This is a genomic window from Baaleninema sp. (genome assembly GCF_049974805.1).
Lineage (GTDB): Bacteria > Cyanobacteriota > Cyanobacteriia > Cyanobacteriales > Geitlerinemataceae > Baaleninema.
The window spans coordinates 1-57,671 of sequence record NZ_JBNGCO010000003.1 but is presented as its reverse complement, the minus strand read 5'-3'; the positions used below and the strand labels follow the sequence as shown (position 1 = coordinate 57,671).

The 57,671-nt window shown below is 53.9% G+C and carries 52 protein-coding genes and 1 pseudogene (1 of these 53 running past the window's edge); 27 read left to right on the top strand and 26 right to left on the bottom strand.

Features of this window, described 5'->3' with window-relative positions; all coding sequences use genetic code 11:
- Positions 1–503: the 3' portion of a peptidase C15 gene (locus tag ACP5D4_RS01270; protein WP_428009803.1), read on the top strand. 112 nt of this gene lie to the left of the window's left edge; 503 of the gene's 615 nt are visible here — the last part of the coding sequence; the start codon falls outside the window, past its left edge; its stop codon occupies positions 501–503.
- Here ACP5D4_RS01270 and ACP5D4_RS01265 read toward each other — a convergent pair.
- Both ACP5D4_RS01265 and ACP5D4_RS01260 read right to left on the bottom strand, forming a co-directional pair.
- Positions 441–1,322, bottom strand: coding sequence for an ABC transporter permease (locus tag ACP5D4_RS01265; protein ID WP_428009802.1), 882 nt, complete (start codon positions 1,320–1,322; stop codon positions 441–443). The two genes, ACP5D4_RS01270 and ACP5D4_RS01265, sit on opposite strands and share 63 nt — an antisense overlap.
- Before the next feature lie 180 nt (positions 1,323–1,502).
- Positions 1,503–2,033 carry a Fur family transcriptional regulator gene (locus ACP5D4_RS01260; RefSeq protein WP_428009801.1) on the bottom strand — a complete coding sequence of 177 codons (531 nt, stop codon included), beginning with the start codon at positions 2,031–2,033 and terminating at the stop codon, positions 1,503–1,505.
- Between the two features lie 306 nt (positions 2,034–2,339).
- On the opposite strand from ACP5D4_RS01260, the gene ACP5D4_RS01255 reads away from it, so the two are divergent.
- Complete coding sequence (locus ACP5D4_RS01255; protein WP_428009800.1) at positions 2,340–2,822, top strand: CRR6 family NdhI maturation factor; 483 nt, start codon at positions 2,340–2,342, stop codon at positions 2,820–2,822.
- Positions 2,823–2,938: 116 nt separating this feature from the next.
- Here ACP5D4_RS01255 and ACP5D4_RS01250 read toward each other — a convergent pair whose 3' ends face one another.
- Positions 2,939–3,874: a hypothetical protein gene (locus ACP5D4_RS01250; protein ID WP_428009799.1), complete on the bottom strand. Its 936-nt coding sequence runs from the start codon at positions 3,872–3,874 to the stop codon at positions 2,939–2,941.
- A gap of 201 nt (positions 3,875–4,075) precedes the next feature.
- Between ACP5D4_RS01250 and ACP5D4_RS01245 the strand changes: the two genes are divergently transcribed.
- Positions 4,076–4,540, top strand: a complete 465-nt coding sequence (locus ACP5D4_RS01245) for a hypothetical protein (RefSeq protein ID WP_428009798.1) — start codon at positions 4,076–4,078, stop codon at positions 4,538–4,540.
- 97 nt (positions 4,541–4,637) lie between these two features.
- Here the strand turns inward: ACP5D4_RS01245 and ACP5D4_RS01240 are convergent, their stop codons facing one another.
- Complete coding sequence (locus tag ACP5D4_RS01240; RefSeq protein WP_428009797.1) at positions 4,638–5,360, bottom strand: esterase/lipase family protein; 723 nt, start codon at positions 5,358–5,360, stop codon at positions 4,638–4,640.
- 209 nt (positions 5,361–5,569) lie between these two features.
- On the opposite strand from ACP5D4_RS01240, the gene ACP5D4_RS01235 reads away from it, so the two are divergent.
- Together ACP5D4_RS01235 and ACP5D4_RS01230 are read left to right on the top strand one after the other, a co-directional pair.
- On the top strand, positions 5,570–6,352 hold the full coding sequence (locus tag ACP5D4_RS01235) for a Uma2 family endonuclease (protein WP_428009796.1): 783 nt from the start codon (positions 5,570–5,572) through the stop codon (positions 6,350–6,352).
- A 1,152-nt stretch (positions 6,353–7,504) separates the two neighbouring features.
- A complete protein-coding gene (locus tag ACP5D4_RS01230) occupies positions 7,505–8,284 on the top strand; it encodes a TrmH family RNA methyltransferase (protein ID WP_428009795.1) in 780 nt (259 codons plus the stop codon).
- A gap of 26 nt (positions 8,285–8,310) precedes the next feature.
- Here the strand turns inward: ACP5D4_RS01230 and ACP5D4_RS01225 are convergent, their stop codons facing one another.
- The 10 genes from ACP5D4_RS01225 to ACP5D4_RS01180 all read right to left on the bottom strand — a co-directional run bounded on the left by ACP5D4_RS01225 (position 8,311) and on the right by ACP5D4_RS01180 (position 20,968).
- Positions 8,311–8,622: a hypothetical protein gene (locus tag ACP5D4_RS01225; protein WP_428009794.1), complete on the bottom strand. Its 312-nt coding sequence runs from the start codon at positions 8,620–8,622 to the stop codon at positions 8,311–8,313.
- A gap of 119 nt (positions 8,623–8,741) precedes the next feature.
- Positions 8,742–8,960: a regulatory protein SipA gene (gene sipA, locus ACP5D4_RS01220; RefSeq protein WP_428009793.1), complete on the bottom strand. Its 219-nt coding sequence runs from the start codon at positions 8,958–8,960 to the stop codon at positions 8,742–8,744.
- Positions 8,961–9,096: 136 nt separating this feature from the next.
- Positions 9,097–11,835: a response regulator gene (locus ACP5D4_RS01215; protein ID WP_428009792.1), complete on the bottom strand. Its 2,739-nt coding sequence runs from the start codon at positions 11,833–11,835 to the stop codon at positions 9,097–9,099.
- A 62-nt stretch (positions 11,836–11,897) separates the two neighbouring features.
- Entirely contained in the window at positions 11,898–14,633 is a 2,736-nt protein-coding gene (locus ACP5D4_RS01210) for a methyl-accepting chemotaxis protein (RefSeq protein WP_428009791.1), read from the bottom strand.
- A 182-nt stretch (positions 14,634–14,815) separates the two neighbouring features.
- Entirely contained in the window at positions 14,816–15,181 is a 366-nt protein-coding gene (locus ACP5D4_RS01205) for a response regulator transcription factor (protein WP_428009790.1), read from the bottom strand.
- Between the two features lie 59 nt (positions 15,182–15,240).
- On the bottom strand, positions 15,241–17,085 hold the full coding sequence (locus ACP5D4_RS01200; RefSeq protein WP_428009789.1) for a methyl-accepting chemotaxis protein: 1,845 nt from the start codon (positions 17,083–17,085) through the stop codon (positions 15,241–15,243).
- Between the two features lie 58 nt (positions 17,086–17,143).
- Positions 17,144–17,665: a chemotaxis protein CheW gene (locus ACP5D4_RS01195; protein ID WP_428009788.1), complete on the bottom strand. Its 522-nt coding sequence runs from the start codon at positions 17,663–17,665 to the stop codon at positions 17,144–17,146.
- 23 nt (positions 17,666–17,688) lie between these two features.
- Positions 17,689–18,888 (bottom strand): response regulator, encoded by a 1,200-nt coding sequence (locus ACP5D4_RS01190; RefSeq protein ID WP_428009787.1) that lies wholly within the window; start codon positions 18,886–18,888, stop codon positions 17,689–17,691.
- Positions 18,889–19,252: 364 nt separating this feature from the next.
- Positions 19,253–20,644: an asparagine--tRNA ligase gene (asnS, locus tag ACP5D4_RS01185; RefSeq protein WP_428009786.1), complete on the bottom strand. Its 1,392-nt coding sequence runs from the start codon at positions 20,642–20,644 to the stop codon at positions 19,253–19,255.
- Positions 20,645–20,671: 27 nt separating this feature from the next.
- Complete coding sequence (locus ACP5D4_RS01180) at positions 20,672–20,968, bottom strand: hypothetical protein (RefSeq protein WP_428009785.1); 297 nt, start codon at positions 20,966–20,968, stop codon at positions 20,672–20,674.
- A gap of 115 nt (positions 20,969–21,083) precedes the next feature.
- Between ACP5D4_RS01180 and ACP5D4_RS01175 the strand changes: the two genes are divergently transcribed.
- Complete coding sequence (locus ACP5D4_RS01175; RefSeq protein ID WP_428009784.1) at positions 21,084–21,440, top strand: DUF6439 family protein; 357 nt, start codon at positions 21,084–21,086, stop codon at positions 21,438–21,440.
- Positions 21,441–21,449: 9 nt separating this feature from the next.
- Here the strand turns inward: ACP5D4_RS01175 and ACP5D4_RS01170 are convergent, their stop codons facing one another.
- Positions 21,450–21,914 carry an ATP-binding protein gene (locus tag ACP5D4_RS01170; RefSeq protein WP_428009783.1) on the bottom strand — a complete coding sequence of 155 codons (465 nt, stop codon included), beginning with the start codon at positions 21,912–21,914 and terminating at the stop codon, positions 21,450–21,452.
- A gap of 440 nt (positions 21,915–22,354) precedes the next feature.
- Between ACP5D4_RS01170 and ACP5D4_RS01165 the strand changes: the two genes are divergently transcribed.
- A complete protein-coding gene (locus ACP5D4_RS01165) occupies positions 22,355–23,611 on the top strand; it encodes a geranylgeranyl reductase family protein (protein WP_428009782.1) in 1,257 nt (418 codons plus the stop codon).
- A 7-nt stretch (positions 23,612–23,618) separates the two neighbouring features.
- On the opposite strand, the gene ACP5D4_RS01160 is transcribed toward ACP5D4_RS01165, so the two are convergent.
- The 4 genes from ACP5D4_RS01160 to ACP5D4_RS01145 form a co-directional block, all read right to left on the bottom strand.
- Positions 23,619–23,831 carry a hypothetical protein gene (locus tag ACP5D4_RS01160; RefSeq protein ID WP_428009781.1) on the bottom strand — a complete coding sequence of 71 codons (213 nt, stop codon included), beginning with the start codon at positions 23,829–23,831 and terminating at the stop codon, positions 23,619–23,621.
- A 27-nt stretch (positions 23,832–23,858) separates the two neighbouring features.
- A complete protein-coding gene (locus tag ACP5D4_RS01155; RefSeq protein WP_428009780.1) occupies positions 23,859–23,996 on the bottom strand; it encodes a hypothetical protein in 138 nt (45 codons plus the stop codon).
- Between the two features lie 127 nt (positions 23,997–24,123).
- Positions 24,124–24,837, bottom strand: coding sequence for a peptidoglycan-binding domain-containing protein (locus ACP5D4_RS01150; protein ID WP_428009779.1), 714 nt, complete (start codon positions 24,835–24,837; stop codon positions 24,124–24,126).
- A 569-nt stretch (positions 24,838–25,406) separates the two neighbouring features.
- Positions 25,407–26,522, bottom strand: coding sequence for a YdcF family protein (locus tag ACP5D4_RS01145; protein WP_428009778.1), 1,116 nt, complete (start codon positions 26,520–26,522; stop codon positions 25,407–25,409).
- Positions 26,523–26,963: 441 nt separating this feature from the next.
- Between ACP5D4_RS01145 and ACP5D4_RS01140 the strand changes: the two genes are divergently transcribed.
- From ACP5D4_RS01140 to ACP5D4_RS01105, 8 genes are all read left to right on the top strand, one after another.
- Positions 26,964–27,722, top strand: coding sequence for a pentapeptide repeat-containing protein (locus ACP5D4_RS01140; RefSeq protein ID WP_428009777.1), 759 nt, complete (start codon positions 26,964–26,966; stop codon positions 27,720–27,722).
- Between the two features lie 135 nt (positions 27,723–27,857).
- A complete protein-coding gene (locus ACP5D4_RS01135; protein ID WP_428009776.1) occupies positions 27,858–29,456 on the top strand; it encodes a protein kinase domain-containing protein in 1,599 nt (532 codons plus the stop codon).
- A gap of 164 nt (positions 29,457–29,620) precedes the next feature.
- Positions 29,621–30,409, top strand: a complete 789-nt coding sequence (locus tag ACP5D4_RS01130) for an SAM hydrolase/SAM-dependent halogenase family protein (RefSeq protein ID WP_428009775.1) — start codon at positions 29,621–29,623, stop codon at positions 30,407–30,409.
- 10 nt (positions 30,410–30,419) lie between these two features.
- A complete protein-coding gene (gene coaE / locus ACP5D4_RS01125; RefSeq protein ID WP_428009774.1) occupies positions 30,420–31,022 on the top strand; it encodes a dephospho-CoA kinase in 603 nt (200 codons plus the stop codon).
- Positions 31,023–31,058: 36 nt separating this feature from the next.
- Positions 31,059–31,613 carry a tetratricopeptide repeat protein gene (locus tag ACP5D4_RS01120; RefSeq protein ID WP_428009773.1) on the top strand — a complete coding sequence of 185 codons (555 nt, stop codon included), beginning with the start codon at positions 31,059–31,061 and terminating at the stop codon, positions 31,611–31,613.
- 1,170 nt (positions 31,614–32,783) lie between these two features.
- Positions 32,784–33,143 carry a NifB/NifX family molybdenum-iron cluster-binding protein gene (locus ACP5D4_RS01115; protein ID WP_428009772.1) on the top strand — a complete coding sequence of 120 codons (360 nt, stop codon included), beginning with the start codon at positions 32,784–32,786 and terminating at the stop codon, positions 33,141–33,143.
- Between the two features lie 23 nt (positions 33,144–33,166).
- Entirely contained in the window at positions 33,167–34,036 is an 870-nt protein-coding gene (locus tag ACP5D4_RS01110) for an ATP-binding protein (protein WP_428009771.1), read from the top strand.
- A gap of 9 nt (positions 34,037–34,045) precedes the next feature.
- Positions 34,046–34,909: an ATP-binding protein gene (locus ACP5D4_RS01105; protein ID WP_428009770.1), complete on the top strand. Its 864-nt coding sequence runs from the start codon at positions 34,046–34,048 to the stop codon at positions 34,907–34,909.
- A 105-nt stretch (positions 34,910–35,014) separates the two neighbouring features.
- Here the strand turns inward: ACP5D4_RS01105 and ACP5D4_RS01100 are convergent, their stop codons facing one another.
- Positions 35,015–36,262 carry an RNA-guided endonuclease InsQ/TnpB family protein gene (locus ACP5D4_RS01100; protein WP_428009769.1) on the bottom strand — a complete coding sequence of 416 codons (1,248 nt, stop codon included), beginning with the start codon at positions 36,260–36,262 and terminating at the stop codon, positions 35,015–35,017.
- A gap of 221 nt (positions 36,263–36,483) precedes the next feature.
- Here ACP5D4_RS01100 and ACP5D4_RS01095 point away from each other — a divergent pair, with 221 nt between their 5' ends.
- Together ACP5D4_RS01095 and ACP5D4_RS01090 are read left to right on the top strand one after the other, a co-directional pair.
- Positions 36,484–38,094 (top strand): glycoside hydrolase family 3 N-terminal domain-containing protein, encoded by a 1,611-nt coding sequence (locus tag ACP5D4_RS01095; RefSeq protein WP_428009768.1) that lies wholly within the window; start codon positions 36,484–36,486, stop codon positions 38,092–38,094.
- Positions 38,095–38,467: 373 nt separating this feature from the next.
- Positions 38,468–38,695 (top strand): DUF4327 family protein, encoded by a 228-nt coding sequence (locus tag ACP5D4_RS01090; RefSeq protein ID WP_428009767.1) that lies wholly within the window; start codon positions 38,468–38,470, stop codon positions 38,693–38,695.
- A gap of 171 nt (positions 38,696–38,866) precedes the next feature.
- Here the strand turns inward: ACP5D4_RS01090 and ACP5D4_RS01085 are convergent, their stop codons facing one another.
- Together ACP5D4_RS01085 and ACP5D4_RS01080 are read right to left on the bottom strand one after the other, a co-directional pair.
- On the bottom strand, positions 38,867–39,244 hold the full coding sequence (locus ACP5D4_RS01085; protein ID WP_428009766.1) for a hypothetical protein: 378 nt from the start codon (positions 39,242–39,244) through the stop codon (positions 38,867–38,869).
- 151 nt (positions 39,245–39,395) lie between these two features.
- Complete coding sequence (locus ACP5D4_RS01080; protein ID WP_428009765.1) at positions 39,396–40,634, bottom strand: FIST signal transduction protein; 1,239 nt, start codon at positions 40,632–40,634, stop codon at positions 39,396–39,398.
- Positions 40,635–40,924: 290 nt separating this feature from the next.
- Between ACP5D4_RS01080 and ACP5D4_RS01075 the strand changes: the two genes are divergently transcribed.
- Positions 40,925–41,146 (top strand): Calvin cycle protein CP12, encoded by a 222-nt coding sequence (locus ACP5D4_RS01075; RefSeq protein WP_428009764.1) that lies wholly within the window; start codon positions 40,925–40,927, stop codon positions 41,144–41,146.
- 168 nt (positions 41,147–41,314) lie between these two features.
- Complete coding sequence (locus tag ACP5D4_RS01070; RefSeq protein ID WP_428009763.1) at positions 41,315–42,172, top strand: hypothetical protein; 858 nt, start codon at positions 41,315–41,317, stop codon at positions 42,170–42,172.
- 104 nt (positions 42,173–42,276) lie between these two features.
- Here the strand turns inward: ACP5D4_RS01070 and ACP5D4_RS01065 are convergent, their stop codons facing one another.
- Positions 42,277–43,182, bottom strand: coding sequence for a cation diffusion facilitator family transporter (locus ACP5D4_RS01065; protein WP_428009762.1), 906 nt, complete (start codon positions 43,180–43,182; stop codon positions 42,277–42,279).
- Between the two features lie 312 nt (positions 43,183–43,494).
- Between ACP5D4_RS01065 and hpsJ-B the strand changes: the two genes are divergently transcribed.
- The 5 genes from hpsJ-B (at position 43,495) to ftsY (ending at position 49,254) form a co-directional block, all read left to right on the top strand.
- Complete coding sequence (gene hpsJ-B / locus ACP5D4_RS01060) at positions 43,495–44,328, top strand: hormogonium polysaccharide biosynthesis protein HpsJ (protein ID WP_428009761.1); 834 nt, start codon at positions 43,495–43,497, stop codon at positions 44,326–44,328.
- A 188-nt stretch (positions 44,329–44,516) separates the two neighbouring features.
- A complete protein-coding gene (locus tag ACP5D4_RS01055) occupies positions 44,517–45,446 on the top strand; it encodes a glycosyltransferase family 2 protein (protein ID WP_428009760.1) in 930 nt (309 codons plus the stop codon).
- 360 nt (positions 45,447–45,806) lie between these two features.
- Complete coding sequence (locus tag ACP5D4_RS01050) at positions 45,807–46,565, top strand: DUF502 domain-containing protein (RefSeq protein ID WP_428009759.1); 759 nt, start codon at positions 45,807–45,809, stop codon at positions 46,563–46,565.
- A gap of 48 nt (positions 46,566–46,613) precedes the next feature.
- Positions 46,614–47,255, top strand: coding sequence for a transcription antitermination factor NusB (gene nusB / locus ACP5D4_RS01045; RefSeq protein WP_428009758.1), 642 nt, complete (start codon positions 46,614–46,616; stop codon positions 47,253–47,255).
- A 208-nt stretch (positions 47,256–47,463) separates the two neighbouring features.
- On the top strand, positions 47,464–49,254 hold the full coding sequence (gene ftsY / locus ACP5D4_RS01040; RefSeq protein ID WP_428009757.1) for a signal recognition particle-docking protein FtsY: 1,791 nt from the start codon (positions 47,464–47,466) through the stop codon (positions 49,252–49,254).
- A gap of 121 nt (positions 49,255–49,375) precedes the next feature.
- On the opposite strand, the gene ftsH3 is transcribed toward ftsY, so the two are convergent.
- Together ftsH3 and ACP5D4_RS01030 are read right to left on the bottom strand one after the other, a co-directional pair.
- A complete protein-coding gene (gene ftsH3 / locus ACP5D4_RS01035; RefSeq protein ID WP_428009756.1) occupies positions 49,376–51,220 on the bottom strand; it encodes an ATP-dependent zinc metalloprotease FtsH3 in 1,845 nt (614 codons plus the stop codon).
- A gap of 1,068 nt (positions 51,221–52,288) precedes the next feature.
- Complete coding sequence (locus tag ACP5D4_RS01030) at positions 52,289–53,494, bottom strand: phosphoglycerate kinase (RefSeq protein ID WP_428009755.1); 1,206 nt, start codon at positions 53,492–53,494, stop codon at positions 52,289–52,291.
- A 111-nt stretch (positions 53,495–53,605) separates the two neighbouring features.
- Here ACP5D4_RS01030 and ACP5D4_RS01025 point away from each other — a divergent pair, with 111 nt between their 5' ends.
- The 3 genes and pseudogenes from ACP5D4_RS01025 (at position 53,606) to ACP5D4_RS01015 (ending at position 55,779) form a co-directional block, all read left to right on the top strand.
- Positions 53,606–54,010, top strand: a complete 405-nt coding sequence (locus ACP5D4_RS01025) for a universal stress protein (protein ID WP_428009754.1) — start codon at positions 53,606–53,608, stop codon at positions 54,008–54,010.
- A gap of 123 nt (positions 54,011–54,133) precedes the next feature.
- A complete protein-coding gene (gene ylqF, locus ACP5D4_RS01020) occupies positions 54,134–55,096 on the top strand; it encodes a ribosome biogenesis GTPase YlqF (RefSeq protein WP_428009753.1) in 963 nt (320 codons plus the stop codon).
- Positions 55,097–55,196: 100 nt separating this feature from the next.
- Positions 55,197–55,779 (top strand): annotated as a pseudogene (locus tag ACP5D4_RS01015) (RNA-guided endonuclease InsQ/TnpB family protein).
- A 165-nt stretch (positions 55,780–55,944) separates the two neighbouring features.
- Here ACP5D4_RS01015 and gghA read toward each other — a convergent pair.
- A partial coding sequence (gene gghA / locus ACP5D4_RS01010; RefSeq protein ID WP_428009752.1) for a glucosylglycerol hydrolase occupies positions 55,945–57,671 on the bottom strand: 1,727 nt, incomplete at its 5' end.

Genomic DNA, 57,671 nt, shown 5'->3' with positions numbered 1-57,671 from the left:
CGTCCTTGTTGGTGCGTCGTTTGCGCGTCGATACCCAAATTGCCTCGGCCATCGTACTCGATCGATTGCGTCGGTTTCGCCCTCGCTGGGTCGTCTGTTGTGGTATGGCAGAATCACGATCGACCCTGGCCGTGGAAGTGCAAGCCAAACAGGGTTCGTCGGTGTGTCGAACTCCTGTAGACGTTCCGTCGTTGGTGTCGGAACTCTCGATGACGGAAATCAGTTACGACGCCGGAAATTTCGTCTGTAACGACCTCTACTATCGCCTTTTATCGGACATTCGATCGCGCCGCCTTCCCACAATGGGACTGTTCGTTCACGTTCCCCCCTTAACGGCGGAAAATCACCATCTCATCGAAACCGAATTTCTCGAAATTTGTCAGCGACTCAAACAACTGACTCCCAATTTTGCCAAAATCTCTCCCCCAGAGAGCGATCGACTAACGGTTTTGTCGAAGCTTGGGGTTGACGAACTCGTTGAGACCTTCCCCCAACATCGATAACCCCACCACCATCAGCGTCATGGTCATTCCGGGGAAAAACGCCGTCCACCAAATTCCCGTCGGTAAGGCTTCGAGAGCTTGTCGCAAATCGTTTCCCCATTCCGGCGTGGTTTCGGGAAGTCCCAACCCCAAAAATCCCAAACTTCCCAAAATCAAAATGGCGTCGGCGGCGTTGAGGGTAAACAACACGGGAACGCTTTGAATGGCGTTGGCGAAGAGATAGCGAGATAAAACATGCCAAGTGGAGGCTCCCATCGCTTGAGCGGCTTCCACGTAGAGTTCGGTTTTGATGCTAACGGTGTGGTTGCGAACGATGCGGTAATACTGGGGAACGTAGGCGATACTGAGGGCGATGGCCGCGTTAACGAGTCCCCGTCCGACGACAAACGCCAGCGTAATCGACAGCAACAACCCCGGAAGCGTATAAATTGCGTCCATTAAAAATAACAGCAGTCGATCGAGAGTGCCGCCTAAATAGCCGCTGGCTAACCCCAGGGGAACGCCGATGAGAAGACTCATCAACGTCGCGAGAATCACCACTTTCAACGCCGCCTGACTGCCGAATAGGGTACGAGAAAAGACATCGTATCCCTGTCGCGTCGTTCCGAACCAATGTTCGGCGGAAGGAGGGTGATGGATGGGATTGCTGAGCAGTTCCGTAGGGCTTTGAATCCATCCCCACGCCTGAAACAGCGGCGCAAAGCAGGCGATGACGACGAAAACGACGGTAATTCCCAACCCCACCCACATCAGACGAATCGAGAGGTTGGCGGGAGAGCGGTGGAGGAATTTCGGCGATCGCAGTTTGTTTGAAGTCACGGCGAAGGAATTGAGAATTGAGAATTGAGAATTGATAACGGTAGGGTGCGGTAACGCGTCCGGAAAATCTTGTCCGAAGCGAGTCAAGGGGATGTTACCGAGTCACACTACAAAAATTCCCGGTTTCTCGGGAAACCGGGTTGTATTTTAGCTGAATTTTACGGGCAATTGACGTTCGCTTTAAGAGGCGATCGCTTCTTCGGATAAGCCTTCAGAAACGGAAATCCGATCGATCTCGCTGCGATCGGAGGTCTGGTCGATGGGAGATTCGGCATTCTCAGTTTCCGATACTCCATCTTGGGTTTGATAGCCGTAAAAATCGATACGGTAGTCAGTAATTCGGATTCCGGTTTCCGCTTCAATTTTGGCGATAAATTCTGGCGGAAGTTCCACGAAAACGTCCAGAATTTGTTGGGTATCGAGACAGTTGACGTGGCTGTGAGAATCGCTAATATTGCCATACAAGCGACCGTCAGAACGCTCGATACATTCGATGATGCCTTGACTCGATAGTGCCTCTAAATTTTGGTACACCGAGGTGTAACCGATTTCTTTTCCAGCGCGGCTGAGTCGATCGTAGATGTCCCGCGCGCAGAGGTGATCGGGAACCTCCCACAATAACTCTAAAATCAACCGACGCTGGCGGCTCAGTCTCATACCTAATGCCTGACACCGTTCGAGCGCGTCTTGTAAGGATCGAATGGGTTTCACAGCGACCGCCTCATGTTTCATCAGTCTGAATGGTTGGCTCTCAACAGTAAACTTCGTATGCTTTTATCTTAAGCTTTGAGTCTTCCTTGTCGGTTCGACTTAATTTTAAAGAAGTCCTGACCGAGTTGGAAAATTGTCTTATACCGGGAACGTTCGTATCGCTCCGTTTTCTTTTATTGTATCGTAGGCGTCTGGAAAACGTCTGCGATCGCCCGTACCGGGTAGCGAAACAGAACTGCGATCGAGTAGGGTATTTAAAAATCCTATCTAAGACCGTTTTCGGAAATTTTCGACCTTCGGGCTACCATGACCACTGAAATTCACCTCGACGCGACGGCGATCGCGAAATTGGACTTGTCTGCGGCGATCGCGGCCATCGAACCAATTGCCAACCGAGAATCGATCGAACAGGCCGAGCAGTCCCTGCGCTTTTCGATCGATTTCCCCCGCGATCCCACCGATCCCCGCGAACTGTCAGAAATTCCTGAAGTGCGGTTGTGGTTTATCCGCCTCGACGCTCGTTATCCCTGGTTGCCGATCTTCCTCGATTGGAAACACGGCGAACTCGCTCGCTACGCTGCCATGCTCGTCCCTCACGAATTTCACCGCACGGAGGGCATTCAGTATAACCCAGAAGCTCTGGAAATCTTTTTAATGAACAAAATCTTTACGATTGCCAATTGGCTCTCCCAACAAGGTCTCCCCAATCGCAGCCGCGTACAGTCCATGTCCCAAATGCTAGGCTACGAACTCGATGAAGGCTTGTTCGATTTGTTGTTAAGCCCCTGACAATTGACAATTGATAAGTTAAAGGGGCGGTGCCTGACGCGGTAACATCACATTGACCTGACTTCGGCCAAGATTGTCCGCCCGCGTCACAGGCCCTACGACTGTTCGCGGTTTCCTTACGAAGGTTGGCGCGATCGCTCGAGTTGGGCGGTGGCGTAGATTTTCTGGCTGTATTCAATGAGGCGATCTTTGGCAACGGCGTAGGCGGGGGCTTCTTGAGGAATCATGCGTAAATATTGATTCGCTAAAGCATAAGCCCCCCGCTGGGCGACTTGCGAAGCTTGGGCGAGTAGGGCTTCAGCTTGTTGGTTGCGCGACTTCACGTAAAGGGGAATTTTCGCTTGGGCTTCTCGATAGGCAGAAGTTTCGGCGGGAATTTGGCGCAGGTACGATAAAGCTCCGGCAAAATCTCCCCCGTAAGCTAGGTATTTGGCGCGATAGAGCCAATATTCAGATTGTACGTTCCACTGCTGGCGATATTCGATGAGTTTCAGTTCGGCTTTTTCGTGAATCGAGGCGCTTTTGGGAACTTGTTCGAGAAAGGCGATCGCCGCAGCGAAATCTCGTTTTTGAGCGCGATCGAACGCTGACTGTAACAAACGATGCGCCCGTTTTTCAATATGTTGTCGCGTGCGTTGGGCGAGGTTCTGTTGCCAGGGTTTCGCCCCTTTCACCGAGGCGATCGCCTGTTCGGGGAGGGATTTCGGACGCGCCAGTTTCTCGTCTATATCGGCTTTCACGCGCTCCGCTAACGCCGTAAAATCCCGTTTCCACAGTTCCACTTCCCCCGCCACCACGTCTTCCCAAATTTCCGGCGGGGAGACGATGGGGCGCAACATATCCGACGAAACGGCCTCCGGTGAAGAAATATCGGGATCGGGGTATTCGTCCGGGTCTACATCGAACAAGACATCACCGTAATAATTGCTGGCGACGAGCGCCGTGGCAATTCCAGCACTGGTTCCCATCAGGTAAAACCAGGGTTGCGGCGATCGTTCCTTTCGCGATGGGCGTTGGCGGCGTGGCGTGTGACGAGATTTTCGGCGAACCATGACAAACTGGGGGTTGACAATCGATCGAGATTGGTTTCTCTGTACGGTGTCGATCGATCTTATCCGGATAGTTCCCCGAGAAAACAGGGAAAAAATACCCATGCAAACTCAAACAACCTAAAGATTTGTAAGATTTACAGAGCAGGTCCGAGAGCCGTTTGTTAGAATGCTCGCGATGGCAAGATTTTTTCCCTGGTGAATATGACTTCGGCCACTGCCTTACCGAACGCGCCCGATATCACCCCTGACGATTATATCGTCATCGGTTTAGCCGTCTGCTTCGTGCGCGAAGAGGACGAAATTCATCCGGTGCAAGTTGTCGAACCGATTCCGTCTTCTGCCCTGGAAGCTCTTTTAAAAGGAATTCCCACCTCTTATAAACTCGCCTGTGCCACGACGGTGGGAGAACTCCTCGACGGCACGACGTTTAAGGTGCCTCAAACGTTCCCGCCGGATTGCCAATTGGGGGAAGAGATTGTCGAACGCCTCATCGCAGCAGTTCGGACTTATAAAAAGCGTCCGGAAGCTCAACAACATATTGAAGTGGGGACGACCTTCGACCAATTCAATCATAATTTGGAACGGAAGCGATTGTTGAATATCGAACGAGTGGTTTCCACGGAAGATAACGTCAAACAACATCGTTATATTCACGAAGTTTTATAGCATTTTTTGAGAGTAGTTAGACTGAGAAAGTGTGAGATCCCCGGCATCTTGGAGATGCCGGATATCTGGCGCAAAACGCTTTTCAAACCCGCCGAATTCAACCCACCGAATCCAGTAGAAACGAACTCCACAGCGGAACCACATCTTCAGAACCGTACCAACGACCGGGCGATCGCGGAGAATGCCAGACTTCCTCGAGGGTGATGTTTTCTGCCCCCGTTAAATGTGCCGCTGCGATGGGAGTGATGCCATCGCCCCAGGTGTTGGCTTCACCGCAGGTGAGTTGGTAACTGTTGTACGCCAACCACTGACCCCCTCCCAGGCGGCGGCGTCCGAAAACGGATTTTCCAGCAACGCAGAGATAGCGCACGTCGGGATAGAACGCGCCGGGATAGTTATCGTTGACAAAATCGAGGTTGCGTCGCGTCCAGTATTCTTGGCTGGTGTGGGGAGTTCCGAGACAGACGAGCGATCGAATTCTCGATCGCGCGTTCCAGAGTCCCGGCGTGTCTTCAGTGACGTCGCCGTGGATGCAATAGGGTTTTTCGCCGAGGTAAATGCGCCCAATCCAACCTCCGGCGGAATGTCCCACCAAATCCACTTCGCTGGCGTCGTGTCGGATGAGCATTTCGCAGACAGTTCGATCGATTTCCCGTAAAATCGGAACGATCGACCGTCCCCCCAACGTCGGAATCCAACTGGATTTCCGCAGCGGTACAACAGCGGTGGGAATCCCCAAGCCTCGAAGTTGTTCGGCTAAGATTTGGTAATCATCGGCACTGGCAAAATAGCCGGGAAGAATGACAGTGGGTCGTGGCATAATCGGTTCAGTCTATGCGGTCGCGTATTGAACAGCCCGCCCTCGAACGGCGGGGGGCGATTGAAGTACTATTAATTACTGATTATTAACTATCCAATTCGATCGCGCTCGATCGCCGCTTGGGGCGATCTCCGAAATTCCCGAACTTACAATTTTCCATGCTGACCTCGAACAGTCCTATCTCTGACCCCGACAGAGTATCTGATGTTATGACTCAAATCTCCCCTCCTGTAGACAATTCCTTCGGTTTCGTTCCCGACGAGGCGATCGTTGAAACCCAAATGCCCGTCGATGACTTTGCCTCTGCCAAACAGAAGCGGTTGTTAACCGATTCTCTCTACACCTCCCTGCGGGGTCAGCCGTTTCTCGTGGAAGCCAACGTCGGCATCCTGCACACCCACGGACAGCCCCTCGTGGTGCCGGATTTAATTCTCAGCCTCGATGTCAATACGAATTGGTGGCAACAGCGACATTCGCCGTATTTTCTGTGGCAGTTTGGGAAATCGCCGGATTTGGTTCTCGAACTCGTTTCCGATCGCCAGGGGGACGAGTTCGGCGGCAAACTCGCCACTTACGAACGGTTGCGGGTGAGTTATTACGTGGTCTTCGACCCCGATAAACTCATCAGCGAGGCCACGTTAACGGTCTTTGAACTGCGCGGGAAATGCTATTTTGAAATTGCCAAAATCGACCAAGAGGGTAAATCTGTTTGGCTCGATCAGGTGGGCTTGGGACTGTTGCTGTGGCAGGGAGATTTTGAGGAAAAGGAAAATCTCTGGCTGCGCTGGTGCGACCAACAGAATCACGTTTTACCGACGGGGTTCGAGTTGGCACAGCAGGAGTTTCAGGATCTCGAGGAATATGAAAAACGTGCCGAACGCGCTGAGTCTCAGTTGATGCAAGCCAACCAACGCACGGAGCGATCGCAAAAATGGGCAAACCGCCTCGCCGAACAGTTGCGGACGCTCGGGGTCGATCCCGATACGATTTAACGGCTCGGTTTTGATTTAAAATAATAGGAATTCGTGGTGTTTCAAAAGGCTTTGTTTTTGCCACGAATTCTTCTTTTTGTATTGACGATCGAAGAAACTAAACGCTCGTGTTTGGGCGAGTTAAAATCGTTTTTTTGGGGAGGGTTTCACCACCGAGATACAGAGAACACAGAGAGGGGATTTTAGAGAGAAGGCAAAGTACTGTTTGAGCGTCGGCTTCTGTGGTGAAAATATCCGCTCGAGATCTAGAAATCTGTGCCAATATTCTGGCTCTTCGCCGTTTAGGGTGACAGAAAAACTGACTTCACGAGATTTCAGGGGTTTTGGCTCTCGATTCTCCAGGTATTTGTATTTTGCTATACATTTTCCCCCGCAAACGGCGGAGACCCAATATTCTTGACAAGCTTCTCGTATAAGTCAGATCTAAGTCAGATCCCCGGCATCTTGAAGATGCCGGGGATCTCGCCATGTCGGCAAAGTATTTAGAATTTCCATGTTTTTTGTGCGATCGACCCAAAAATATGTTTTTGTTGAAATATTTTTTGTTGAAATATAGTGATTCTAATTCACGAATTATTCTCAACTCTGCAAACAACTCTCTGTTTTCTATGTATTCCTGTGGTGAATAAATAATTTTTGAAACCCATATTATCCTGGGTTTCGTATTATTTAGGGTTTTTAAATAATACGTGAATTGCACTTAAAATTTTCCTGGTATTTTATTGTTTTTTCTATAACTTGAATATTTGAATCGGGTTATTGTGAAATATTTTATAGAACGACAAAAAAATATACTATAATAAAATAAGACCTTAAAATGGGTGCATCTCAAAGAAGTCAATTTATCGGATACGCGCTCTCCGTAATCGAGCGATTGGCTGTTGGGTTCCACTCCGTTCCACCCAACCTACCCAGAGCTTCGTGTTGGGTGCATCTCAAAAATGTAATTTTATCAGATCGGAGTCTCTGCACTGAATCGATATGTTGTTGGGTTTCGCGCTCGCTCCACCCAACCTACCGCAAACTCATATTTTTACAAAAGTGAGATGCACCCTTCGTGTTTTTACATCCATTGAAGCGCACCCCATTAAAATTTAGGAAAAATTGGGTTTCGTTCCTCAGTCTAACCGACAAAAATACTGTTAATAAAAAATGCTCACCAGCTTACAAAACCCCACCATCAAACAAATCCGCAAACTGAAAGCCGCCAAATCTCGCAAACAACAAGAACGATTTCTCCTCGAAGGCACGCACCTGATACAAGAAGCCTGCCATCACCACTATCCGCTCGATATCGTTTGTTACACCGAATCCTGGCAAAACAGCAATCCCGCACTGATGCGAGAACTGCCCCATCGGGGAAACCGTCTAGAACGGGTTAGCGAAGACGTTCTCAAATCCATTTCCACCACCGTCCACCCCGATGGCGTGGTGGCGACTGCGCCGCGACTGGCGAATCCGACTCCCTCACTTCCCGTTTCCGGTATCGGATTGGCGATCGATCGACTGCAAGATCCCGGTAACTTAGGGACTCTCATCCGTACCGCCGTCGCCGCAGATATCGAAGGCTTGTGGTTGAGTAACGATAGCGTGGACGTGGACAACCCGAAAGTGTTGCGGGCTTCTGCCGGAACCTGGTTTCAACTGCCGATGGCGGTTGCGCCGGATTTACCCGAACTGGTTCGCCAAAACCGACAAGCGGGGATTCAAATTATCGCCACCTGTAGCGATGCGGGCGAAACTTACTGGGATATCGATTTTCAACGTCCGTCGCTGATTCTGCTGGGGAACGAAGGGGCGGGGCTGTCGCCGGAACTGTCGGAGTTAGCGGACGTTCAGGTACGAATTCCCCTGTCGAACCAAGTCGAATCGCTTAACGTCGCCATTGCCACGGCGTTGTTCGTGTTTGAAGCGCAACGCCAACGCCAGTGAGGGTGGAAAATCTCTCTCTCAAAACATCACTCAGAATCGGAATCTTGAGGGTGGCGAGCGTTGAGAAACCGCTCGATGTCGTCGATCGCATCCTCCCAGAGTTCCGCCTCGTTCGCCGGAGACGGCGGGACTTCAGAAGCTGCTTGTTTCGGCGGCGGATTTTCCAGCGTTTCCCGCAAGCGTTCGAGGGATTCCCGAAACGCTCGTTCGGCCGCGCTGCGATCGTGGTTGTGATGTTCCATGATTTCATTGTACGCGACGGCTGGGGAGGCAATGGGAGGCGGTTTGACCCCTCGTTTTCTCCCCGTAACGCCTTCGCGAGACAGGAGCCGTTGCACATATCCTATCAAAACTTTCTAGGTGGCTCGGCTCAATTCCCGTCGATTTGAAAGGTTGCTCAGTCTGAATTCCGCCTTTCAAAAGAGATTCGACGAATTCTAACGTCAACTCTCAATTCTCAACTATCTATCGCTTCTAAATATTGACTGTCGAGAAGATACGCTCCCTTCTCGAAGCGAACGCTCCAAGTTCCGCCGGGATTGCGTCCGGTGACGATACCCTCGTCCCCCACCTTCAGAATGTTTTGGGGGCGCAACATGGGCATGGGATCGGCGGTTTTTAAATAGGGGGGAAGCAGGACGATGCGGACTTTTTCTCCAACAGCAAATTCGGGCATTTTGCCTAAAATATCAACTTTGCAAACAACCTTTCGCTCTCGTGCGAGATGGTCACGAGAGCGGCGTCAGATCTTCGATTTTATCGAGGGGCAAGGGCTGACGATCGAAGCCGTGTTAAATCTTCACAGTTCGCCGCTACGAGGATACCGCCACGCCTTTCCCTAACAATTGGTCGATACTCGCCAGTAACTCCGCCGGCGTCACCGGTTTTCCCAAATAAGCGTTGGCGCCCAAACTCTGCGCCTTCTGGCGGTGTCGATCGCCCGTGCGAGAGGTCAAGACCACCGTGGGCAAACTGTACCACGTCGAATGAGATCGAATCTTACTGAGCAAATCAAACCCGTTGAGAACCGGCATTTCGATGTCCGTCACCACCAAATCCACCGCCCCCTGACGCTGTTCTAGCTTCTTCCAGGCTTCCCCGCCGTCCCGACAAGGCACCACCACGAACCCGGCGCTGGTTAGGATACGTTCGATCGACCGCCTCGCCCCTGTCGAATCCTCCGCTACTAAAATCGTTCGCGCCGAAACGATCGCCGTCGGCGGTGCAGATGCGATTTTCTGCTGTGACACCGGCTTCAGAAAACGAGGCAAAATCACCGGAACCGCTTCCCCCGTCCCCAGAATCGCACAACCCGCCACGTAAGGCGGCACCGGCACCGTATCGTCAAACGGCTTGAGAACCAACTGTCGCTCGTCGGAAATGGCATCGACAGCGACCGCCAGCGGCGCCGTCGCCCCCTTCAACACCAACACCACCCGAGGCGTCGAAGAAACCGCAGCCGTCGTGTTGTACGTTAACATCCCCCACAGCGGATATAGCGACAACACCTGACCCCGCCAAGTCATAGAAGTTTCGAGAGTGTCAAATGCCTTATCCGGCCCTCCATTTCCCCCAAGACTCGGACTAGAAATCGGCGTGCGACCGATGCCCACCGCGTCCTCGTAGGGCAGCACGTCTAACACCGTATCGCTGGGAATTGCCACCATCTGCTGCCCGATTTGACAGAGTAACACTGGAAGCAAACTCAAACTCAGCGGCAGCCGAATCGAGAACGTCGTGCCTTTTCCGGGAACAGTATCCACCTCCACGCTGCCCCGCAGTTGTTGAACCTGCGTTCGCACCACGTCCATACCAACCCCCCGCCCGGAGATGTCGCTGACTTGTGCAGCAGTAGAAAATCCCGATTGGAAGATGAAATCGAGCAATGTTTCCCGAGGAATTTGAGCCAGCGTCACGTGAGGCGGACAGAGACCCCGATCGATCGCCTTGCGATAGACCGATTCGAGGTCGATACCCCGGCCGTCGTCGGCAACGGTAATCACCACCTCGCTGCCTTCTGTTTTCGCCGAGAGAGAAATACGCGCCGTTTCCGACTTATCCAGGTGTCGGCGGTCTTCTGGCGTTTCGATGCCGTGGTCGAGAGCGTTGTTGAGGATGTGCGTCAGGGGCGTTTGCAACTGTTCCAGCAGCACCTTATCCACAGGAACATTTTCTCCGAAAATTTCCAACGTGGACTGTTTGCCGCAGCGTTGGTTGATGCGTTGGAGTTGTGGAACGAACCGCTGGGCGAAAGACTTAAACGGCACCAGACGGGAAGTCGTCACCTCGTCGTAAAGGCGATCGAGATCTCGCCGCACCAGCCCCAAATCCTGCCCCAACTCCCGGTTGACAATATCGATGTCGATGCGGGTTTCCTGAACCTGAGCGATCAGTTCCTCAAAGGTTTGTAAACTACTGTGCAGGGCCGTATACCGATCCATCTCCAGCGCGTCGAACTCCTCAGCCGGTCTGTCCTCAGAATCCGAACCGTTGCCCTCCGTCGTCGATAGGCGATCGTACAGCGTTTGTACGTCGTCCCGCACGGGTTTGACCTGTTCTACAATGCGCCGCAGGTTCGAACTGGCTTGTTTGAGTTGTTGTTGTTGCAGCATCAACCGTTCGTGGGAGGTAATCAACTCCCCCACCAAACTGCTCATGCGATCGATCCGTTCGAGGGGAACCCGCAACTGTTGCGCCCTCGCTGGAACGCTACCCGTTCCTTCAGACTTCCCCTGAGCCTTCGAGGCCACAGGAGATGTCGCCGATGCCGTAGTTTCTTTCGCTTCCTCAGCAATGTCTTCCAAATAGGCGTCCCGTTGGCGTCGCAACCCCTCACAGGTCTGGCGGGCTAAAGCCACCAACCCCTGAACCGACAGCGACCCCTTATCCAACGCCGCCCCCGTCTCCTCCACCGATCGCACCAGCCACGACAAACTGTAGGCTTCTCCCAACAACAAACATTCGTCCAGAAACGTCGCGATCGCATCCCCAAGATCGTCCTCCGGCGAGTCCAAACTCTCCTCGAGGGTCGTCAAACAGGTTTCCAAGTCCGACTCCAACGCCGTGCGAATCAGGCGTTTTTTCGCGGGAGACAGTTCTTCCGGGGTCTCTTGCGGCGGCGTTGGAGCGAGGTCTGTATTGAGAACAGCTAAAAAGTCATCGAGGGCTTTCAGCAAATCGGGATCGGGTTCTAGGTCGATGCCTTGCGTTTGCGCCGCTGCCAACAAATCCGTCAGCGTCTCCAACCCTTGCTGCATCAACGCCAACGCCGAATCGAGATCTTGAATTCGCTCTTCGTTCCAAGCTTCAAGAAGGTCTTCTAGCTTGTGCGCCAGCGTACTCAACCCCGGCATTTGCGCCACCCCCGCCCCGCCCTTGACGGAGTGCGCCGCCCGCATCAGGGCGCGATAGTCCGGCGGTATCCCCTCCGCCATCTGTCGGAGTCCCTGTTGTAGAGCGTCTAGATAGCCGGGGGCGTCTTCTTCGAGGAAGCACTGACGGGCTTCCTGAGCGATCGCTTCGAGAACGGCGGGGTCGAGAGTGTAATTCACGATCGTACAAACCAAACGAAAAACGAAAACGGAACGCGAAATCGATATGCGACATCGATCGCTTACAACCGGAACTGCGCCACGGATTCCTTGAGGGTGGCTGCGGCGGCCACCAATTCCTCAAGTGATGCCGTCACATCTTTAGCGAGGGTCGAAGTGTTTTGGGTCATCTCCGCCACCTGTTCGATGCGGTCGTTCACCTGTTTCGACGCCTCCGTCTGAGTCGTGGTGTTTTGTGAAATCGACTGGACGTAGCGATCGATCGTCTGACTGACATCGGCGAGACCTTTGAGGGTTTGCTTGGTTTTCGCCACCAATTCCGTCCCTTCCGCCACTTCCGACTTACCCACTTCCATGGCCTGTTGTACCTCTTCCGTATCGAGTTGAATCACTTCCACGATTTGTTCGATACTGCGGGTGGCTTCCGTCGCCCGTCCGGCCAGGCGTCGCACTTCTTCGGCGACGACGCGGAAACCCTGACCGTTTTCCCCTGCCCGCGATGCCTCGATACTGGCATTGTACGCCAACAAATTCGTCCGTTCGGCAATTCCAGAAATGATGGTGAGGATTTGCAGGATTTGTTTGAAGGATTCCGTCAGGCGATCGACCTTACTCGCCGTTTCCGCCACCGCAGAACTTATATTTTTAATACTCGTCACCGTCAAATCCATCACCTCTTCCCCATCTCGCGCCGCCTTCGCCCCCTGCTGCGCGATCGCCGCCGCCTGTTGCGCCGATCGATCGATCCGTCGAATCGCATCCCCGATTTCCCCCACCGTAACGAGGGTTTGCTCGATTTCCCGCGCCTGCACCTCTGCATCCCGCGAAAGGGTTTTCACCGCCGGGGCGCTTCCGGTGGCCAAATCGTTCACCTGGTTCGCCACCCCTTGCACCTGCAACACCAACTCTCGCAGCCGTCGAATCGTCGTATTGAACGCATCCGCGATCGACCCCACCGAACCTTCCGTCACCGCCGCGTTCACCGTCAAATCCCCTCGCTGCGCCCCCTCAATCTCCAGCAGCAAGTTCATCACCCCCCGCTGTAACCGTTCCTTCTCCCGCCGTTGCTGTTGCGCCTCTCGCCGCCGCAACTCTTCCTGACGCCGCACCGCATCGATATTGGCTTCGATACTCGCCGCCATTTGATTCAACTCCTGAGACAAAATCCCGATCTCATCAGCCCGTTCCGTCGCCTGCAAACGCACCCCGCGATCGCCCTGTCCTACCCGTTGCGCGAACGACGCCAAATCTCCCAGCGATCGCGCAAAAGCCTTCGCCACCAAAATCGCCACCGCACTCACCACCAGAGCCGCCCCGCCACCGACGGCGATTCCCAACAACTGCTGCGCCCGCACCAGCCGTTCCAACGACCGTTGCGGCTTCGCCACCGACACCATCCCCACCGGAGAAACATTGGGATTAATCCGTCGTCGGTGGTCGTAGAGCGGCTGATACACCGTCAAATAGTTTCTCCCGTTAATATCCTCCACCAGCGAATACGTTTCCTGCCGTTGCTCCAACACCGCCGACGTCACCCGCCCCGGTGCCAACGTCCCGATCGCGCGGGTTCCGTCTCCCGCGTCCACGTTCGTATTCACCCGCCAGTCGTAAGCATAGACCGAAATCGCGTTCGCACCGAACAACTGCTGAAACTCATCGAGGAGCGCGTGATGGCGGTTGTGAAGCACCCCGACGATCGCCGTTCCCACCACGCGATCGCCCACCTTCACCGGATACACCACCACCGTCGCCAACCCCGCCCGAAAATCATCGACATCGTAAGTTCGAGCCGCCCCCGGCGCTAAATCTGGATTGTCAGACACCCCATCCCGCAGTGGAATTTCTGCCTGTTTCCCCAAACCCAACCGTTCCAGAATCTCCGCCGACACGATTTCGATGCCCCGTTGCGGCTTCCCGTCCAACAGCACCGTTTTCACAATCTCCAAATCGTCCAGCGGAATCCCCGGTTCCGTCTGCACCCGCTGGAACTCCCCAGAGGAAATCGGGCGGTTCTCATCCGGAAGCGGCGGATACGTCGGTTCCGTCAGCGCCGAAGTATGGATTTTAATCCCCTGCGCCACCGTGCGCCCTCGAGCGTCCGTCAAAATCCGAAAACTCTTCGTCGTATCCGCCCGGTTGCGGTCTCCCGCCGCCAGCGCCTCCGTCACCAGGGCCTCCAAATACCCCCGCTCCCGCGCCACCTGTCCCCGGTTGCTCAGGTCGATACCGCGAATTTCCACCAGTTGCGAGAGGTTTTCCGCCTCCGTCACGCTGTCGTCCTCCGTCCAGAGAACGTAGTCGTTTCGCCACGCCGCCACGTCCGAAGACAACTGGGTGAGGAACTCCTCTTGAACCCGTTCTTGAGTTCGGGAGACGAGGAACAGCGTCGTCAAAGCCACGGGAACTACAGAACCGCTCACCAGTAAAACCGTGAGCTTGTTGGTAAAGCTGAGGTTTTCCCAACTGCGTTTTATCCAGGCTTTCGCCCATTGCAGGGGTGCGAAGCTGCCACGGTCTTCGTCCTCGTCGAACTCGTCCTCTGCTGCGACCGCGCGAGATTCCACGGCTACCGTGGCGGTGGAAGCGTCGGAACCGCCCAGACTGTCGAGGGCGCGGCGGGCGCTGGTGCCGTAGAACCCCTCCGGGTCTTCGGCGATGATGGCCTCGTAGAGTTGGCGAGCGCGATCGAGTTGTCCGCCTTGTTCGAGGCGGTTGGCTTCGAGAAACTGTTCGAGGAGGGCGTCGGCGTTGCCGGTTTGAGTGGCGGCGTTACCGTTGCTGGCGGAGGACTGGCTCATGAGGATAATTGATAATTGATAATTGACAATTGATAACGGGATGGAGAGGGGGAGATGGGAAGATGGGGAGATGGGGAGAGGGGGAGATGGGGAGATGGGGAATCAACCTTTGAATGGCTTGTCCGCGTCACGTACCGATCCCAGACCGCCTCATCTCATCCTCACCTCATCTCATCATCACCTCATTTAACGTGCTGGTACACGACATCGAGGAGTTCTTTGGGGGCGTAGGGTTTGACGAGGTAGGCTTGGGCGCCTTGGCGCATCGCCCAGAATCGATCGAATTCTTCGCTTTTGGAACTACAGAAGACGATGGGGATGTCTTGGAGTTTGTCGCTTTCGCGGATGGTGCGACAGAGTTCGAGGCCGCTTTTTCCCGGCATCACGATGTCCAGTACGAACAGGTCGGGGGGCGAGCCGTTTTGCAGTTTGTCCCAGGCTTCGTCAACGCTGCTGGACAGGGTGACTTGGAACCCGGCTTGTTTGAGCAGGGCTTCGATCATTTTTTGTTCGGCGTGACCGTCTTCGACGACAAATATATGTTTCATGGTTTGAGTCTCGATGGCGTTGGTTAGACAAACTAAGAAAACGAAGGGACACTGCGGCCTCATTCAACCTGGAATTTTGCCACAGAGGATTTGAGGGTCTCAACTTCCTCGAGCAGTCCTTGCAGAACTTTGACGACCCGTTGGGCTTCTTCGGCGTTGGTGAGGGCAACGCGGTTGACCTCTTCCATGACGCGGTTGACCTCTTGGGACGACTGCGCTCGGTCAGCACTGTCTCGGGCGACGGTTTGGAGAGACCCATCGATGGCCTGACTCAGTTCGCTGAGTTGGCGTAGGGTTTGTTGGGTCTGACCCACGGAGCGGGTGCTACCGACCACTTCGGCGGTTCCGGCTTCGAGGACGTCGAGGACGTCGGCGGTTTCGGCTTGGATGCTGCCGACGAGTCGCTCGATATCTCCGGCGGATTCGCCGATTTGAGCGGCTAAGCCCCGCACGTCGTCGGCCACTTGTCGGAACCCTTCGCCCCGTTCTCCGGCTCGAGCGGCTTCGATGGCGGCGTTGAAGGCCAGCAGGTTGGCTTTTTCGGAGATGCCGGAGACGACGGCGAGGATTTGCGAGACTTCTTGGGCGGATTCGGCGAGACGTTTGGCTTTTTTGGCGGTGTTGGCGACGGTGGTTCGCAACCGTTCCATGCTTTCGGTGGTGCTGTCCATGTGACGATCGCCGAGTTGGGCGGCGTCGGTGGCTTGACGGGCGAGGTCGGCGGCGTCTCGGGTCGATTGGGACAGGCGATCGATGGCGTCGGCGATGGCGCGAACGATGTCGAGGGCTCGTTGTAGGTCTTGGGATTGGTGGCGGGCGGCGTCGCTCAGTTGTCGGACGGCGGTTTCGCTGTCGTGGGTGCGATCGGTGACGTCGGCGGCGACGCGGGCGGTTTGGCTGACGAAGTCTCGCAGCGATCGCGCGGTGGCGTTGAAGGCGTCGGCAATGGCTCCGATGGCGCCGTCGCTGAGGGGCGCTTCGACGGTGAGGTTGCCGCTGCGGGCGGCTTCGAGACGTTCGAGCAGTTCGAGGGCTTGTTGTTGCAGTCGCTCTTTTTCGGCGCGATCGCGCTGGGAATCTCGTTCTTGCTCTCGCTCGAGCTGTTGTAGGCGATGGTTGCGATCGACGACCAAATCGGCTAAGTCTCGTAAGTTTTCGGCGATACGGCTGACCCCCCCTTCTCCTTCGGGAACCTCGAGGGGACGAGTCGGCTGCTCTAGCTTGACATTTTTGATAAAACGTGCTATCTCGCGAAGCTGTCGGTCGAGCTGTTGTGCTAGGGGCAGGGTCAAGGCCAAGAGGGCTAAGGTACTTCCTCCTCCCACGAGCAGGGCAAGGAGGGCTTGTCGTTGCTGTAGGCGATCGCCCTCTTCGGCGGTGCGATGGCTCGTCGGCGGTAGGGTTTTCGGTGCCAGCCACAGGGTCGCCCCGGCCGTCAGGGCGGCAGGAACCACGGCAGCGGCGACGAAGGTCAATTTCAGTCGCGTTCCCCATCCCAGGCGCATTTTCGACGTCGCGGTTTTCCGCTTTTTCCGAGGAGGCGTCGCCACAGCGGCCGGGGAGGAAACAGAGGCTCCCGAGTCCGTCGGGGTCTCGGTGTCCGATTCCGTCCGTTCTAGGGTCGTCTCTTCCAGAGCGGAGGATTCGGCGGGGGGCAAATTGGCTAAAGCTTGGCTGGCACTTTGCCCCCAAACCCCCGTACTGTCGCGAGCCACGATATCTTCATAAATCTCCCGAGCGCGATCGATTTCGCCGGCCTGTTCGAGGCCGTTCGCCGTAACTAGCAATTGCAGCAGGTCGTCAGAACCGCCATCTTCCTCTTCTGGGGGCGCTTCCACGGGTAACGCTTCGGGTTCCGACGCCGCGAACGTAGCGGTTTCGCGTTCGGGAGTGGGTTGGGTCATGGGAAATCTCCAGTCGCATCGCGTATAACAGACAACAGCAAGAGTCAAACCTCCCGCGTCAAGCGGGGGCTAAGTCGAGAGGCGTCTCGCGCAAACTCCGCAGCAAGGCATCGGGGTCGAGAACCGCCAAGCCGGTCTTACCGTCGTAAACGATCGACCGTATCAGACCTTGCAAGCGCGGTTTGAGCCGCTCGGTGACGGGCAGTTCTCGCTGGGGAGAAAACACCCCTTCTAAATCGGTGACGACGCAAGCCACGGCCGGCCCCCGAGATCGATCGCCCGAGGACAGTTTGGCCTCTTCCCAGGTCTTGGGGTTCGCCTCCGAGGACGGTGCCAGGGCAATGGCTTTGAGGGTTTGTCCCGGCATGGCCGGTAACGGCCCCAGTTCGAGAAAGTGACTTAAATCCAGAACCCACGTCAGCGTCCCGCGACGGTTGACCACCCCCAGCAACGCCGGGGCGACGCCGGGAACGGGACAGACGAGCTGTCGGTCGATTTGCAGTGCCGCCTCGATTTGACTCAGGGGCAGCGCCACGCGCACCGTCGAGGATACCCGAATTTTAAAATAGTCTCGCTCCATCAGAAGTTAGGCGTCTTCTCGCCTTAAGCGTCGATCGGAATGTTTTGCAGGACTTTGCCGATGGATTCGACGAGGTGCGCCGGATGAAAGGGCTTCGTTAAGTAGTAATTCACCCCCAAGGTTTTGGCGCGAATGCGATCGAGAATGCCGTCGCGACCGGTGAGCATGATAATCGGAATGTCCCGCAGTTGTCGCGACTGCCGCAGCATACTACACAGCTCGTACCCGTCGATATCGGGCATATTCACGTCCATTAAAATGACAGCGGGTTTCTGTCGCACCAAGGCCGTCAACGCCTGAGCCGGTTCGGTGATTCCCAAAACCTCGTACCCGGACATTTCTAAAATTCCCCGCACCTGTTTCTGCACGGTTTTGCTATCGTCGATACAGGCCACCACCGGCCGGACTTCCGGTTTCGCTTCGTCTGTTTCTGGGGAATCGTTGCTGCCTGACGGACTGTCGGCCAGGGTCACGAGAATTCCTTCCGCCACGAACGGTTGAACCCAGGTGACGAGATTTTGTACTGAGGTTTTCAGTAACGTGGCCGTGCGATACACCGAAAGCTTTTTACGGAGAACTTGCGCTGTGGCTTTGGCCACCTGTTGGGGATCGCGTTCGGATTTCAAGGGAAACGGATGCTGTTTCGAGAGTTCTAAAAAGTCCGCTTCCCGTTCTTGGGATAAATACAACCGCGCGAAGGGCGAAGGTAGGGTTTGACGCCACTGTTGCCACTGGAGCGCCATCTGCCACAGGGGAGCGGGAATGTCAGTGAGGGGCGTTTCGATTAAAACGGGATCGACTTTCGCCCCTTTCTCGAATTCGATGGGGGCTTTGGAGAGGGCAAAAATGTGAACTAAGCCTTCCAAACTCAGCCGCATGAGCAACTGTCGCAGTTTGGACATGGGAAGCCCTTTGCCGTGCCACCACTGGCAGATTTCAGGATATTCGTTGCGCTCGTCGGTAAATTCTCGTTTGGCGAGGGTCGGTTGTACGGTTCGCATCAAACATTGCAACCGTTCGGTTTTCCGGCCGGTGCTGGTGGCGTAGGTCAGTTGTCCGCCCCGTAAAAACAGTTGCCAGCGTACCGTGCGATCGTCGGGATCGCTGACAGTGATGCACCCGGAGGTTTTCTTGGCAACGAGATATTCGATCGCTTTGCGCGGGTTGGCAATCGTGCGCGTCGCACTATCGTTACTCGTCTTGGGAGGAGAGTTGCCAGTCATGATTAGTCGTTCGGGACTTAAGGTAGCGTCGCTCGCCCGAACGCACAGTTTGATTTCGGCTCGGAGTCAGGCGTGCGCGGGCAGAACGAAGCACTTCTAACAAAGCGGTCTGTTTGTTTCGACTCGCTTTCACTACACAGAGATTCGGGGAACCCGGGACGCGATCGGGGCGAGCGAACCGAAGTATCGCGCGATTGGCGAACGATTTGGCCGACTGCGTATCCGCAGTCAGTCTATCGCAGTTATTTACCTTCGAGCAATGGCATTTTCACGGAACCTTTTGTCCCTCCGTCGTGAGGGGTCAGACCCCCTAGCGATGGAGGGTAAAGTATCGAACTTTAAACATCGAGCGTAACAATCGAGATTAAAAATCGATACTTAAGGGAGCGCGAGGAAAAGGAATGACATCGCGAATGTTAGCCATGCCCGTCATAAATTGAACCAATCGCTCGAAGCCCAAGCCAAACCCGGCGTGAGGTACGGTTCCGTACCGTCGTAAGTCAAGATACCACCAGTAATCTTCCCGGTGCAATCCACTTTCGAGAATTCGCCGTTCCAGTACGTCTAATCGTTCTTCCCGCTGCGACCCACCAATGATTTCTCCAATTTTGGGAACCAAGACGTCCATGGCGGCAACGGTTTTTTCGTCCTCGTTGAGCCGCATGTAAAAGGCTTTAATTTCCCGTGGATAATCGTAGACGATAATGGGTTTTTTAAAGAGTTCTTCGGCGAGATAGCGTTCGTGTTCCGATTGTAAGTCTACGCCCCATTCTACGGGAAACTCGAAGGTGCGATCGGCTTTTTCCAACCGTTCGATCGCCTGGGTATACGTAACCCGCTCGAACTGGTTTTTAAGGATGTTCTCTGCCCGTTCTAGCACCCCCGAGTCGATGCGTTTGTTGAAGAATTCCATGTCCTCGGGACAGGCTTCTAACACGGATTTAAACAGGTATTTGAGGAAATCTTCGGCTAAATCCATGTCGCCAGCGAGGTCGCAAAAGGCCATTTCTGGCTCGATCATCCAAAATTCCGCCAAATGGCGAGAGGTGTTGGAATTCTCTGCCCGAAACGTCGGACCGAAGGTGTAAACGTTCCCGAACGCCATCGCCATCACTTCGGCTTCGAGTTGGCCGCTGACGGTCAAATAGGCGGGTTTTCCGAAGAAATCCTGGCTGTAATCGACGGTTTGGCTGTTGGTTCGGGGAACGTCGGCCAGGTCGAAATGAGTGACCGACAGCAGTTCGCCGGCTCCTTCGCAGTCGCTGGCGGTGAGGATGGGGGTGTGAATCCACAGGAAGCCCCGTTCTTGGAAAAATCGATGGATGGCGTCGGAGGCGGCGTTCCGGACGCGAAAGACGGCGCCGAGGGTGTTGGTGCGCGATCGCAGATGGGCGATGGTTCGCAGAAATTCAAAGGAATGGCGCTTTTTCTGGAGGGGATAGGTTTCGCTGTCCACTTCGCCGCACACCGTCACCGTCTCGGCTTTCAGTTCGATGCGCTGACCTTTGGCGGGGGATTCGACCAGGGTTCCGGATACTTCTAGGGACGCCCCGGTATTGAGACTCTTGAGGAGTGATTCGTAATCGGGGAGTTCGGGATCGAGAACCACTTGTAAGTTCGCCAGGGAGGAGCCGTCGTTGACTTCGACAAAGGCGAACTGTTTGAGTTCCCGCTTGGTTCGCACCCAACCGCGCACGCGAACGGTTTCGTCGGGAACGCCGTGACGCAAAATCTGAATAATTCTTCGCTGTTCCATAGGGGGAAACGGGTTCGATGGGCTGTTTCAGCCAGCACATGACTTCAATATCCAGCCTACAACAACCCCCAAGCCCAGGAAGCGCACGGCTTGCCAGAAGGGTTCTCGCACTTCCCGCCAGGAGAACAGTTGGCTTTCGAGACGAAGTTCGACCTGTTCGAGTTGTTGGCTGAGCCGTTGCAGTTCGGCTTTGAGTTGTTGGCGTCGCTCTCGATCGCGCTGGACTTGGGCGTGACGCAGCTTGAGTTGGCTCAAGGCGGCTTGGAGGTCTTCTAGGGAGCGATCGAGGTCGGTTTCGTCGTCGGGATCGGTCGGTGAGGTCATGGGCAGATGGCTGACAGAGAGGGGAGAAAGGATTACAGTGAAAAAAGCTCTGGCGTGCGATCGCCTCTGTTGTAGTCTACCGGCGTTTTGCCCCGCAATTATTGTGACTCGATCGATGTTTTCTACGACTTCTGACTCGGCAACTTCTCCTCTCGGCGGCGATCCCCGTCTGGCCGAACTCCGTCAGTTCGAGGCTTTGGAACTGGCGCAAGCGTTAGCCGAACGTCTGGCACTGTCCGAGCGAGACTGGCACCGTCTGAAATCGAACCGTTCGGTTCGCGCTCGGGAACAATTGGCGGCGGCGTTGGTCTTTTTGCTCAAAGACGCTCCTGAAGAAGCCTTGCCGCGACTTCAACAGGCGGTGGGTTGGCTCGATCGATCTATCTCCGCGCCTCCCTGTCCGCAACACGGTACGAAATCCCCCGCTAACGCTCCTTCAGAAGCCTCGGACACTGCGTCGGAAACTGTGTAAGTCAGCGGATTAGGATTTCAGGCGGCGAGGGTTCCGAGGTACAAGTTTTCCGAGGCGGAGTTGCCGCTTTTGAGGCGTCCATTCGACGCGATCGAAAATTTGGTTCAAAATATACAATCCCCGACCGCACTCGGAAGTGTCGTCGGGGAGGCTGTGTTCCTCAGCACTGGCACAGCAACAGGCTTCTGGCTTAAAGGCTTCGTTGCCGCGATCGGAAATCGTCCACCAATAGATATCTTTAGAAAAGGAAAATTCGACGGTAATCGTCTTTCCGGGGTCGAGTTGGTTTCCGTGTTTGGCGGCGTTGACTAAAGCTTCTTGCAAACCGAGCCGCAGTTCGGGATGGAGCGCGACTGGCACTTCGGCCAGGAGTAGATCCAAAATCGGGCAGAGATACAGTGTTGAAGCAAAACTAACCGTCCCCTGGCAGCGTCCCGTTGAAGGCATGGGGAGAGCCATTACAGAAAAAACCATGGATCTTTTAACTCAATAGAAGTATGCATCGATTAAATGCTTGGGTCATGGGATTCACCGCATGTATTTGACGCTTACGCTTCTATCCTAGCGAAATATTGCCAGAGATCGCCAAAAAACGCAAGTCTTCTGCCGCCCAAATCGTGATTTCTCCGGTGTCAACGGAACGGTTTTGAACTCCTGACAATTGGGCGGGGAAACGGTTGGCGTTGCCAAGGAAAGGTCAGGAATCGTTGGAAATCCCGGTAAGCTAGGAAAGCCAAAATCTCTCGTTCGCGCCCGCGACGGCGTTTTTTTGAGGCAGGAGTTAGGCAGTTTTCGATGGAAAAACCGGGTTTTTTGTGGCGACCTTCGCGCCGATCTAACGGAATCTCGTCAAAAACGGGGTTTCTGCATCAGTCTGGTGAGATAAGATTGAAAACTGAAAATCCTAGGAAATCGTGTTAGATTACGACGTTATCGTGTGTGGTGCCGGGCCTTCTGGGGCGACGACGGCGGCTCGGGCGGCTCGGGCAGGGTTGCGGGTGGCGCTGTTGGAAAAACAGGTGTTGCCCCGTCACAAACCTTGCGGCGGCGGTATGCCGATACAAGTCGAAACTTGGTTGCGGGATTGGTTGCCCGAGACGAGCTTCAAGGCGGTGGTGGAAGCCCAGGTGCGCCAGTTGTGCCACACTTGGAATTTCGGCGAGGTGCATTGGGGATCGGTCAATTTACCGGAGTCGCCTCGGGATTTGTCTCTGTCGATGGTGCAGCGGCCGCATTTCGATAATGCTTTGGCACGGCAAGCGGTGGACTGCGGGGCGCGACTGCGGGACGGGTTGACGGTGCGATCGATCGAACGGGACGCGCGAGGGGTGACGGTTCGCGCCTCGACAACGGGCGATCGTCGAGAGACGTTTACGGCAAGGGCGCGATGGCTTGTCGGGGCTGACGGTGCCAACGGTATTGCAGCGAAAGCGGCGTCTTTACGGCAGCGGCGACGGTTGGCGATCGCGATGGAAGTGGAGCTTCCTTACGACTGGAGTCTCTCTGGCGGCGATTTGCGTCCCGATGTGGCACATTTGGAATATGGGGCGGTACGCCGGGGCTACGCCTGGATTTTTCCCAAGGGGGAGAGCTTAAATGTGGGGGCTGGGGTATTTCATCCCCCCCAGGGGGGACGCGGTAGCCATCGCAGGCTTCGGGAGGAGTTGGAACGGGCGATTTTCGGCTATTTCGATCGATTTGCTTTAGAGGTCGATCGCTCGGCGTTGAAGTTCTACGCTCACCCCCTCCCCCTCTGGAAAGGCAAGGAACCCCGTCACAGTTCAGATGGGCGCGTTCTCCTGGTGGGGGACGCGGCGGGACTCGTCAATCCCTTTTTTGGAGACGGCATCCTGCACGGCATCAAGAGCGGTATTATTGCTGCTGACTGCCTGGCTGAAGGCTGTCCCGAGAGCTACACGCGACGGTTACATGGGGAAGTGGCAGCGAATTTCAATGCGGCGCGGTGGCTGGCGGCGTTTTTCTACCGCTTTCCTCATTGGTCTTATCGTCACGTGGTGCAACGCCGCGACGGAACCCACATCGCGGCGCGGTTGTTGGCGGGAGATTTGCAGTTTTCGGAGATTGTCGGGAAGTTTGTCGGCTACGTGGGGCAGAAAACGGTTAGGGGTGCGATCTCAGGGTTGGGCGCACCGTTGGGGTTGAAGCGCTGAAGTCTCCCTAGCTGAGTTTGCGGATAACGGGATAGCCGCCGCTGGTATGGCGAGATACGACGAGCGATCGAAGGCTGCGATGGAGATCGATATTCGAGGGCTCGGTGATAATTTGGGTGGGATTGGTGAGGCGATAGATCGTGCCTTCAAACTGGGGGATGGCTTTGCTGTCGATGGGGGAGTTGGGGTGGGTTGGGCGGGACGGGGGGTCGGTTGGCATCGGGGAACGTCTCAACTCATCTGTACTTTAAGAATAGGTATAAATCCCCTCGGCTTCCGCGATCGCTGTCTCCGTCATGGCAAGAGATTCGTCGCTGTTTCCCGTGACGCCATCCTCAAGGAGAAATCGATCGAAATCCACCAAAGGATGCGATCGCGATCGCATCCTCCGACAGATTTCGAGATCTCAAAACCCCGCCGAAACGCGGTACTCGTCGAGATATCCGGCGTTCCAACGGGGTTGAATCGAGAGCCTTCGTTCTAGCCGATTCGACCGGCGAATCGCGATCGAACTAGACGTTCGCCCACATTTCGCTGAGTTTGTTCAGAACCGGCGTCGGATTCCAGGGTTCGACTTCCAAACCCAGTTGTTTTTGAGCTTCCACGACGCCAGCCATGGTTCCCACACCATAAATTCCATCGATGGGACCGGTGTAATAGTACGGTTCTTGAGCTAAGTATTCTTGTAGGCGAACCGTTTCTTCGTAGGTCAACCCCGTATCGGGATAGGATACGGGTTGAGTGTGGCTGGGTTCGGGATGCCAAGCGTAGCCGAACAGGGCTGCATCGGTATTTGGACCGACGACGCCATCGACTGCTAAGCCGTAGTCATATTGGAAATCCTTCACCGCTTGAATGGTGATCGGACCGTAATATCCCGTGGAATTCACGCCGTAGGGGAAATATCCCAAGGCTTTCAGACGGTTTTGAATGTCCACGACGTAGTAGTAGTCATATCCGGAGACATGCGCGACTGGTTCGGAGTAGCAGGGATCGTAGCAGGGATCGTAACAGGGATCGTAGGAATAATCGCAGTATTCGTACTCGTAGTAATAGGTTTCGGTGTAACAACCGTAAGAGGCTTCGGCTTTCGGTTGGGGGGCAGCGACTAACGCTAACGCTAAGGCAACGGGGGCAGCTGCTACGAGGCTGGGTTTGAAAACAACGGTGGGCGTCGTTTCCGATTCGTATGCTAAGTGCAGTTGAGTGTAGGCCAGGGTATCCATAAACTCACCTTAAATCGGTTTTCAGAGCGTCGTGCTTTTTTTCCAACCATAACCTAAGAAAACTGGTCGCGGGCAGTTTTTTGCAATTTTGTTAGTATTTCTCAACTCAAGCTGTTTTTTTCTCGGTCTGATGCGGCTAAACAGCCAAAATCTCATCAGAAAATCGCTCCCTTCATCTGAAAGAGTCGATCGGGGAGTACGAGGGGAGGGTTAGGAGTGAGCTGCGATCGAGACAGTCTTGTAAATCAGAGCGCAAGCTGGATTGCGACACTCCAACCGATTGATTTTCGATGGCTTTAACGATGGGTCGTGGGAATCGGCAATACCGCTTAGCCTGGGTTGCGGTAAAACCGATACTCGTTCTGAGATCGATCCAGCGATGTAGCTTGAGGATTTCGACCTCGCCTTTCACAATCGCTTCCAAACTTCACGTTTGAAACGGCGATCGAACTGCGAGGTGAGGCCCTAGAAGGCGATCGCTCGAACGAGGTTGGGTCGGTCGATGGCTCGACGAACTTATCCAGCGTTACGGTTCTTTCCCCCTATCTTACCGCCAACTTTCGGTAATTTCACCGAAGATCGGTGTTAATTTTTGTGAATTGTCCGGAAGGTTCTTTTGGGGCAATTTTCAGCTCGAATTCGACGAAGGGAGCTGTTTTCAATCCGTTTTCGCGACATTGCAAACAGACGAATTCGGCCGGAGCCAACCAACCCCGTAAAAAGTAATAGAGGGTGGTAAGATATTCGTTCGCTAATTGGGTAGAGAGGGTCAAGCCTCTGGCGCTGGGAACGACCGAGGCCAAGGTCACATCGAGGCGGTCGGGGTTAGACGGCTCGAAGGTGACGAAATCCCCCGGTCGGGGTATAACTTCGATATCTTCTGCGGCAAAGGCGGTAATGGCACGATAGAGAGACAAGGCTGAGGTAACGACGAACAGGCGCGGTTCGAAATTGTTGTCTTCAATCAGTTGCGAGACAGCTAAAACGCTTTGACGCAAGTTTTGAGCGGTGTCTTCGACAATCAAACGGTCTTGGGGAAGGCCGAACCGTTGAACCAACAGATCGCGCACGACTTCCGCTTCGCTGGTTTCGTCTTCTTGGACTTCTCGAGGAAAGTCGTAGCGTTGTCCGGCGCTGATAATCACCCGACTGGCGCCACTGTTGTTATACAGTTGAGCGGTATAGGCGATGAGATTTCCGTTGCCGCTGAGTTGAATTTGTTGGCGATCGAGGACTTGCGGCTCGACGGTTTGTTGGGCGATGAGAACGATCGTATCGGCCGTGTCTCCTTCCGTAGTTTCGAGGAGTTGTACGGCGTTGCGTTCGATGGATTTTTGATAGATAACTTCGGAAACCACGGGGGTACTCAACAACCAAAACAGGGCAAAGGCAGCATAAATTTGATTGCGAGCGGTGCTGGAAATGGCTGCTCCTTTAATCCCTTTGAGGGACTGGGCGAGCAAAAGCCAAATCAAGCCGACGGGTTGAAACGGCAGCGATAAAATCGACCAAGCAATGGTGGCGGTGCGATCGCTGGGATCGAACCACACTAACACGATAAAAATCGTCACAGCCAAGGAGCCTAAAAAGGTAAAGTACGCCTTTGGGACGATTTTTAAGAAAACGTAAAAAGCTATGACGAGAACGAGCAGCCAGAGCAAGACTCGCGTGAGAACTAAAAACATCTCGCTCTCGAATCTCCAATCGAAATAGGTTCAACGGCGCTCGACCCTAGGGAAAATACTGAAGTTTAAGGGTCGGGTCGTCGATCGCGCTCGAACTTCACTAGAATAGCAGATAGACACGCCGCGATCGTCGGTTGCCATGGGTGCATTTCTAACGAAGGCCAACATATCCACTTCGAGAAACCCGGTATTTGGAAAATCCTCCGTTTCGGGTATCCCCTGTCTTAGAGATACCGGGTTTCTGGCGATTTGCCGATTTGAGATGCACCTGTTGGAATCTTCGGTTGCGGTTGAGAGTCAACACTGAAGGAATTGTGAATTTAAATTGCGTCTTTTGACTTATTGTTTCAATTTCAAGAAGTTTTTTAGATCTACGATCGAAATTCGCTAAAATTTCCAACTTGGGATGGAAAGTTTTTCCCGATTGCTGGGATCTAGCCGATGAAAGTCAGTAACCTCCTCAGAAGCTACGAAGCAGGAACTACTCGTTTTGACGGTGTAGACCTACAAGGCGCCGATTTACACCACGTGACCTTAATTGCCGTTGATTTTACAGATGCCAATCTCATCGGCGTCGATTTGGGGCGATCGTTTTTAACGAAAGCGACCCTCAACGGCGCTCGCCTGAACTGGGCCGATTTGAGTTACGCCAAACTCAGCGACAGCCGATTAGTGAAAACCGACCTCACCAAAGCGAACCTGCGGGGCGCGTTCGCGGTCAAGGCCAATTTAACTCAGGCTTGGCTGAGCGGCGCCAACCTGGAAGGGGCGAACCTGCGGGGGGCGAACCTGGAAGGGGCGAACCTGCGGGGGGCGAACCTGGCAGGGGTCAACCTACGCGGTGCCAATCTGGAAGGGGCGGATTTCCGTTGGGCGAACTTGAGCGGTGCGCGGTTGAGCGGTGCGATTTTAGACGAGGCGCGGTTCGCGGGGGCGAAGTTACACGGGGCCTACCTCAACGGCGTCAACTGGGAAGGGGTCGAACTGTCTGGGGTCGATCTCAGTGCGGCCAAGCTCAACGGTGCGAATCTCAAGGATGCCGATCTTTCTGCGGCCAACCTCAGCGATGCGATTTTGCAAGGGGTCAAACTCCTCGGGGCGAACTTGCACGGGGCGAACTTGACGGGAACTCGGTTTGATCGATCGGAGTTTTGGCCGGCGGCCGCGTTCGAGGTGGAGGAGTTGCTACAAACTTCTTGAGAGGGGTCGTTGGATTTCTCCGAGACGAAGAACGCGATCGTACATAATGATTAAGAGAGGCGGGGGTTCACTGTGGGTCAAAGGTCCCCGTCCGCATCGATCGCGTTCCGAACACCTCGAATTCCGACATCGTTCATGCGTTATTGCGTCAATCCCGCCTGTCCGAGTCCCGAAAATCCCGACTCTAACGAGCAGTGCCTCAGTTGCGGTTCTACCTTACTGCTAAACGGGCGCTATTGTGCTATCAAAGTCCTCGGACAAGGTGGATTCGGCGCTACGTTCGCCGCGCGTAACGTCGCGCTTCCGGGTAATCCCATTTGCGCCATCAAACAACTGCGAGTGGCCTCGAACAATCCCAACGCCATCGAACGGGCTCGGCTGCTGTTCGAGCGGGAAGCCACGACTCTGGGAAAAATTGGCAACCACCCGCAAGTCCCGACGCTCCTCGACTATTTCGAGTTAGACGGACAGTTTTATCTGGTTCAAGAGTACGTCAAGGGCATGACCCTCAAACAGGAGGTCAAGCGCTTCGGCTGTTTCGACGAGTTTCAAGTGCGGGCGGTTCTCGATGAGGTTCTCGTACTGCTGAAATACTTCCAGTCGCAAACGGTCATTCACCGAGACATCAAACCCGCCAACATCATTCGCCGCAGCCTCGACAATCGCCTCGTCGCCATCGATTTCGGGGCGGTGAAAGACGAGGTAAGCCACACGGCTATCCTCGACCCGGACGACCCCACCCCTAACACCTCTTTCGCCATCGGAACGCCGGGATTCGCGCCTCCGGAACAGATGGCCATGCACCCGGTCTACGCCAGTGATATTTACGCTCTCGCGGCCACTTGTTTGTATTTGCTGACGGGGAAATCGCCCCGCCGTTTGGGGTACGATCCTCTAACCGGAAGTATTTGTTGGCGCGATCGCGTCCAGGTCAGCGACAATCTGGCTTACGTTTTGGACAAAATGCTGCAACCGGTGTTGGCGCAACGCTACCAAAGTGCCGAGGAAGTGTTGGCGGATTTACACTACCAACCCATCGCCGAGGAAACGGTTGAGGTGGCGCCTCAAACCACGGCAACGCCTACGCCGACTGTAGAACCCGTGGAGGAGGTGACGCAACAACCGCCGGAGAAACAGGAGACCACCTACTTCGGGTCGACCGAACCCCTCGACGCCACTAACCTCACTGATACTCGCTTGCATCGCTCGAAGCGCAGGTCTTTTCGCAGTCGTATGGGCGATCGCACTACGGCGTCTTCGTCAAACCGCTCTCAGGGAAGCAGCCGTCGGTCTCAAGGGGGAAAACTCACCGCCGAAGAACTCAAAACGGATTATTTTAAGGGACGCCGCGATTTTGCCAATCGCAATTTAAGCGGGGCGGACTTGCAACGGTTCAATTTGGAAGGGGCGAATTTTAATGAAAGTAAGTTGGTGAAAACGAATCTGCGCGGGGCGAACCTCCACAAAGCGGATCTCAGTCAGACGGGGATGAACCATGCGGTTCTCCGCGATGCGGACCTCAGCGATGCGTTTATGAGTTATTGCAATCTGGCCGGGGCGGATTTGCGGGGCGCCGACCTCACGAATGCTTATTTAACCTATGCCAACCTCACGGGGGCGAACCTCTGCGGGGCGAACCTCACCAACGCTAAGGTGACTCAGGAACAACTGGCCTCGGCGAAAACGAACTGGCGCACCATCTTACCGGATGGGAAACGCGGTTTGTTTTCTTGAGAGGTTCCGTTGATGGGGGGTTTTGTCGCCGAGAAGGGTCTGAGATACTCTGTAGCGGCGTTGTCGGTAAGGACGCGACGAGGCAGTTGGGTGGCGAAGAACTGTAATAGCGTTAACGTTTTAATGGATACGCGAACATTTCGGAGATCGATCGAAGAAGTCTTATGTTTTCTAGACGACATTTAACTCTGTTAACGGATTTTGGGTTGCGCGACGGTTATGTGGGTATTCTCAAAGGCGTCATCGCCAAGGTCGATCCCACGGTGTCCGCGATCGATATTTCTCACGATATTACGCCCCAAGACGTGGCGGCCGCCCGCTTTTGTTTGGCCAATGCTTACCCCTATTTTCCCAAGGATACGGTTCACGTGGCGGTTGTCGATCCGGGGGTGGGAACTCCCAGACGAGGGATCGCCGTGCAGTTGGAAGACGGCTATCTCGTCGGACCCGACAATGGTATTTTCGACGGCGTGTTGAGTCGCCATCGGGTGGTGTCGGTGGTGGAACTGACGGAACGGAAGTATTGGCGCACCGATCGCCCCAGTCGCACGTTTCACGCCCGAGATATTTTTGCCCCGGTGGGGGCCCACATCGCGACGGGGGTTCGGGTCGATCGCTTGGGGACTCCCATCGATCCTGAAAGTTTGGTGCGGTTGCCGATTGGGGAAGCGAAGAAGATGGAGGGCAAAATCGAGGGATGCGTGCAGTATTGCGATCGCTTTGGCAATTTGATTACCAACATTCCGGCTCAATGGGTTGATGGTAAAAGTTGGCAGGTGGAAATCGGCGGACAGAAAATTCCCCAGGGGGAAACTTACAGTGACGCGAAGGCGGAAGGAACGGTGGCGTTAGTGGGCAGTCACGGTTGGGTCGAAATCGGCGCCGATCGCGCGAGTGCCAGCGATCGCTTGAACGTGAAGTTCGGCGATACGATTGCCATTATTTACGAATAGTTGGGATTTGATGAGCCAGCAGCACGTAATTGGTTTGACGGGGGGTATCGCGACGGGGAAAAGTACTGTGGCGGCGTTTTTACAGGAGACTTACGGTTGGCCGGTTCTGGATGCGGACGTTTGTGCGCGGGAGGCGGTGATGCCGGGGTCTCCGGTGTTGGAGGCGATCGCCTCTCGCTACGGATCGGAGATTTTACAAGAGGACGGTACTCTCGATCGATCTCGGTTGGCAGACGTGATTTTTAAGGACGTGGCGGAGCGAAAATGGCTCGAGGGTCAAATTCACCCGTTCGTTCGCCAGCGGTTTGTGGAGGGGATCGATCGCCACGACGAGACGGTGGTGTTGGTGGTGCCGCTGTTGTTTGAAGCTAAGATGACGGATTTGGTGACGGAGATTTGGGTGGTGGCCTGTTCGCCGGAGGAACAACTGAGGCGGTTGAGGCAGCGAAACGGTTACAGTGAAGAGGAGGCGCGATCGCGTATTGAGGCGCAACTGCCTTTAGACCGCAAGTGTCAGCAGGCGGATCTCGTTCTCGATAATTCGGGCGATCGACGGGTTTGGCAACGGCAGATCGATCGATGGGTTCGGGAACGTCCGAACGGTTCGCCGTAATTTTTTCGGTGTGTGTGAGTTCACGACTTTAACGAGATGATGAGACGAATCGGATGGTACGCGATGGCGGGATCGATCGTTTTTGGTATTGGTGTCGAGGCAGCGGTCGCGAAGGCGCAGTGCGAAAATCCGCCCACGGTGGCAACAGCGGGGACGAGTTCCCTCAGCCGACGGCGATCGCCTCGAGAGTTAGTGGCTGAAGGGGAACGGTTGGTGATGCGCGGTGAGGTGCGCCAAGCGGTGGCGCTCTACGAGGAAGCTCAAACCCTCCACACCTTTTTCACTATCGGGGCGCAGTCGTGGAACGTTCTGTGTTGGTACGGCAGTCTCTGGGGCGAGGCGGAGGCGGTTCTCGACGCCTGCGAACGGGCAGTCCAACTCGACCCGGATAATGTTGAAATTCGCGACAGTCGGGGGTTGGCGCGGGCGTTGGTGGGCGATACGCAAGGGGCGATCGAGGATTTTCAAGCTTTTGTAGAGGCCACGGAGAACGAACCGCGACGCTTTCAACGGCAAAATTGGATCGAGATGTTGGAAGCTGGGGAAAATCCCTTTACCCCCGAGGTTTTGCGGATGTTGTTTATTGATTGATGGCTGTTTGAGGGGGCGGACTCGATGGGTCTCGATTGGGGTGACTCACGGGGTTGACTAAAAAATCAATATAGTTGACAAACCTCCATTATCTAAAAATAATATTTTCATTTTCTGTCTTTTATCGCTCCTTGTCAACCCCCGATCCCAGATTTTTCGCGATGTTGACTAAAAAATCAATATAGTTGACAAACTTCAATTATCTAAAAATACATTTTTATAATCCCCGAGTTTCCTGCCTTTGTCAAGCCTCTGGCTGGCTGAAAATCGGTTCGTTTTATTGAATAAAAAAACAATAAGCACAAAAACGGGAAACTCGTCAAAGAGTTTCCCGTGTGACACAGGACATCTAACCTGTGGAAAACTTAATTTCAAGTTAATTTCAAGCTCGCTGGACTTGGGGATCTAAAACGGTCGTAACGGTTAAATAAGAACGCTTAGGTTCGATCGGGTTGGATGTAATTGACACTCCCACGAATAGAATTCGTGGGATTCTTGGCTCAACGATCTGGCTTACACATTTGCCTCGGAAGTCAAATGCCCAGAGGCCAATATCTCCCCAAGCGTTCGCATCCTCCCAACCCCCCTTTGAAAGGGGGGCGAAGGGGGGATGCCTGTTTCGGTATGCCCTACCGTACAGTGGAGTGCCAAAAATTTGAGTCTCCGTGCTTGACGCTTGAAGTTTTTACCCACACGAGCTATTTTCCGCGCGGAACCGCCAAACTTCAGTTTTCAAGGTTCTCACTTTTCGGTGCCAGGTTTTTTGTGAGGTTAGCTACCTGTACCTCAATCCGGATTTTAGCATCGAAGCTTAAAAGCTTCAACGCGTTCGTCCCACGCTTAAAAGACGTGGGCTTTGCTCCCTCTTCTGTAAGTAAGGTTTGGAGGTGTCATCTGTTAGCATACTCGGTTTTTCCAGCAACGCTTATCCGATTTGCGCAACTTTTTGGGCGGTGGCGCAAAAATCCGTGAAACTACGTAAGCATTAATACTTCTTAAGTCCTTCAGGGTTTCGATCGACTCCCCGCCAATCTCGATGACTGTCGAGTTTTCCGCTTTTTCCTGTCAGGGATAGAGACGGCTCGTGCTTTAACTTTTATTTTATTGACATTTATTATAAATAACTTTATAGTGATTAAACACAATAACGAGTAATAATTGTAAATAGCCATGAAAATCGCCGTTCCCGTCGCCAGTCAAGACGGACTCAACGCCTCTATGGGTGATAGTTTCGGTCGTTCTACTTACTTCGCCCTGGTGGAACTGGACGACAAAAGCGTGAAATTTATTGAGAATCCTGCTCGACAAGAAGGCAGCGGTGCCGGAATCAAAGCGGTGCAAACCATCGCCGATGCAGGGGTCGAGGCGGTGGTCGTCCCGCGTTTGGGACCGAAAGCCATTCAAGCGTTAAAAGATGCGGGAATTACCGCCTTTGAATTTACGGGGGAGAGACTCGAAGGGGCGATCGAGGCCTTTCAAGCTGGAGAACTGAGCGAATTTTCCCCGGAAGGTTGCGGACATTCTCATTGACGAGGAGATAAGGAGAGGGAGAAATGATAAAAATTGCGGTACTGAGTGGTAAAGGCGGGGCGGGTAAAACCACTGTCGCGACGAATTTCGCCCTCTCCTTGTCTGGTGTAGGACGGGGAGTGCAACTGTTCGACGCGGATGTGGAAGAACCGAACGCCCGTCTGTTTTTACATCCGAATTTTGGCGATCGCTCTGAACCGGTTCGCCGTCGGATTCCGGTGGTGGACGCGGAAAAATGCACGCTCTGTCAAACCTGCGTGGAGTTTTGCCAGTTCAACGCTTTGGCGAAATTGGGTAGCCGTATTGTCGTTTACCCGGAAGCCTGTCACAGTTGCGGCGGTTGCAAGCAGGTTTGTACGGCGAACGCGATTTCTGAGAGCGATCGCGATGTGGGCTTGTTGCAGTGGGACGCCGACGTTTCGGGGATCGAGTTTTGGCAAGGAGAACTGTTCGTGGGGGAAGAATCCGCCGTTCCGGTGATTCGGGCCTTAATGCAGCATATCGACGATCGCAAAATCGCCATTCTCGACGCGCCCCCCGGAACCGCTTGTCCGGCGGTGGAAGTAGCCGAGAGCAGCGATTTTTGTCTGTTGGTGGCGGAACCGACGCCTTTCGGCTTGCACGATTTGCAGATGACGGTAGAGACGATCGCCATGTTGAACAAACCCTGGGGACTCGTCATCAACCGTTCGGAGGGGGAGGCGGACAAGCCCCTGGAAGCCTACGCTCGAGAACAGGAGATTCCGATTTTACTGAAAATTCCGTTCGATCGCGGCTTCGCCGAACTCTATTCTCGCGGGATTCCCTTTGTCGATCGCTATCCGAGTTGGAAACCGCGTTTTCGAGAACTGTGGAACCGCATTCGATCGCCGCACCCAGTCAAAGTGTCTTAAAAAAGTCCCATGAAAGAAGTCGTCGTCATCAGCGGAAAAGGCGGAACTGGGAAAACCACCGTTACCGCCAACCTCGCCGCCCTCGCGGAAAACTTTGTCCTCGCCGATTGCGACGTGGACGCTCCCAACTTGCATATTCTTTTGAAACCGCAAATTCTGGAAGAGGAGCCGTTTTACGGGGGAAAAGTGGCGGTTCGCCAGATCGATCGCTGCATTAACTGCGGTTTGTGTCGGGTGTTATGCGAGTTCGAAGCCATCGCCAAAGACGGATCGATCGATCCCATCAAATGTGAAGGGTGCAATCTCTGCGTGGTGAAATGTCCCATGGGGGCGTTGAACCTGGTTCCCCAACAGAGCGGAACCCTCTATTTTTCGGAAACTGAAGTCGCCCCGATGGTTCACGCGAGATTGAAAGCGGGGGGCGAAAACTCTGGTAAATTGGTCACGCAAGTCAAGCGCGTGGCGGCACAGGTGGCGAAGGAGTACGGTAGTCAGTGGGCGATCGTCGACGGTTCGCCGGGAATTGGCTGTCCCACCATCGCCTCGATACGGGGGGCGGACGCGGTGTTAATCGTCACCGAACCGACTGTCTCGGGATTGGCGGATTTGAAACGGGTGGTGCAACTCGTCGAACAGTTCCGCACGCGGGCGTTTGTGGTTATCAACAAATTCGACCTCAATTTAGAGATGACTGAAGAAATCGAAGCCTTTTGTGGCGATCGCAATATTGCGGTTCTGGGGCGGCTTCCTCTCAGTTCAGTGGTGGTAGACACTTTGCGACGGGGGGAACTGCTGGTGCGTCAGGTGTCGCCGAACCCGGTCGGCGAGGGGTTGAAACAGGTTTGGACTCAGTTAAAAGCGGCGCTGAGTTGAGGTTGGGTGTTGAGAGTCCAAATGGAAGGGGGTCGGTTCGTCTGAATTCGTTCGATCTGAATTCGTTTTATCTGAATTCATTGTGACATCCTCCCGACGCTCACCCTAACGGGTAGAGCGCAGGCTTCCCTTCCTCGCGGTTGGGTTTTCCTGCTTCATCGGGGTTCCCAAGCAACCTTCCTCCACAGGCAGTATCACCGACTGTCCATCGGCTACAAGTACAAGACCTCGTTGCATGACCACTTGCGCGGCAGCAATATCTCGGTCAGTTGTATATCCACATTCATCGCAATGATGCACCCGTTCACTGAGTTCTTTTTTCCCAGTATGCGCCCCACACTGAGGGCAGGTCTGACTGGTTCCATTGGGGTCAACCTTAGCCAAGTAGACTCCACGTTTCCAGGCGACCCACTTGAGGATGTCCAGGAAACTTCCCCAAGCAGCATCAAGGCAATGTTTTGCCAACATCCCGCGACGGGTTGCTTTGAGGTTCAAATCCTCAGCAAAAATCATCCCAGCATTGTCACAAAGTTTGTGAGCGGTCAGAAAGTGGAACTCGCGGCGAACATTGTAGATATGCTCATGCAGTTTGCGAATCTTGGTTTGAATCTTCCGGTAATTAGCAGAACCTTTTTTCTTGTTTCTCAATTTGCGTTGCAGCCATCGAAGCTTGCTTTGCAAATCCACGAAAAAGCGAGGGCGTTCTACCAGTTCTCCGGTCGATACAGACAAGAACTTCTCCAGTCCCAAGTCAATGCCGATGGGTTCACCATGAGGCATGACATCAGGGACGGAAAGATCGGCTTGCAGAATCAGTTGTGCGTACCATCCAGACGGCTTGAACACGACCCGAACTTGCTTAACCTCAAATCCCTCTGGAATCGGTCGATGCAGGTTGATGGACACAGATCCAACCTTCGGCAGCTTTATCTCAAACCCATTGACTGGATTCGACTTGAACTGCGGAAATACAAAAGAGCGGTACTGACCGAACTTTTTGAATCGTGGAAATCCAAACCCTCTCTCTTGCATGAACTTGAACGACTTATCCAATCGCTTCAGAGCATCTTGCAAGACTTGAGAATGAACCGTTTTGAGTTCCGGAATCCTCTTTTTCGCTTCAGTCAGCGCCTTCTGTTGTTTGTAGTAGTCGGGATAGGGCGCGTCAGCAGGGATGATGTATTCTTGTCTGATGCTGCAAGCATTGACCGGACATTTACGCGAATCGATCCAGTCCCTTCTCTCTGCCAAAGCGTAGTTATACACGCGACGGCATTGCTCTAGCCAGTCAAGCATTTGCGCTTCCTGGTCAAGTCCTGGATAGATTCGGTAGCTGTAGGTCAAGTTCAACATACTCATAATATTCTAACAGATTTACGCCCTCTGTTAGAACCGATAGTAGTGTGTCGATTTTCGGGGCATCGAACCCCTCAATCGACGCGGGGAGTCCATGTATCCCGAGGCTGACCTTTCAGGTACAGCGCGGGACTTATAGCTCCGGTGAACCCCTCAAAAGTTAAAATAACGGGCAACAGACTTCAGCGAGCGATCGCCGCCTTCGACACTTCTACTTCATGAGCGTTTTACCGCCTTTCCACACCCTCCCCCTCCAACAACAAATCGCCCAAATGTTCGTCGTTCGGGCGTCGGGACATTGGTTCGATTCGCAAATTCGCTATCCGGCGTGGGAACCGCCCCGCCAAACGCTACAGCGGTGGATTGGCGAACTCGGACTCGGCGGCGTGTTGCTGATCGATGGAAGTGCGGCGGAGTTGCGATTGAAAACGCAGCAGTTACAGGAGTGGGCGAAGGTTCCCCTGTTGTTGTGTGCGGATATTGAGGAAGGGGTGGGTCAGCGATTTGCGGGGGCGACTTGGTTTCCGCCGCCGATGGCGTTGTCGGACATCGCCCGTCGGGATTGGGATAAGGCTGTTGAATACGCCGAACGGATGGGGGCGATAACGGCCCGAGAAGCGATCGCTACGGGGTTGAATTGGATTCTCGCCCCGGTGGTGGATGTTAATAACAATGCTGACAATCCGGTGATTAACGTGCGATCGTTCGGCGAAACGCCGGAGGTGGTATCGGCGTTGGCGACGGCGTTTTTACGGGGAACGCAGCGGTTTCCGGTGTTGGCGACGGCGAAGCATTTTCCGGGTCACGGGGATACGAGCGTGGATTCTCACTATCATCTTCCCACGATTCCTCACGATCGCGATCGCCTCTCCCAGACCGAGTTACCCCCTTTTCAAGCCACTATCGAGGCGGGTGTCGATGCGGTGATGACGGCTCATTTGCGGGTTCCGGCGTGGGATGCGGACAATCCGGCTACGATGTCGAAACGGATTTTAACGGAACAGTTACGGGGAAATCTGGGGTTTGAGGGGTTAATCGTGACGGACGCTTTGGTGATGGGGGCGATCGCCAAACGTTACGATGCTAACGAAGCCCCGATTTTAGCCATTGAAGCCGGGGCTGATATTGTCTTGATGCCCAGCGATCCCGAAGGGGGAATTCAAGCGGTATGCGAGGCGGTCAAATCGGGACGGATTGCGATCGAGCGTATTCACCAATCCCTCGATCGCATTGGCAAGGCGAAAACGAAGGTCTTTTCTCAGTCCTCTTTTGAGACTTCGCCTCGAACGGATCTCGATCGCATCGCCACTTCAGACGCCCTCGACCTCACGCGATCGATTTTACGAGCATCCCGACGCCATTGCGGAAAACCCCTCTCTCCTGTCTCTTCTGGATACAACATCGTTATCGTAGACGATTGGTTGCGGTGTTCCTACCTCGGACATCATACTCCTGCGATCGCACTTCCCAAACAACAAGGGTTTAGCCCTTATTTCGTAGATCTCAACGGACCGCAACAGCCGCCGGAAACGGGAACCGGGCAGCCTACAATACTACAAGTTTTCGTGCGGGGAAATCCCTTTGGCAGCAGTGGGGCGATCGTGGAACTCGCCCAGAGCTGGCTTAATAAATTATTAAAAACTGGCGATCTCGTAGGGATTTCGATCTATGGTAGTCCTTATACTCAGGAGCAATTTATCCAACACCTACCGCCTTCGCTTCCCGTAGGGTTTTCCTTCGGGCAAATGCCTGAAGCTCAAGCGATCGCCCTCGAAGCTCTCTTTGGAAAAATCATTCTGGAGTGGTCTTCTCTCAAGCCCCTAGCCTAAGAGAAACAACAGCCCAACCATCGCTTTGCTCGTGCGATCGTCTGTTAACAAATTCGAGAGAGCGATTTGTCAAATTCACCAAATTACGCGGTTTCAGCCCCTAAACGGTCGCAAACTTTACGAAACTTCATCAAACTTGAGTATAATCGGGAAGTGACAGGGGTCAAAATCCGAACAAGTTCAGTATCATGGGTTACAAGCACGGACTCCAAGCTTTAGGCGATCGAAGTTTTCCTCGACCTTCATAAAGCTTGTAGCCTGTCAACTCCTGGCTGAGCGGGAAATAACGAGTTGCCCTGAGTCGCGATTCCATATCTGCTACCCAGTTTCATCTGTTCCTGACACTCGCCAGTTAAGAAAACGAGGGATTATTATGACTCTGACGACGACTGCCCGGTATACCATTGCTGTCATTAAAGACGAAGCCTCTCATCTCGTCCAGCAAGGTACAGTGAGCCGACAACAACCGATTTATACCCTCTGCCGTTATATTCCTGCCCGCGAATGGGCTTCCGTAGAAACGGAACTTGAAAATCACGACTTTTTACTTCGCGATCGCATCGGCGACCTGGTGGGTCCCGAAACTTGGGAAAACGACTAAGCGGTAGTTCCAACAGTTAACCTACCAAACAGTCGGTTAACAAGTGCGCCCAGTTTAGTTGTTGTTAATTTTATTAAACCAAGGAAGCGGGCAACAGGAAGTAACAAATGTTACGGTCTGTAATTTTTTCCCGCTTCTGTATCGTGCAGAAGTCTAGCCGACTGGCGGCGACTAGGCATCCTTTTCTCGAAGCTGTTCGAGTTCGCGGCGCAACATGGCCACTTGAGCCGTCAAATCTTGCAATTCCGCCTCAGTTCCCGTCGGTGCGGCAGTCGTTGGCGCGTCATAACTCGTCGAAGTCGAGGAGGTCGTCGTTCCCGAAGAGGTTTGACCCATCAGGCTATCGACAAAACTGCGAGCTTCCTGTTCGGTGACTTCACCTTTGGCGGCCAATTTCTCAACGAGAGCGTTCCAATCCTGTTGCTGGAAGGCTTGAAAGTTCTCCTCTCGTTTCTGGGGATCTTGCAAACTCTCGATCGCCGAACTGGCTGCGCCGATAGTTACGCGAAAACCAGTTTGTAGCGATTGCATCAACGTATCGGGATTCATAGGGTGTTTATCTCGGGTTGGTCTAGGATGTTGGGCTTGATAAGCCAAAGACTGGCTCGATCTTAACAAAATTAAATGTTTCTGCGCTCCGATTGGTTTGAAGGAGCCGGGGAGAGAGGGAGATGGGGAGACACTGCTCACGGTTCCCGGTTCACGGTTCCCGGTTTCCTGTCAAAGCGGGTCGTAAAATGCCGAACACGGAGGTATAGCCGTGGAGGAAGGTGCTTCCGCCGACGGGGCCGATTTCGCCGTTGCAGAAAAAGCCGCTGAGGGGAACGCCGTCGAGATAGCGGTGGAACAGGCGAGAATCGAAGTTCGGTTCGCCGTAGAGTCCTTCGCCCCGGCCGAGACAGGAAAACATTAACGCGCCGAAGGGACTGGCCGAAGTGGTGCTGTCGCGACCGTATTTTTGAAGCAGGGTTTCTAAATCTTCGGCGGAGGTTTTGGCGTCCCGTAGGTGGAACTGGACGCGCTGACCCGGACGCACGCGATCGCCGATGGCCACCGCCCCCGCTTGGGGATCGACGCCGATGAGGTTGCGAATGAGAAAGTCTCCCGGCTCGAGGGTTTGTTTGAATTCGTCGCTGACGACGCCGATAAATAGCGAATTTTGCGCCAGTTCGCGATCGGCTTCGCTCAGTTCGACGATGGAATCTCGCAAGACTTCTAGCGGCGGACGAGCTGAGTCTGTGGCGCCGAGTTCGTTGAGGGCCAAAATGATGTTTCGTTCCCCCTCGGCGATGCGATAGGGTTTCCCGATGGGACGACAGCCTTGGGCGACGATGGTATCGATGGCAATGTTACCCGAAAGCGCTACGCCGACGACGCCTTCTCGCACGGCGCGATCGTCGAAGAACAAGTTCGCCCCCCGCATCCCGGGACTGCTGGAAAGTCCTCCCACTTTCGGCGATGTGGGATAGGCGTAGTCGAGACCTTGCAGTAAATCGTTAATGCGCGACATAAAGGGATCGGCTAAAACGATAAACTGCGGGTTGTTTTCGGGAGATACGCCGACGGCTTCAATCCAACGTTGGGGAGGACTGTCGAGATCGGGAAGTTCGTCCGAGGGGAGGAAAAAGCTCTGTACCCGTACCTGCGGAAGTCGCATCAGGGTCAAACTCAGGGCGATGTCTCCCTCGATTTCTACGGTACTGCTGTTGGTGGACTCGCTCCCGACGACGCCACCGCCACCGCAACCGATGAGGTGGGGAATGTCTAGGCGTTGGCGTAGTAAGGGCATCAACCGGGGATATTCGCTGGCAAAGGCTGAGGAAATAAACACCAATCCCAAATCGGGCGGCCCGGATAATGCCTGTTGTGCGATCTCGCTGACTTCGTCCGCCGCTGCTTCGAGCGAGGGGCGTCTCGATAAAGCGTTAACCCACTCCATAGGTTCGTCCTTGCAATCGCTAGTGGTTGTCGCGTTGTTTGAGGAAACCTCGATCGCCCTCGATCGTCAGTCCCTTTTCGATCGACCCGTCGGCGAAGTGAAATCTTAAAAATATAGATCGGGATACGCCACGAGCGCGTCGGGTCTAGTAAGAGTAATGGTATAGAACCGTTCGTTCTCTAGCAACGATTGGCGAGTACGGGTAGGCGAACCGCCTCTTGAGGAAAGATTCCCTATACTGAAAAGGGTGAACAGACTGATTAAGACGTAGATCCATCCAATAGGAGACTATGAGCGACATTCAAAAACAAATCGAACAAGAACGCGAGGCGGCTCGGGCTGTCTGCGATACCAGTGGTGCCAGCTCTCAAGACTGTGCCGCAGCCTGGGATGCCGTCGAAGAATTGCAAGCGGAAGCGGCTCACCAAAAACAAAAACCGCAAAAAACCTCGTTTGATACCTACTGCGAGGACAACCCCGATGCGGCTGAATGCCGGTTGTACGACGATTAATCCGCTATAACCAACGATGATGGTACTTCAAGCGGCGAGGAGACTCCTCGCCGCTTGTTGTTTGAATTTGTTATCTTAGTTCTAGCTAGATTTATGTACGTTATTTAAACATCTGTATTCTCTTTCGTCCCCGCTGGGGTCTCGTTCGCTCCTTTTCCCGCTTCGACTATGGCGATCGATCTTCGCAAACAACCCTTGGAAGCCCGTTGGCAGGCGATTTACGGCGTCGGTTTGGTGGCGGCGGCGGCGATTTCGGTACTGGCCGCCGTGGCAGCCGATCGCTCTTCCGAGACGACAGTGTTTCAACCCGCTTGCACTCGCATTTTGGATACAGAAGCGACCCTCGATCGCGATCGCCTGCAAGGGTTGCACGGAAACCACGGTATGGAGGCGGCCAGGGTGCGAGAGCAATTGGGATCGCCCTATTGCCTGTTGCCCAAAATAGCCTTGCAGGAGGGGATTTTGACAGACCGAGAGCTGTATCGCACCAGGGAGGGGGCGTTGGCGGTCGTGGCTTACGAGGGCGATCGCTACCTCGGATATAGTCTGGAAGCCGCCGATCGTCCGGGTATCCGTTGGACGCCCGATCCGCCGCCTGCCAACGCTCCCATCGTCTCCGAAGTGACAGTCGAATCCGCTACCGCTGTCGCGGCTGGAGACGAAATCGCCGATCGCCCGGTGGTGGCAGAATTCGGAGAACTCTCGCTGCGTGCGACGGGACGGGTGTTCGCCCCAGTGGACGGTTGGGCTAACGGTCAGTTTCGGTTCGTCACGGGCGGCAGGCTGCGATCGATGCCCTCGGACTGTACGATATTGTCCAGTCCCCAAATCCCGAACTACCTGCTCAAACTCTGCGGTTTAGCCCGCCGCCATTTAGGGTATCGGCGAGTGGGCGAACCGTTGGGACGGACAGACGGCTATCTCCACGTCGCTCTGTTGACCTATCGCTCGGACGAGGCGGGCGATCGCTGGGTGTACGTGCCTCCAGCGCCTTCTCTGGTACAAACGCTGTTCGATCGCCCCTAATCGTCTGCGATCGGGAGTCTACGAGGCTAAATCAGAGCGATCGCCACAGAGGTTTCACTCTGTTGCCCGAACAGCAATCAAACCTTCCTCGAGCCGCGATCTCCTCAATGGATCGTTCCTTCACCGTAACTAATTTGTTCAGACTTGTAATCCGGCGGTTCAATGTGAATCATCACGCGAACCGGACTAAACCGTTCCTCTAACCGTTCTTCCACAGCTTCAGTAATATCGTGAGCGGTTTCCACGTCCTTCGCATCGACCACCAAGTGCATTTCCACAAATACCTGTCGTCCGATGAGTCCCCGAGAGGCGATATCGTGACAGTTGAGGACTCCCGGCACTTCCATCACCGTTTGATGAATCGCTTCGGGGGCGATGGCCGTCTCGTCCACCAACCAGGGTAAATTTTCCCGTAACACTTCCCAACCGCTGCGAAACACTAACGCCGCCACAGGAACCGCCAACACCAAATCGATCCAGGGATAGCCAATCCAGACACCGATTAAGCCAGCGATGACAGTCATCGTAATCCAAATATCGCTCATCGTATGGTGAGCGTCGGCGATGAGGATTTTACTACCTAACTTCAGTCCCACCCGTCGTTCGTAGAACGCCACGAGGATGTTGACGCCCAACACCACGAGCATCAGCCACAGCACCCAAGAGGACATCGAAACTTCCTGACCCCCAAAAAATAAGCGATCGAAAACGCCTTTCAAAATTTCCAAACAGGCGACGCCCAAAAAGGCTGCAATACCGATGGCACCGACGGCCTCGAATTTCTGGTGTCCGTAAGGATGATCGCGATCGGGTTGGGGGGACGACAAACGACTCGTCACCAACCCCAGCACGTTGCTGGCACTGTCCGTTACGCTGTGCAGGGCGTCGGCAATAACGCTCAGCGATCCCGTCCACAGCCCGAGAGCGACTTTGAGGACTAACACAAACAGGTTTAAAAGCAGCGTCACGATGAGAACGCGGCGGACTTGGGGGCGATAGTCAGTAACCACTTTGAACTCAGAAAAAAACTTGAAAAAACTCGGGAAAATTGGGGGAAGCTCGGGGGCATCTCAAAGACAGCCACAATATCGATTTGGAGAAACTCGGGATCTGGAAAATCCTCAGCTTCAGGTATCCCGTCTCTTAGAGATACCGGGTTTCTGACGATTGGCAAGTTTGAGATCCACCCGCAGGTTCGAGGACTGGGGAAGTCAAAAGCAAACTTGTGGCGGCGGTTTCAGGCGTTTACATCTAGATTTCGTTCAAACGTAACGCAATCGGCTAACTTGGAAAAGGAGAATCGATTGATATACCAACAGCTTATGAAAGCGTCAACTACCCGTCAACCATCGTCCCTAGCAGCTCGCAGCCTCAAAATCGTTGGACTTCTCCTGATCGTATCGTCTCTGCTCGATTACCTGATTATTCCTGCCCCGTATCAGCCCCTCAACTTACAGTGGCGCATTCAGGTGGCCTCCACCTTCGTCGATCGCGGCATTATTCCCATGATCGGCATCGCCCTCCTGTTTGCGGGGTACTGGATGGGAACCGCAGGGGCAGCGACGGCAATGCCCCGCAAAAAATGGCAAGATTTGCGGTTTTGGGGACTCGTCCTCTCGAGTTTACTGGGACTGTTGTTTTTATTGATGACGGGGATTCACTTTAACGACGTGCGGATGCAGAGCAACCAACGGCTCGAAAGCATCGCCCAACAAGCTCGTCAAGCAGAAACCCAACTCAACACTCAATTGAGTAGCGAAGAGTTTCAAACACAACTCGAACAACAGCGGACTCAACTCGAACAGCAGCTAGAAACGCTGTTGGAAAACGAAGCCCAGCGACAACAGCTCATCGAAAGCGAACAGACCCCCGACGCTCTGCGTCAGCTTCTCGAAGAGTCTCAAGACAATCCCGATGCGATTCAGAGTTTTCTCGATCGGCAAGCCTCGCAACTGCCCGAACAGCTCCAAGGTCGAATTCGTCAACGGGAAGAGCAACTCGAACAAGAAACGCGCCTGGCCGCTTGGAAATCTGCCTTTCGCATCGGTCTGAGCAGCCTGTTACTAGCCATCGGTTACATTGTCATTGGCTGGACGGGTCTGAAAGGCATGATGAGACCGCGTCGCGGCGGACGCAAAGTGCCTTCGTCGAATTAGAGTGAGCCTCTTAGAGTGAGCCTCTTCCAGTTAGCTGCTGAAAGTTCGCTTCGAGGCCAACTCACGCCGAACACTGGCTTCGGAAGCCCATCGACTCGGTTCGTTCGTACCATGCGGATCGGCATACGATCGAGGCGTTCGGATGCTGCAGGGTGCGACACCTTTTTTATGCGATCGCTCGTCAGCCTATGTTTTCGATTTACATTCTCACTTACAACGAAGAAATCGATATCGCCGACTGCATCGAGTCGGCGTTATTGTCCGACGATATTGTAGTCGTCGATTCCTTTAGCAGCGATCGAACGGTGAAAATCGCGCGTCGCTATCCGGTACGCGTCGAACAGCATCGCTTTGAAAGTCACGGCAAACAACGCACTTGGATGCTGCGATCGATCCCCACTCAATACGAGTGGGTTTACATCCTCGAAGCGGACGAACGCATGACCCCGGAACTGTTCGAGGAATGCCAACAGGTTATCCAAAAAAACGAAGCGGGTCTACAGGACGACATCGTGGGGTATTACGTTGCCGAACGGGTGATTTTTATGGATCGCTGGATTCGTCGCAGCACGCAATACCCCCGCTATCAACTGCGACTGTTCCGTAAAGATAAGGTGTGGTTCGACGATTACGGCCACACCGAACGGGAAGTCTGCGACGGCAAAACGGGATTCCTTAAGGAAACTTATCCCCATTACACTTCTGGCAAAGGATTGAGTCGTTGGATTGAAAAACACAATCGCTATTCGACGGACGAAGCGGTCGAAACCTTACGCCAACTTCAGTATGGAAACGTCCGCTGGCAAGACCTCTTTTTCGGGCGATCGGAAGTCGAACGAAGACGGGCTTTAAAAGACTTATCTTTGCGCTTGCCGTTTCGTCCCTTAGTGCGATTTATTTATATGTATTTCTTCTTGGGGGGACTCCTCGACGGTCGAGCGGGGTTTGCTTGGTGTACCTTACAAGCCTTTTACGAATACTTAATTCTTTTAAAAGTCGACGAACTCCAGCGCCAAGGACAGATTCCCCCACCACCGCAACCGTCCTCTTCCGGAGAAGAAGAGGAGGCATCGGTGACGGTACAAACGCCTTCGGGCGGATCGTCTTCCCAGGCTTAACTACAGTCGTCGCCGTTCGAGAAACATTGGCGAGTGGAGTGCGATCGCACCGAGGTCGATGACCTTTTCCGTCGCGTTTTCCCATCGCCCCAACCGTCAATCCGTCTCGCAAAACGGGAAATTCGCTTCCCTTCCTTGCTTTCCCGTCATTTTTGCCCTCGAGATGTTACATTTGATACACAGAGCCGTTGACAAACCGATTGGGGATCGTTGTCCCATCTCCGCCTCTCCCACGAGCTTGCAACAATTCTTTACAAGCGTTAACAATTAATATAAGACAACAAGTAACCTTCCCTATCGTTTTGGATATCCAGAACGACGACATCGGCTTATATGAATGGCGATACGAGTGAAAGATCTGTGCTCCAACGCTTAAAACAAGACCTAAAAAACGATTTAATCGCAGGCTTGTTAGTCATCATCCCGTTAGCGACGACGATTTGGCTAACGCTCGTCATCGCCAACTGGACGATCGGCTTTCTGACGAGCATTCCCAAACAGCTAAACCCCTTCGACGGGTTGCACCCGATTTTAGTCAACCTGCTGAACTTACTGGTGGGATTTGCGGTTCCCCTGTTCGGTATCTTGCTCATCGGCTTGATGGCCCGTAACATCGTCGGGCGATGGTTGCTGGACTTCGGGGAAAACATCGTCCAGGCGATTCCCTTAGCGGGGTCGGTTTACAAAACCCTCAAGCAACTGCTACAAACCCTATTACAAGATTCGAGTACCAAATTCCGCCGCGTGGTTCTCATCGAGTATCCCCGTAAAGGACTCTGGGCGTTAGCCTTCGTCACGGGGGCGATTAGCGGCGAGATTCAAACCCATATGAACGAATCGATGTTGAGCGTCTTCGTGCCGACGACGCCCAACCCGACAACGGGATGGTACGCTATTATTCCCGAACGGGACGCCGTCGATGTCAACCTTTCGATCGAGGATGCGTTTAAAATCCTCATATCGGGGGGCATTGTCTGTCCGACTCCTCCCGATGGCGTACCCGGCGAACCCCAACGGCCGACCCTCGAACAGCTTCTCTCGCGGAAGAAAAACAAACCCGCTCCCGTCGAAGAAGCCGTTCCCGTCGAGGAAGCCGTTCCCATCGAAGAAGACGCCTAACCCCAACGCCGTCTCGCTGTCGTTGTCTTTCTACTCCGCACCCGGCCTATGCAAGCCCGCAGTATCGCCCGCGAACTGGCACTTCTGAGTTTGAGCCAGTTACCGAAAAATCCCGACAAACTCACCGAACAGCAGCTTGGCGATATTGTCGTGGCTGCGATTCGGGCGATGACATTGGAAGCGCACGAAGCCCTCGAAACCGCCGCCGCCGAACTCAAACGGGGAAGCGATCGCCTCTTCGAGAGCGAAACCCGCACCACCGACCTCAAAAGTGCCAAAGCGATGGTTTCCGACGCTGTGGAACTGACGCGACAAGCCATCGAACGCCTGGGAATGGCGGTTGAGTTACCGGAGTTCGTACAACTGGCGGGACAAGCCAACGTTCGCGAGTACGCCCTGGAATTGTTAATTCAAGCGACTCAAAACCGTTCGGAAATCGACGCACTGCTCGATCGCGCCATCGTCGATTGGCAGCTCGAACGTCTACCTCGCATCGAACAGGACGTGCTGCGCCTGGCCGTGGCCGAACTGCAATATCTCGCCATTCCCGAACAGGTGGCCATCGACGAGGCGGTAGAACTCACGAAACGCTATAGCAGCGATAATTCTTTCCGCTTCGTCAACGGCGTCTTGCGTCGCGTGGTCGATTTACTGAAATCTGAAGCCGAAGCCACCTCTTCCCCGAATTAATGGGGGTTTTTCTCGGGTTTGACGGCAATCTGCACTCTGAAAAACCCGGTATCTCTAAGATGCCGGGTTTCTGGCGATTTTAAGAAAACCCATATTTTTGAGAAAGACGGATAAATTCTACTCACAAGGTGTTGTCTCCACGTTGTACTATAAGAACGAGAAGAACTTAAACTTCGGCATTCTCTGACGACTTTCTGGCAAACGAGCTATGGTGTTTAACTGGTTCCGCCGTCAATTCGATCGCGACAAACAAAAAGAAGACGAATCGACTCAATCTCCAGTCGAAGAAACTCAAGAAACAGCAGAAGAAACGGTAGAAAAAGAAGAAGAAACGGGAGAAACGGCGGCGGAAACTGCCCCGAATCAAGATTATTTGGCTTGGGCAAAAGCGGCGTATCAAAATATTCAACAACAGCAGCCCACTGAAGAAGAAGTTTCAGAAGAAGAAGTTTCAGAAGAAGAAATTTCAGAAGAAGAAGTTTCAGAAGCAGCCCCTGAAACGGTTTCAGAAGAAGTTTCAGAAGAAGAAGTTTCAGAAGAAGAAGTTTCAGAAGCAGCCCCTGAAACGGTTTCAGAAGAAGAAGTTTCAGAAGAAGAAGTTTCAGAAGAAGAAATTTCAGAAGCAGCTCCTGAAACGGTTTCAGAAGAAGAAGTTTCAGAAGAAGAAGTTTCAGAAGCAGCCCCTGAAACGGTTTCAGAAGTGGAATCTGTTACCGAAGAAGTTTCCGCAGAAATTTCTGAAATTGAAGAAAAAGCGGAAATCATTTCAGACAAAGCGGAACCCACCGAAGTCGAACCCGTTTCAGAAGAAGAAGTTTCAGAACCCGTTGCAAAAGTCGAAGAAGCCCCAGCCGAACCCGCTTCTGAAACCAACGTTCCGGCGTGGGCGAAAGCCGCAGAAGAACGAAAAGAACGACTCGATCGGCTGAAAGCCGAAGCCGTCGAAACCCCCGTCGAAGAAGAACCCGTCCCCGAACCGACGCCAGCGATCGAATTCGACGAAGATTTCGTGTGGTCGGCGGAAGTCTTGGCCGGTCAAGGTCGCCGTCCCGACGAAGTATCGATCGAAGAAATTAACTGGTTGCAAAAACTCCGCCAGGGACTCGGAAAAACCCGCGTCGGACTCGTCAACCAGCTTAAATCGATCGTCGGTCAAGGACCGCTGAACAAAGACGCCGTATTTGAAATCGAGGCGTTGCTGTTACAAGCCGATGTGGGGGTCGAAGCCACCGACCTCATCATCGAAACCTTACAAGCCAAACTGCGAGAAGAAAGCCTTCCCCCCGAAGAAGCGATCGCCTATCTCAAACAAATTCTCCGCGACATCCTCGATCGACCCTTCAAGAACGGCTACGAACGAGAATTCGTTCCCGAAAAAGACCGCTTCAACATCTGGTTGATGACGGGGGTAAACGGCGCCGGAAAAACCACCACCATCGGCAAACTGGCGCATTTAGCCAAAAAATCCGATTACACCTGTATCATCGCCGCCGCCGACACCTTCCGGGCTGCTGCAGTGGAACAGGTCAAAATCTGGGGACAACGCAGCGAAACAGAAGTCATCGCCAACCCCGGAAAAAACACCGACCCCGCCGCTGTGGTTTTCGACGGAATCACCGCCGCCAAATCCCGCGATATCGAATTGCTGTTGGTCGATACCGCCGGACGGTTGCAAAACAAAAAGAACCTGATGGAGGAACTCAGCAAGATTCGCCGCATCATCGATAAAAAAGCCTCCGATGCCAAAGTCGAATCGCTATTAGTTCTGGATGCCACCTTGGGTCAAAACGGATTACGTCAAGCTCAAGTCTTTGCAGAAGCGGCGAAGTTAAGCGGCGTCGTTCTCACCAAACTCGACGGAACTGCCAAAGGGGGCGTCGCCCTGGCGGTAGTCGAACAATTGGGACTTCCCATCCGTTTCGTCGGGGCGGGTGAGGGAATCGAGGATTTACGACCCTTCTCTAGTTACGAGTTTGTGGAAGCTCTGTTAAACGGTTAATCGCGACAGGAAGGTTAGAGACAGGATTTCTCCGAACCCGAACCCTTGCACGATCGAACCCCGGTTTCTGTCGAGAAACCGGGGTTTGAGTTGAGTTGAGTTGATGCTCTAGGAGACGGTTCTAGGCGATCGCAGCCATCTTCACATCGCTGTTAGCGAGCATCTCTTGTAGTTCTTCGGCATCGACGGTTTCTTTTTCGACCAACATTTCAGCCAATCGATCGAGAACCGAGCGGTTTTCCGACAACACCTGTTTAGCGCGAGTGTAAGCCTCGTCAACTAACTTGCTCACCTCTTCATCAATGGCGGCAGCGGTTTCTTCAGAGAAGTCCCGTTCGGAGGCGATATCGCGACCGAGGAACATATTCCCTTGCTGGCGACCCAAAGCCACCTGTCCGAGGCGTTCGCTCATGCCGAACCGCGTCACCATCTGACGCGCCACGCGAGCCACCTGTTGCAAGTCGTTAGAGGCGCCAGTGGTCACTTCTTCTTCACCGAAGATGATTTCTTCAGCGATACGACCGCCGAGGGCGACGGCCATTTGGTTTTGCAGGTAAGAGCGGGAGTAGAGACCGGAATCCATGCGCTCTTCGCTGGGGGTGAACCAGGTCAAACCGCCAGCAGCACCGCGCGGGATGATGCTGATTTTTTGAACTGGGTCGTAATCGGGCATCAAGGCACCGACGAGGGCGTGTCCGGCTTCGTGATAGGCCACGAGGGTTTTACGTTTCTCGCTCATGACGCGATCTTTCTTCTCCGGACCGGCGAGGACGCGATCGATGGCGTCGTTCACTTCATCCATGGAGATTTCGGTCAAGTTGCGACGAGCTGCCAGAATTGCCGCTTCGTTGAGCAGGTTCGACAGGTCAGCCCCTGTAAAGCCAGGAGTCCGACGGGCGATTTTTTCCAAATCCACGTCTTTGGAGAGGGTTTTGCCGCGAGCGTGGACATTGAGGATTTCCAGGCGTCCCGCGTAGTCGGGGCGATCGACCACCACTTGGCGATCGAAACGACCGGGGCGCATCAAGGCAGCGTCGAGAACGTCGGGGCGGTTCGTCGCAGCGATGATGATAATTCCGGTATTGCCCTCAAAACCGTCCATTTCCGTGAGGAGTTGGTTGAGGGTTTGTTCCCGTTCGTCGTTACCGCCGCCTAAGCCCGCACCCCGCTGGCGACCCACGGCGTCGATTTCGTCGATAAAGACGATACAGGGCGCGTTTTGTTTGGCTTGCTCGAACAGGTCGCGGACGCGGGAGGCTCCGACACCGACGAACATTTCGACGAATTCAGAACCGGAGATGGAGAAGAACGGAACCCCAGCTTCCCCAGCCACAGCGCGAGCCAGCAGCGTTTTACCGGTTCCCGGCGGTCCGACGAGCAGCACGCCTTTGGGAATTTTCGCACCGACAGCGGTAAAGCGATCGGCGTTTTTCAGGAAGTCCACCACCTCCGTCAGTTCCAGTTTGGCTTGTTCGATGCCTGCCACGTCGCCAAAGGTGACTTGGGTTTGGGGTTCCATTTGAACCCGTGCTTTAGACTTCCCGAAGTTCATGGCTTGGCTACCGGGGCCGGATTGGGCGCGGCGCAGCAAGAAGAACAGTCCCACCAACAGCAAGATCGGGAAGAACAAGCTGCTCAGGGCGCGGAACCAGAAGCCATCGTCGCTTTGAGGCATTACCCGCACGTCCAACCCGTTATCCGTGAGGATATCGATGAGTTCGGGGTCGTTGGGCAGGTTGACGACGACTTTGCCGTTGCCTTGGGGGTCGGTATAAATTGCTTGGGTGCGATCGGAACTCAGGTTGATGGTTCCTTCAATTCTGCCGCTTTCGACCGCGCTGATAAATTCGCTGTATTTCGCGGTTTGTCGGGCTTGGGGCTGCTGGTCGAAGAACGCCGTCGCTAAGGCGATGACGACGATCGCCAACAGTGCGTATAAGCCTGCATTTCTCCACCGTTTGTTCACCGGGGTTCTTCCTCCTCGTTTCTTATGAGCGGTTCTTTTCTCGGTTTTATGAGTGTCAGTGTTAACTTATATTAACCTTCTTGAGGGAATCCTGCAAAAACGCGAGACGATGGTGCGTTTGTGCGATGTGCGTTGAGATGGTCGGGGTGACGATCTGAGGTTGGGGACAGTTTGGGGGGCGATCGCTCCTCCATCGGGACGGCAACGCCTTCGACAACGCCGATGAGATACTTCTTGAGATAGTTCTATTGTGCCAAATCGATCGGGGATCGGCGATCGATCCGATCCCGCATCTGAAGGGTGAAGCGTTTCTAGGGGAATAGCGGGGAGGGTGCGATCGGGCGAGATTGAGGCGAACCGATAATTTTTAGGGATTGGGCAACGGCCAAAGTTGTACGATCGGGGGTTGTCAAATAATTACAATTCTATGTATATCTGTATTTAGAAAAAACCAGCATATCTCTATTGGGAAAGACAAAATATTAAGTCAATATTTTATATTCAACATTACCTCTGCTATGCCGACTAACGTAATTGAGATCTATAGCAATCCGAAATAATTCCTGGCAAAAATTTCTGGCAAAATCACCTATCGGCCAAGGGATCTGGAGACCATTCGACCTTCGTTCGAGCTTGCGTTTCACGTCTGTTAATTGCCACAATTGACTTAGGATTGCGATAGTTATTATTGTCTTCGGAAATGATTTGACGAGGCTTCATAATAAACAAGCTTAGTCTATTTCAACTCGAAAGCTCGAATATTAGTTTAATTTAACCCTTAAAAAATAGTTAAGAATCTCAACAACAGACATTTCAGCAGCGAACCCATCGACAACCGCAATCCCGATTCAGCAAATGCAAGGTTTACCACCCCGTCGATCGGGTTCGATCGCTTCGGCCGTCGTAGGGGGTGTGACGCAGTTAAAAAATAGCACTGAAATCCAGTTAATGGACTTTTACCGCGCCATGTAGCCCACCCAACAAAAACAAAAGATGAAGAGATGAGGGGATTCGAGACCCATCTATCATCAGGCTGTCCCCCCATCAAGTCATCTCCTCATCTCAAAATTACGCGTCGTCGAGCGCGGCAATTCCGGGCAGCACTTTACCTTCAAGCAGTTCGAGGCTGGCACCGCCACCCGTGGAGATGTGGCTCATTTTCTCGGCCACACCGACTTTTTCCACCGCAGCCACCGAGTCACCACCGCCGATAATGGTGGTGGTGCCGGTATCGGTCAAATCTGCCAGGGTGCGAGCGATCGCTTCGGTTCCTTTAGCGAATTTATCGAACTCGAACACACCCATCGGTCCGTTCCAAATGACCGACTTACAGTCTGCCAGAGCGTCTTGGAAAGTTTTCACCGAATCCGGCCCGATGTCGAGACCCATCCAACCGTCAGGAATTGCATCGACCGCTACAGTGCGATCGTTGGCATCGGGGGCAAAATTATCAGCAACAATCACATCCGTCGGTAACAACAGCTCCACACCACGCTCTTTGGCTTTGGCTTCGAGAGCTTTTGCCAGTTCCAGCTTGTCTTCTTCCACCAAAGACTTTCCAACACTCAAACCGCGAGCCTTGAAGAACGTAAAGATCATACCGCCGCCGATGAACAGCTTGTCCACCTTTTCCAACAGCGTTTCGATGACACCGATTTTGCTCGACACTTTCGAGCCGCCAACGATCGCCGCCAAAGGACGCTGGGGGTTTTCAATGGCGTTTTGCAAGAACTCCAGCTCTTTCTCAATGAGATATCCCGCAACGCAAGTATCGATGTGTTGCGTGACCCCTTCCGTCGAAGCGTGGGCTCGGTGAGCCGTTCCGAACGCATCGTTAACATAAACGTCCGCCAGAGACGCCAACTGTTTGGCGAATTCAGGATCGTTTTTCTCTTCTCCAGCGTGGAAACGGACGTTTTCCAGCAGCAGCACGCCGCCGTTGGCCAGTTTGTCCACTTCAGCTTTCACCGCATCACCAACGCAATCGTCGCATTTAATAACCGGTTTGCCTAACAGTTCCGAGAGACGTTGCGCCACGGGGGTCAAGCGCATATCTTCCTTGACCTGCCCTTTCGGACGCCCCAAGTGGCTCGACAGCAACACTTTCGCACCCTTTTCAGTCAAATCCCGAATCGTTGGGAGGGCGGCGCGAATCCGCGTATCGTCGGTGATTTTGCCCGAATCATCCAAAGGTACGTTGAAATCCGCCCGTACCAAAACCCGTTTACCCGATAAATCCGACGCCGATAAATTTGCTACAGTTTTCTTAGGCACTTTGACCTCCTATATCTACTTACTTTCCTGGTATTTCCACGTACCTGGCGGTCAAGTTGAGACTTCGCGCCGTCACAATTCTACCGGAGACCGGACATTAGAGAGACGACAATGTTTAAGAGCGTACTGTTTCCCATCGACGGCAGTAGAGAATCGCGCCACGCGGCCGAAATCGTGGCCAATTTAGCGAAAACCTACAACGCCCGCCTAATTATCCTGTCAGTGGTCGAACCGCCTGAAGAAGGTAGCGAACCCACGCGGATGAACTCTCCCGAAGCGATCGCCGAACTGCTCAAAAGCGCTCAGGAAGTCTTTTCCGAACAAGGCATCGAAGCTGAAGCGATCGAACGGCAAGGCAAACCCGCCTTTACCATTTGCGATGTCGCCGACGAACTCGACGTAGACTTAATCGTCATGGGCAGTCGCGGCACCGGCTTAACGGAAGAAGGCGCCGCCGAAAGCGTCACCAATCTAACCATCAACCTGTCCCCCTGTCCCGTGTTGGTCGTTCCCTAAGGGCGATGATGGGATGATGGGATGATGAGATGATGGGATGATGGGATGATGGGATAAGTAGAAATTCTGAGTCGGTGCGTGACCATGTATGGGTCTCAGGTTCGACACCTGATTTTTCAAGTCATGCACCCTACCCCCGTTCCCCGTTCCCCGTACCCCATTCCCCGTTCCCCGTTAATGATTCAGTGGTATCCCGGTCATATTGCCAAAGCCGAACGGCAACTGAAAGAACAACTCAACCGCGTAGACGTGGTTCTGGAAGTGCGAGACGCGCGAATTCCTCTGGCCACCCATCACCCGCAACTGACGCAGTGGTTGGGGGAAAAATCGCGGATTCTGGTTCTCAACCGCGTGGATATGATTCCCCCAGAAGTCCGTCAGGCTTGGACGAACTGGTTTTCCGATCGCGGCGAAACGGCCTATTTCACCAACGCCAAGCAGGGAACGGGAGTCGCGCAGGTGGCGAAAGCGGCTGAAGCGGTGGGGGACAAACTCAACCAACGCCGCGTGTCTCGAGGGATGCGCCCTCGTCCGGTGCGGGCGGTGGTGATTGGTTTTCCCAATGTGGGAAAATCGGCGTTGATTAACCGTTTGCTGCGGCGGAAAGTGGTGGAAAGTGCTAGACGTGCGGGGGTGACGCGCCAACTGCGCTGGATTCGCCTGTCGGAAAGGGGCGGAAAACGCGGGAAATCTGGGGCGGCGAACCGGGCGAATTTGGAACTTCTCGATTCGCCGGGTATTATTCCCTGGAAGTTGGACAAACAGGCGGACGCGGTGAAGTTAGCTATTTGCGAGGATATTGGCGAGGCGGCTTACGATAATCAACGGATTGCGTCGGCGATGGTGGATGCGATCGCCCGAGTTGAAGAGTTGGGTAACGACATGGTTCCGCAAAACGTCTTGTTGTCCCGCTACGACCTCGATCCCAAGGGTATGACGGGGGAATCCTATTTACATTTTCTGGCCGCCGAACGCTATCAAAACGATGTCGAACGTACCGCCTGTCAGCTTTTAAACGATTTCCGTAAAGGAATCCTCGGGACGATTCCCCTGGAATTGCCGTTGGATGATGGGATGAGGGGATGAGGGAAAATTTTCTCCTCATCTCCTGACCTCATCAAAACTCCTGGGTCTGAAACCCCGCCCTTTCAGGGCGGCTTTACACAATAGATGCTACAATGTGAGCATGACGCAAAAAGCATTCCGATATCGTTTCTACCCAACTGCCGAACAGGAAGACCTGTTGCGGCGGACGCTGGGCTGTACCCGCCTTGTCTACAACCGTGCTTTGGCCGCAAGGACTGAAGGCTGGTATGAAAGGCAAGAACGGATTGGGTATAAAGAAACGTCGGCGTTGCTGACTGAGTGGAAAAAAGAGGATGAGCTTAGCTTCTTGAACGAAGTTAGCTGCGTCCCCTTGCAGCAAGGTTTGAGACACCTCCAAAAAGCGTTTGCTAATTTCTGGGCGGGACGGGCTAAATACCCGAACTTCAAAAAGAAGCGAAACGGCGGCAGTGCTAGTCAAAATTGACCGTTGGTTTCCGTCCTCCAAGCGCTGCTCGAACTGTGGGCATATCGTTCAACGATTGCCGCTTAATGTTCGAGAGTGGGATTGTCCTGAATGTGGTACTCACCACGATCGGGATATCAACGCTGCTGTTAATGTCTTGGCCGCTGGGCAAGCGGTTTCAGTCTGTGGAGCGACTGTAAGACCCAAAGAGAGTAAATCTCGGAAGGCGGGTGCTATGAAGCAGAAACTCAGATCGTGAGGTCTGGGAATCCCCGCGCCTTTAGGCCGGGGAGGATGTCAATATCTCTCCCGTCTTGCCGGGGATCTGGCTTGAAATTCAATACATAAAATATATATTTTGTCAATACCCGATCTCGAAAAGTGTATCCTTACCTCATCACCGCATCATCCCATAATCTCCTCATCACGATTTGGGGGCGAAGCAGAGTAAGACGCCTTCGGAGTCTTTTAACTCGAAGCTGTTGAGGTCGTCTAAATTGCCGTCGCGATCGAGTCCGGGGGAGGCGACGGACACTTTCCACTGATTGAGGTTAATCCCCAACCATTCGCCGAGGTTGACTTTCATCGGTTCGCCCCCCATGTGCGCCACCATGGCAATGCCTTCGGAGCCGTTGTTGGGGTTGCTGCGGACGCCGTAGAAAATGGTTCGATCGCCCTCGCTGTATTTGTCGAATCGATCGGTGCCGATGAGACTTTGTCCCAACCAGGGCCGCTGGTGGCGGAATTCTCGTAATTGACGGTTAAATTGCGCTTTGAGGGGATCTACCTTGTCTTCGTAATGGGAGACTTTACAGGCTTCGTAGCAGTCTTCCATGAAGGAGAGGGCGAATTTCTTTAACTGCGCTACGTCTAGGGTTTTGAGGAACTGTACCATTTCGGGATGGTTGAGGAGTCGCAGTCGATCGATCCGACAGGACGTCGTGTCTTCTCCCAAACACTCCTGACAGGCTTCGGCGACCTGCTCGAGGTCGTAATCCATTTCTCCCATGGTTTCCTGCAAGGCGTGGCCGAAGTCTCGCAGTTCTTGAAGATGGAGAAATCCGAGGGATTTTAAGTGTTGGAACAACTCGGGTCGATCGTAAATTTCTGGCGTGACCTGCCATTCGAGGAATCCCACTTCTTCGGAAACCACTTTCACACCATACCGCTCGTCGGTGTTGCGGAAGAACATCCAAGGGGCGTGAGAGAGGGCGTTGATGAAATCCATGGGAAGCCCTGGGCTGAACCCGTACACCCACAGCGTCGTTGCTGGGTTGTCGTAGGCGTTGCGAAGTACTTCTGAGAGCGTCTCGCCGAGATTCCAGTTGATGGGTCGATCGAGATCGACCTGATTTCCGCGCCGAACGGTGTCGTGGTTGGCGCATCCGGTAATCCAGTTACTCCCGATATGCATCACTTCCAACACGCGACGCCATTTCTTTTCCCAAAAGCCCTGTAACGTCGGGGTGTTGTGGGCAAAAATCAACGGCCCCCACTGATAGGACTCGGGCATTTTCTCGATGAGATCCCGATAGGTGGAGGTATCTTCCCAGCCTTCGGAGGGCCAGGGGCGACCGTCCTCGAAAATGGTAAACATCAACCGTTTGTGGTCGCCGATTTCCTGTACGACATCGCTCATAGCCAGTAAATAGGCGTCGTCTTGTTCGACGACTCCCGAAAGCGGGTTGAAAAAGCGGAAATCCTGGCCGCCATCGACGCGAATCCCGTCGCATCCGGTGTTGAGTTTGCGTCGCTGCATTTCCAGGAAAATCGCCCGAACGGTTGGCAGTTGGTGGTTTAAGTCCTGCCCGTACATATTCGGACCTTTGAGATATTCCCGATTGACGAGGAGTTCTGATTGGTTGTCGGCGTGACCGTACACTAAATCGTAAATAACTTGGATGGGTCCGGTGGAAAAGTTGTGTAAGGTGGCGATGAAATCCACCACTTCGTCGGGGCGCAAGCTGCCCAATAGGGCGGGGTTGGTGGTACTCGATCCCAATAGCGGCACGTCGTAGCCCCAATCTTGGGTGTTGGGTTTGTTCAGTTCGATGGTGAGTTCGTCGTCTTCTTGGCTGATGAAGACGAAAAATTCGCTTTCGGGGCTGTAGTCGGTGCGAAATTCGATTGTGGGTTCGGTGGGAAGCAACT

Coding starts and splice junctions, on each gene's coding strand:
- ACP5D4_RS01255 (WP_428009800.1), top strand. CDS start 2,340: ATGACCACTGAAATTCACCTCGACGCGACGGCGATCGCGAAATTGGAC.
- ACP5D4_RS01250 (WP_428009799.1), bottom strand. CDS start 3,874: ATGGTTCGCCGAAAATCTCGTCACACGCCACGCCGCCAACGCCCATCG.
- ACP5D4_RS01245 (WP_428009798.1), top strand. CDS start 4,076: ATGACTTCGGCCACTGCCTTACCGAACGCGCCCGATATCACCCCTGAC.
- ACP5D4_RS01240 (WP_428009797.1), bottom strand. CDS start 5,360: ATGCCACGACCCACTGTCATTCTTCCCGGCTATTTTGCCAGTGCCGAT.
- ACP5D4_RS01235 (WP_428009796.1), top strand. CDS start 5,570: ATGACTCAAATCTCCCCTCCTGTAGACAATTCCTTCGGTTTCGTTCCC.
- ACP5D4_RS01230 (WP_428009795.1), top strand. CDS start 7,505: ATGCTCACCAGCTTACAAAACCCCACCATCAAACAAATCCGCAAACTG.
- sipA (WP_428009793.1), bottom strand. CDS start 8,960: ATGCCCGAATTTGCTGTTGGAGAAAAAGTCCGCATCGTCCTGCTTCCC.
- ACP5D4_RS01210 (WP_428009791.1), bottom strand. CDS start 14,633: ATGAGCCAGTCCTCCGCCAGCAACGGTAACGCCGCCACTCAAACCGGC.
- ACP5D4_RS01205 (WP_428009790.1), bottom strand. CDS start 15,181: ATGAAACATATATTTGTCGTCGAAGACGGTCACGCCGAACAAAAAATG.
- ACP5D4_RS01200 (WP_428009789.1), bottom strand. CDS start 17,085: ATGACCCAACCCACTCCCGAACGCGAAACCGCTACGTTCGCGGCGTCG.
- ACP5D4_RS01195 (WP_428009788.1), bottom strand. CDS start 17,665: ATGGAGCGAGACTATTTTAAAATTCGGGTATCCTCGACGGTGCGCGTG.
- ACP5D4_RS01190 (WP_428009787.1), bottom strand. CDS start 18,888: ATGACTGGCAACTCTCCTCCCAAGACGAGTAACGATAGTGCGACGCGC.
- asnS (WP_428009786.1), bottom strand. CDS start 20,644: ATGGAACAGCGAAGAATTATTCAGATTTTGCGTCACGGCGTTCCCGAC.
- ACP5D4_RS01180 (WP_428009785.1), bottom strand. CDS start 20,968: ATGACCTCACCGACCGATCCCGACGACGAAACCGACCTCGATCGCTCC.
- ACP5D4_RS01175 (WP_428009784.1), top strand. CDS start 21,084: ATGTTTTCTACGACTTCTGACTCGGCAACTTCTCCTCTCGGCGGCGAT.
- ACP5D4_RS01170 (WP_428009783.1), bottom strand. CDS start 21,914: ATGGTTTTTTCTGTAATGGCTCTCCCCATGCCTTCAACGGGACGCTGC.
- ACP5D4_RS01160 (WP_428009781.1), bottom strand. CDS start 23,831: ATGCCAACCGACCCCCCGTCCCGCCCAACCCACCCCAACTCCCCCATC.
- ACP5D4_RS01155 (WP_428009780.1), bottom strand. CDS start 23,996: ATGCGATCGCGATCGCATCCTTTGGTGGATTTCGATCGATTTCTCCTT.
- ACP5D4_RS01150 (WP_428009779.1), bottom strand. CDS start 24,837: ATGGATACCCTGGCCTACACTCAACTGCACTTAGCATACGAATCGGAA.
- ACP5D4_RS01145 (WP_428009778.1), bottom strand. CDS start 26,522: ATGTTTTTAGTTCTCACGCGAGTCTTGCTCTGGCTGCTCGTTCTCGTC.
- ACP5D4_RS01140 (WP_428009777.1), top strand. CDS start 26,964: ATGAAAGTCAGTAACCTCCTCAGAAGCTACGAAGCAGGAACTACTCGT.
- ACP5D4_RS01135 (WP_428009776.1), top strand. CDS start 27,858: ATGCGTTATTGCGTCAATCCCGCCTGTCCGAGTCCCGAAAATCCCGAC.
- ACP5D4_RS01130 (WP_428009775.1), top strand. CDS start 29,621: ATGTTTTCTAGACGACATTTAACTCTGTTAACGGATTTTGGGTTGCGC.
- coaE (WP_428009774.1), top strand. CDS start 30,420: ATGAGCCAGCAGCACGTAATTGGTTTGACGGGGGGTATCGCGACGGGG.
- ACP5D4_RS01120 (WP_428009773.1), top strand. CDS start 31,059: ATGATGAGACGAATCGGATGGTACGCGATGGCGGGATCGATCGTTTTT.
- ACP5D4_RS01115 (WP_428009772.1), top strand. CDS start 32,784: ATGAAAATCGCCGTTCCCGTCGCCAGTCAAGACGGACTCAACGCCTCT.
- ACP5D4_RS01110 (WP_428009771.1), top strand. CDS start 33,167: ATGATAAAAATTGCGGTACTGAGTGGTAAAGGCGGGGCGGGTAAAACC.
- ACP5D4_RS01105 (WP_428009770.1), top strand. CDS start 34,046: ATGAAAGAAGTCGTCGTCATCAGCGGAAAAGGCGGAACTGGGAAAACC.
- ACP5D4_RS01100 (WP_428009769.1), bottom strand. CDS start 36,262: ATGTTGAACTTGACCTACAGCTACCGAATCTATCCAGGACTTGACCAG.
- ACP5D4_RS01095 (WP_428009768.1), top strand. CDS start 36,484: ATGAGCGTTTTACCGCCTTTCCACACCCTCCCCCTCCAACAACAAATC.
- ACP5D4_RS01090 (WP_428009767.1), top strand. CDS start 38,468: ATGACTCTGACGACGACTGCCCGGTATACCATTGCTGTCATTAAAGAC.
- ACP5D4_RS01085 (WP_428009766.1), bottom strand. CDS start 39,244: ATGAATCCCGATACGTTGATGCAATCGCTACAAACTGGTTTTCGCGTA.
- ACP5D4_RS01080 (WP_428009765.1), bottom strand. CDS start 40,634: ATGGAGTGGGTTAACGCTTTATCGAGACGCCCCTCGCTCGAAGCAGCG.
- ACP5D4_RS01075 (WP_428009764.1), top strand. CDS start 40,925: ATGAGCGACATTCAAAAACAAATCGAACAAGAACGCGAGGCGGCTCGG.
- ACP5D4_RS01070 (WP_428009763.1), top strand. CDS start 41,315: ATGGCGATCGATCTTCGCAAACAACCCTTGGAAGCCCGTTGGCAGGCG.
- hpsJ-B (WP_428009761.1), top strand. CDS start 43,495: ATGAAAGCGTCAACTACCCGTCAACCATCGTCCCTAGCAGCTCGCAGC.
- ACP5D4_RS01055 (WP_428009760.1), top strand. CDS start 44,517: ATGTTTTCGATTTACATTCTCACTTACAACGAAGAAATCGATATCGCC.
- nusB (WP_428009758.1), top strand. CDS start 46,614: ATGCAAGCCCGCAGTATCGCCCGCGAACTGGCACTTCTGAGTTTGAGC.
- ftsY (WP_428009757.1), top strand. CDS start 47,464: ATGGTGTTTAACTGGTTCCGCCGTCAATTCGATCGCGACAAACAAAAA.
- ACP5D4_RS01025 (WP_428009754.1), top strand. CDS start 53,606: ATGTTTAAGAGCGTACTGTTTCCCATCGACGGCAGTAGAGAATCGCGC.
- ylqF (WP_428009753.1), top strand. CDS start 54,134: ATGCACCCTACCCCCGTTCCCCGTTCCCCGTACCCCATTCCCCGTTCC.